Origin of the sequence: Massilia agri (genome assembly GCF_024753255.1) — a bacterium.
Lineage (GTDB): Bacteria > Pseudomonadota > Gammaproteobacteria > Burkholderiales > Burkholderiaceae_D > Telluria > Telluria agri.
On sequence record NZ_JANUHA010000009.1, the window covers coordinates 1 to 57,028 of the forward strand.

Below are 57,028 nucleotides of genomic sequence, written 5' to 3' on the forward strand. Positions count from 1 at the left end.
CTCCCGTCCGCGCGTTCAAACAGACGTTGAATAGCGCTGCAGCTATTCCCGAGGGATTTGAACGCGCGGACGGCTAAGCCGTCCACCCTACAAAAGCATCGCGATATCGGGAAAACCTGTGTTTTAGCTCCCGTAACTAATCGTATCGAGCGCAGCCCAAATGTGAGAAAGTGTTACAGTAATTGGCCTTTCGGCTATGTTTCACGTCTACTACGGGCGCACTGCCTGCCTTGTCCGAGAGGCATGGACACCCTTTTCCCGGCTTTATGTATGGAAGCGTACATAAGCAGGGTAAATATCGCGTAAAATGTTTCCTATTTTCATTTAATGGCAGGGGAAATGCCTTCAGCTTTTGACTGGACAGTCAGGGTCTATTACGAGGATACCGACGCCGGTGGCATCGTGTTTTACGCTAATTACCTGAAATTCTTCGAACGGGCCCGCACCGAATGGCTGCGCGCGCTCGGCGTCGGCCAGCAGGAATTGCTGGATGCCGAAGGCGCCGCCTTTGTCGTCCGCAGCGCCTCGCTCGACTATCACGCGCCGGCCCGCCTGGACGACGTGCTGACCATCCGCACCATGGTGGACAAGCTCGGCCCTGCCTCGGTTCGCTTCACCCAGCAAGCCTGGAAAGACGAGCTGCTGCTCACCAGCGCCAGCGTCAAGGTCGGCTGCGTCGACCTCGCTACGATGCGTCCGCGCTCGCTCCCGGCCAGTGCTGCTGATAAAATGCGCGCCGCATAAGAAACTAATCAATCCGACAACCCGACACGATGACCGAGACTCCAGACCTTTCGTTGACCGCCCTGATCCTCAACGCCCACCCGCTGGTGCAATTGATCATGGCCTTGCTGCTGCTTCTGTCGATCGTCAGCTGGACCTATATTTTCCGCAAGGTGTTCGCCCTGCGCGCCGCGCGCAGCGCCACCGAACAGTTCGAACGCAGCTTCTGGGCCGGCGGCAACCTGCACACCCTGCACCAGAGCGCCAGTGCCCAGCGCGACCAGAGCGGCCCGCTGGCCCGCATCTTCGAAGCCGGCATGGGCGAGTTCATCAAGGGCAAGCAGGCCGCCCGCGATGTCAACGACATGGGTCCGGTTCTGGACGGATCCCGCCGCGCCATGCGCGCTTCCTTCCAGCGCGAACTCGACGCCCTCGACCTGCACCTGAACTTCCTGGCCTCGGTCGGCTCGGTCTCGCCCTACATCGGCCTGCTCGGCACCGTCTGGGGCATCATGAACTCCTTCCGCGGCCTGGCCAGCGTGGAGCAAGCCACCCTAGCCGTGGTTGCGCCCGGCATCGCGGAGGCGCTGATCGCCACCGCGATCGGCCTGTTCGCCGCGATTCCGGCGGTGGTGGCGTACAACCGCTTCACCCACGACATCGACCGCCTGGCGATCCGCTTCGAGAGCTTCGTCGAAGAATTCTCGAACATCCTGCAGCGCCAGTCGCGATAAGGACGGAGGCTCCCGATGGCTTTTTCCAGCAGCAGCCTGCGCGGCGGACGCAAACGCAAATTCAAGTCCGAGATCAACGTCGTGCCCTACATCGACGTGATGCTGGTGCTGCTCATCATCTTCATGGCCGTGCCGGCCAACGAAGCGCCGAGCGTGGTGAACCTGCCGAGCGCCGAGAAGTCGGCGCTGCCGCCGGATACCTACATTCGCGTCGCGGTCCAGCCCGACAAGAAGCTGTCGATCGGCGTCGGCGGCAAGCAGAAGATCGCCATGGAAGACGTGGCCGACCGCACCGCCCTGCTCGAGCGCCTGCGCGCCCTGCACGAAGAGAATCCGGACTACCCGGTCCTGATCGAAGGCGACCGTGAGAGCAAGTACGAGGACGTGATCAGCCTGATTTCCGAAGCGAAGAAGATGGGCATTAACCGGGTGGGTCTCGCGACCAAGTAAGCCATTTATGTCAGCAATGAAGCCTGCCACCGCCGGCGCGCCCTATAGCGTGCCGCCAGAACCGAGCCGCCTGCCAGCGTTCATGCTGGCAGTGGCCGTGCACGCCGTTCTGCTGGGCTTCCTATGGTTCGGCATCAGCTGGCAGACCAGCGAGCCGGTCGCCGTCGAAGCCGAGGTGTGGGACATGTCGGTGCAAACCGCCGCCGCGCCCGAGCTGCCGACGCCGCCCGCCCCGGAACCGGAACCGCAGCCGGAACCGGAGCCTGCTCCGCCGCCGCGCCCGGTCGAGCCGCCGCCGGTGGAACGCCCGGCCCCGACGCCGCCGGACATCAACCTGCAGCGCGAAAAAGAACGCAAAGAACAGGAAAAGCGCGAGCTGGCCGAGAAGAAGGAGCTCGAGCAAAAGCGCAAGGAAGAAGAAGCGCGCGAGAAGAAACTCGCCGAGCAGAAGAAGAAAGAGGACGCCGAGCGCGAGAAGAAGGAACTCGCCAAGAAGGAAGCCGACCGGAAGAAGAAAGAAGAAGCGGAAGCCAAGCAGAAAGCGCTCGCCGACGCCAAGAAGAAGGCCGCCGCCGAGAAAGCCGAAGCCGCCAAGCTCGAGAAGCTGCGCCAGGACGAACTCAAGCGCATCGCCGGCGCCATGGGCAGCACTGGCACGGCCGCCAAGTCGACAGGACCACGGGCAGACGCCGGCTACGTCGCCGCGATCACGGCCGCGATCAAGAGCAATACCGCCTACGGCGGCAGCACGACCATGCCGGGCAATCCGAAGGCGATCTTCAAGGTCGAGCAGTTGCCGACCGGCGAAATCATGTCGGTGCGCCTCGTAAAAAGCAGCGGTGTGCCTGAGTTTGACAGAGCAGTGGAAAATGGTATTAAAAAGGCATCTCCGCTGCCGAAGAAAAAGGACGGCACGGTGGAACGCACGCTCGACGTCAATTTCTCGATGAAGGATTACGACTGATTCACTCGATGGATACGGTTCAAGACAGATTATGAAAAAACTCCATTACCTGCTGTTCAGCGCCACCCTCCTGATGGGCACGGCGACCAATGCCCAGATCAAGGTCGAAATCGCCGGTGTCGGCAGCAACCAGATCCCGGTCGCGGTCGCGGCCTTTGCCGACGAATCGCTCGCCCCTGACGACGTGTCCGACATCATCCGTGCCGACCTCGAGCGCAGCGGTGTGTTCAAGGTGATCGACGCGCGCCAGGTCATCAGCGAGAACGCGCCGGTGGACCTGGCCGCCTTCCGCGCCAGCGGGGCGGACGCCCTGGTCGTCGGCAGCGTGGCACGCCAGCCGGACGGCCGCTTCGCCGTGCGCTACAAGCTGCACGACACCGTGAAGGGCGCCGCGATCTCGCAGCTCGGCGGCGAGGTGCAGCCCAAGTACATTCGCCTGCAGGCCCACCGCATCGCCGACGACGTCTATGAAAAGCTGACCGGCGTACGCGGCATCTTCTCGACGCGCATCGCCTACGTGAAGGAAGACAGGGCCGGCCGCAACTACAGCCTGGTGGTCGCCGACGCCGACGGCGAGAACGAAATCGTCGCCGCCCGCGGCCGTGAATCGATTTTCTCGCCGGCCTGGTCGCCGGACGGCACCAAGGTCGCCTACGTCTCGCTGGAAGACCGCAAGCCCGTGGTCTACCTGCAGGACCTGATGACCGGCCGCCGCAACGTGATTTCCAACGTCAAGGGCAACAACTCGGCGCCCGCCTGGTCGCCGGACGGCAGCCTGCTGGCCGTGGCCCTGTCCCGCGACGGCAATACCGAGATCTACACCGTGCGTCCGGACGGCACCGGCCACAAGCGCCTGACCAACAACCCGGCCATCGACAGCGAGCCGCAGTTCTCGGCGGACGGCCAGACCATTTATTTCATGAGCGACCGCAGCGGCGGTCCGCAGATCTACAAGATGAGCGCCTCGGGCGGCAACGCCACCCGCCTGACGTTCAACGGCAACTACAACATCAGCCCGCGCGTGTCTTCGGACGGCAAGACCCTGGCATGGATCTCCCAGCGCAACGGCGGTTTCTCTCTTTACGCGATGGACCTGGCAAGCGGCCAGGAACTGCGCCTGGCCGATGGGGCCACCGAACCGAGTTTTTCGCCTAACGGCAAGTACATCATGTATGCGATCAAGGGCGGCGGGCGTGCCTCGCTGGCCGTGGTCTCGGTGGATGGACGGGTCAAGCAGCGCTTGAGCACCAATGCGGGAAACATTCGGGAGCCCAGCTGGGGTCCCTTCATGAAGTAAAGAAGCAGAAACTTTTAATAGACAAGGAGAAAAACCATGCGCAACTTCCAGAAACTCGCCCTCATCGCTTCGGCCGCCCTGCTGACCGCCTGCTCGTCGACCAAGCTGCAGGAAACCCCGGTCGTCGAGAAGACCCCGACCCCGGCGCCTGCCGCTCCGGCCGAGCCGCAGCGCGAGATTCGTCCGGTCGAGACCGGCAGCGTCGATCCGCTGAATGATCCGAAAGGCGTGCTGGCCAACCGCAGCGTCTACTTCGACTACGACAGCTTCGTCGTGCGCGAAGACGGCAAGCCGGTCGTCGCCAACCACTCGGGCTACCTGACCAAGAACACCGGCCGCAAGGTCCTGATCCAGGGTAACACCGACGAACGCGGCGGCACCGAGTACAACCTGGCCCTGGGCCAGAAGCGTGCTGAAGCCGTCCGTCGTGCAATGGCCGCCCTGGGCGTGTCGGAAAGCCAGATGGAAGCCGTGTCGCTGGGCGAAGAAAAGCCGAAGGCAACCGGCAGCGACGAAGCAGCCTGGGCTGAAAACCGCCGCGCTGACATCGTCTACCAGTAATAATTGATCAAGTCGGCTGATGCGCCTTAAGGTCAGGCGCATTGACAGCGGGGCGGATGGCAGTCAGACTGCATCCGCCCCGTTTTTACTCTGCAACCGGAAAAATTGACTGCCATGATGAAACTGTCCCCGTCCCGTCTCGCCGCCCTGGTCCTGGCGGCCTGGATGCCGCTGCAGGCGCACGCCGGCCTGCTCGACGACGACGAAGCACGCAAGGCCATTCTCGACCTGCGCGCAAAGGTCGACGCCATTGCCCGCGACCTGAACGCGCGCATCGAGACCAAGTCGGACAAGACCGCCCAGCTCGACATGCTGAACCAGCACGAGCAGACCATGCAGGAAATCGCGCGCCTGCGCGGCCAGATCGAAGTCCTGGCGAACCAGATCGCCCGCGCCCAGGAAGGCCAGAAGCAGCTCTACGCCGACCTCGATTCCCGCATCAAGAAGCTCGAACCGCAGCAGGAAACCGTGGACGGCCAGGTCGCCCAGGTGATGCCGGCCGAGAAGACCACCTACGAGAACGCCACCGCCCTGTTCCAATCGGGCGACTACAAGGGCGCCGCCGCCGCCCTGCAGGAATTCGTGCGCCGCTATCCCGATTCGGCCTACGCCTCGAACGCCCAGTACTGGCTCGGCAACGCCTATTACGCGCTGGGCGACTACAAGAAAGCCATCGCGGCCCAGGAGATCGTCACCAGCACCTACGCCGACAGCGCCAAGGTGCCGGACGCCATGCTGAACATCGCCAGCAGCTACGCCCTGCTCAAGGACAGCAAGAACGCCAAGAAGGCGCTGCAGCAGCTGGTCTCGAAGTACCCGGAATCGAGCGCCGCCAAGACGGCCAAGGACCGCCTGGCCTCGCTCAAGTAAGTTCCATCGAAGCGATGGGTGTTTGACAGCTTCGCTGTCTCATCCTATAATCTCGCTTCTTTCGGGTCGTTAGCTCAGTTGGTAGAGCAGCGGACTTTTAATCCGTTGGTCGCTGGTTCGAGCCCAGCACGGCCTACCAGAATTGAACGAGAACGCCAGCCTTCGGGCTGGCGTTCTCGTTTTACGGCTAAGCAAGCTCAGCGCTGCGCCAGCGTCGCCCTCACCTCGATGATCTCCGCCAGCCGCGACTGCGGCACATAGCGCATCACCATCTCGTCGCGTTCGACGTCGAAGCGCATCCAGACATTGCCGTCATGCGAGACATAGGTGTCCTTCGACACCGCGGAGAGGCGCATCGGGCGCTGGCGGTCGATGCGGGTCCAGATGCCGCTGTAGCCCGGGTTGACCTCGAGCTTCCAGCCGTTCGACAGGCGGTACTGGCCGCTGACGGCGTCGGGGTCGGCGTCAAGCACCCGCTGGCCACGCGGAGGGGCGGTGACCTGCACGCTCGACATCTGGCCGGTGGCCGGGTAGTCGGAAGCCGGGGATTGGGCGGCGGCGTCCGCGGCCACCAGCAGGAGAGTGGCAGCAAGTGCCAGGGATTGCAGGCGCATGATCGCTCCTTCGCGATAGGGGGTTGAACTGCATGGCCCGGTTCTGGCTACGCCAGTGCCGGTGCTTCAGTCTAGGACGCCCCGCCCTGCATGCAAGTTCCACAAGGTGCACATCACGAAACGGTCTTGAATGGCTGCTGATCAGATCGGCGAGATATGACACCGAAGCCGGCATCTGCATGCGCAACCACGAATCATGTGCCGTCCACGGCCCCGCAAGACAGAAAGACTGTTGGTTTCTGCCGACGCTGCGCGCCGGTTACTTGACTTTCGACCGCACTGGCGAGATATTGATGAATACGTTGGCTCACGGCAATGCATTGAATTGTAAGGAAACGTGTGCGCACTTGTGCGTCCCTTCCCAGCATGTAGAATGATTAACATCCCGTGCAAGCCATCCGGCGCGGCCCCGGGGGGTCATGCGCCGCCATGACGGATCACCCGAAGTCGAAGCTTGGTACTGGCACAGCATGTCTAGAACGTTTCTTCCGCACTCCCCCAGCGACCGCACCCAATCGGCCGCAAGCATGCTGTGCGCCGCCAGCTTGAAACCCGTCCGGCTTGCCTGAGCTCGGCGAGCAATCAACGCCCGACCGAGCCCGCTCCAGAATCCCGCTCAATGAGCACCAACCATAGGACGCCTGTCTCCGGTGGAGACGGCAACAAGGAGACTTTCATGAACACCGAACACTCGCATCCACGTATCCATCCGGGCACCGTCGACCGCAGCAACCCGTCGGCGCCGAAACGCACCTTTGCCAAGAGCATCGTGTCGAGCCGCCTGCGCCAGCGCCTCAGCGTCGCGCTCGGCCTGTGCGTCGGCCTCGCCGCCCTGGTCGTCGCCTTCGAATAAGTCGCCGCCCCCTCGCCGGGGCGCATAAAAAACAGGGCGCGGCGCCCTCAAGCGCCGCGCCCTGCTTCATGACGCTTCGACGCGTCAGAACTCTTCCCAACCCTCCGTCGCATCGACCGCCTGCGCAGCCTTGGCATGACGCGCCTGGGCCGGCTTTGCCGCGGCCTTCGGCGCCGCCTTGGCGGCCGGCTTCGCGGGCTGCTTGAGCACCTGGCTCGACGCGATGCGCGCCTGCGCCCTGGCCGGCTTGGCCGGGGCCGCCGCCGCATCGAGGCGGAAGGTGCCGACCGCCTGCGCCAGCGCGCGGGCTTCTTCCTGCAACGCCTGGGCCGCCGCCGAGGCTTCCTCGACCAGGGCCGCGTTCTGCTGGGTCACCTGGTCCATCTGGGTCACGGCGCTGTTGATCTGCTCGATGCCCGCGGTCTGTTCCTGGCTGGCGGCACTGATCTCGGTGATGATGTCGGTCACGCGGCCGACGCTCTGCACGATCTCGGCCATGGTGGCGCCGGCCTGGTCCACCAGTTCGGAACCGTGGTGCACCTTCTCGACCGAATCGTCGATCAGGGCCTTGATTTCCTTGGCCGCCGCCGCGCTGCGCTGGGCCAGGTTGCGCACCTCGCCCGCCACCACGGCGAAGCCGCGGCCCTGCTCGCCTGCCCGTGCCGCTTCCACGGCCGCGTTCAGCGCCAGGATGTTGGTCTGGAAGGCGATGCCGTCGATGACGGCGATGATGTCCACGATGCGGGTCGCCGAACTGTTGATGGCGCCCATGGTCTTGACCACCTGCTCGACCACTTCACCGCCCTTGCCCGCCACCTGCTGGGCCGAGGCCGCCAATACGTTGGCCTGGCGCGCGTTGTCGGCGTTCTGCTTCACGGTCGAGGTCAGTTCCTCCATCGACGAGGCGGTTTCTTCCAGCGAACCGGCCTGCTGCTCGGTGCGGCTCGAGAGGTCCAGGTTGCCGGCGGCGATCTCGCCGGAGGCGGTGGCGATGGTATCGGTGCCGCCGCGCACTTGCGTGACGATGCGAACCAGGGCGGCGTTCATGTCCTTCAGGGCCTGCAGCAGGCGGCCGGTCTCGTCGCGCGAGTCGACCTCGATCTTCTGGGTCAGGTCGCCGCTAGCGACGGCGCCAGCGATTTCCACGGCGCGCTCGATCGGGCGCACGATGGCGCGCACCAGCAGCCAGCCGACCACCGCGGCCATCAGGAGGCCGAAGGCCAGGCCCGCCAGGCAGACCAGGCGCACCAGCTCGTAGGTAGCCTGCGAGGCTTCGTAATCGGCCTTGGCGACACGCTGCTGCAGCTCGATCAGCTGGCTGCCCACCGTGTTCACCGGCTGGAACAGGCGCGCCATGTCGCCCGTCACCAGCTCGCCCGCGCGGGCGCTGTCGCCGGCGCGCACCGCCGCGATCGCCGGCTGCAGGCCCTGCGCCAGGAAGGCCTTGCGGGCTTCCACGAACTTGCCGATCAGGGCCGTCTCTTCCACCGTCTCTTCCGTGTCTTCGTAGGCTTTCCACGATGCCGACACGGCGGCGATGTTCGCTTCGACTTCCGTCAGCATGGCGTCGCGCTGGGCCGCGTCGCTGACATTGGCCGCCTTGGCGACGATGAGCTGGTTGGCCGTGATCAGCTGCATCACGCGGCTGAGGTGGGTCATCGACATCAGGCGGTTGTCGTACAGGTTCTTCAGCTCGCCGTTCGCCACGCCGAGGTTGACGATGCCGACGACGGCGCCGACGATGAGTTCGGCGGCAAGGAAGGCGATCACGAAGATCAGCCGGGTCTTGATGGTGAGGTGTTTGAACATGGAGGCTCTTGGAAAAAATGGCTGGCGGAAACAAACATCTTGCACAAGCTTGTCACGCGGAGGGCATATTGACCAGCAGGTTTGCGCCCCGCCTAAGGGCTCCGTCGCCCAATTGCCACAAAGCATTAGTAGCAAGACATCTTCCGATGTCTTCTTGCTACCGATCCGCAGAAGCCGGCGCGGGATCCGCATTTCACGGGGATATCGGTTTGCCTATAGAATGTGTCGATTGATTTCCGTAGCGCATGAGCTGCGAAGAATCGGCTCGAATAAAGGCAGCAATGAACTTCCCTCTCCTGATCAACCTGGCCGTCGCCCTGGCCGTCTGCGTCCTGCTCTACCGCCTCCAGGCCAATCACGTCTCCTTCACCAAGCGCGTCTTCACCGGCCTGGGCCTGGGCGTGCTGCTGGGCGCGGCCATGCAGACCTTCTACGGCGCGGGCTCGCCTCAGGTCGCCGCCACCAATGCCTGGCTGGACGTGCTCGGCAGCGGCTACGTGAAGCTGCTGCAGATGATCGTCATTCCCCTGATCATGGTCTCGATCGTCCAGGCCATCCTCAAGCTGCGCAACGCCTCCTCCCTCGGCAGCATCAGCACGCTGACCATCGGCATCCTGCTCGTCACCACCGTGGTGGCCGCCGCCATCGGCATCGCGATGGCCAAGCTGTTCGGCCTCTCCGCAGTCGGCCTCACGGCCTCCACGGCCGAAGTGGCGCGCGGCGAATACCTGCAAGGCAATCTAGCGGCGGCAAAAGAGATCTCGCTGCCGGGCATGCTGCTCTCCTTCATTCCGGCCAATCCCTTCCTCGACATGACCGGGGCGCGCAAGACCTCGACCATCGCGGTGGTGGTGTTCTCGATTTTTGTCGGCGTCTCGGCCACCGGCATCGCCGGCAAGAAGCCGGAAGTGTTCCAGTCCTTCAGCGAATTCGTGCACGTGGCCCACGTCATCGTCATGCGCATGGTGACCCTGGTGCTGCGCCTGACCCCGTTCGGCGTGTTCGCCCTGATGGCCAAGGTGGTGTCGAGCTCGAGCCTGCAGGACATCCTCGGCCTGGCCAGCTTCGTCGCCGCCTCCTACTGCGCGCTGGCCCTGATGTTCTGCGTGCACCTCCTGATGATCGGCTCGAGCGGCCTGAACCCGCTGCGCTATGCCAAGAAGATCTTCCCGGTGCTGGCCTTCGCCTTCACCTCGCGCACCAGCGCCGGCAGCATCCCGATGAGCGTGGCGACCCAGACCGCGCGCCTGGGCACGCCGGAAGGCATCGCCAACTTCGCCGCCTCGTTCGGCGCGACCATCGGCCAGAACGGCTGCGCCGGCATCTATCCCGCCATGCTGGCGGTGATGATCGCGCCCACCGTCGGCATCGATCCGATGACGGCCTCCTTCCTGCTGCCGCTGCTTGCCATCATCGCCTTCGGCTCCATCGGCGTGGCCGGGGTCGGCGGCGGCGCCACCTTCGCCGCGCTGATCGTGCTGTCGGCGATGGACCTGCCGGTGGCGCTGGCGGGCCTCCTGATCTCGGTCGAGCCCCTGATCGACATGGGCCGCACCGCGCTCAATGTGAGCGGCTCCATCACGGCCGGCACCATCACCGGCCGGGTGCTCGGCCAACAGGACATGCGCGTGTTCCAGAGCGACGCCGACATCAACCTCGATGGTGACGAGCAAGTCGTGTAAGCCTTCTCCGACACTGCCAAGCGCCTGATTCCAAGGGAAAATCAGGCGCGTGTAAGACCCTTCCGACGCTGCGGCGAGCCGCTCCGGAAAGCCCGCAATCGTGCGCTTTGCGGCCGCAGAATCCGTCTATGATGACGCCATGTCAACATCAAGACGGGCTGGTGATGGAACAGAAGTGGCCGCAGGAGATCTGGCTGGTCAGGCACGGACAGAGCGCAGGCAATGTCGCGCGCGAGCTGGCGGAAGCATCCGCCGGGCACCGCATCGACATCGCCGACCGTGACGTCGACGTGCCGCTGTCGGAACTCGGCGAAAGGCAATCGCAGGCGCTCGGCTCCTGGTTCGCGGCGCTGCCGCCGGAACAGCAGCCGACCGTGGTGCTGCACTCGCCCTACGTGCGCGCTGCCGAAACCGCCAACATCCTGATGCAGCGCCTCGACCGCGACAAGCTCGTCGTCGAGTCCGACGAGCGCCTGCGCGAAAAGGAGTTCGGCATCCTCGACCGCCTCACCACCCACGGCATCGCCCACCACTACCCCGAGCTCTACGAACAGCGCCAGCACGTCGGCAAGTTCTACTTCCGCCCGCCCGGCGGCGAGAGCTGGTGCGACGTGATCCTGCGACTGCGCAGCGTGATCGACACCCTGAACCGCGAATACTGCCGCGAGCGCGTCCTCATCGTCGCGCACCAGGTCACGGTCAATTGCTTCCGCTACCTGTTCGAGCGCATGAGCGAGAAGGCCATCCTCGATTTCGACCGCGCCGGCGACGTGCCGAACTGCTCGGTCACCTCCTATGAATACGACCCCACGCTGGGCAAGGGCGGCCACCTCGCGCTGCGCCTGGTGAACTTCGTCGCGCCGCTGGAAGCCACCGGCACGCCCGTCACCGCAAGCAAAGACCTGCCCTCGGCTCCCAAGGCATAAACCCTACCCGACCATGGACACGCCTACCCGCGCCACCGCCGTGCATGACGTCGACACAGCCCTGCTGCGCAGCTGGGCCGTGCCGATGCCGGCGATCGAGGGCGACAAGGAAATCCGCGGCCACGTGCTGGTGCTGGGCGGCTCGAGCGAGATGCCGGGCGCCATCATCCTGGCAGCCACCGCGGCCTTGCGCGCAGGCGCCGGCAAGCTCACCGTGGCCACCGGGAGAAGCGTGGCGCAGCTGGTGGCGCTGGCCATGCCCGAGGCGCGCGTGATCGGGCTGGAAGAGCACGACAGCGCCGGCATCAAGCTCGACGCCGTGGCCCGCCTCGACCCGCTGGCCGAGCGCGTCGACACGATCCTGGTCGGGCCCGGCATGCGCGACGAGCCCGCCACGGCCGAACTGGTGCATGCACTGCTGCCGCGCTTCGAGGCCGCGGGCACGACCGTGGTGCTGGACGCCTGCGCCATGGGGGCGCTGCTGCACCCGCCCGGCGACTGGCCGCCAGACCGGCCCTGGCGCTTCGAACGCCCGGTGATCCTGACCCCGCATGCGGGCGAGATGGCGCACCTGACCGGCATCGCCAAGGAAGACATCTGCCTCGATCCCGACCCGCACGCACTCGTTGCCGCGCGCGACTGGAATGCGATGGTCGTATTAAAAGGTGCGCGCACTGTCATCGCAACGCCCAATGGAACGTTGTACCAGCATGAAGGCGGCAATGTGGGCCTCGCGATCTCCGGTTCGGGAGACGTGCTGGCAGGCATCATCGCCGGACTGGCGGCACGCGGCGCGGCGCTCGACCAGGCCGCATGCTGGGGCGTGGCCCTGCATGCGCGCTCCGGCGAACAACTGGCGCGGCGCATGGGAACACTCGGATACCTGGCGCGGGAAATCTCGCAAGAAATTCCCGCCCTGCTGGAACAGATCGCCGGCAAGGATGCCGTCGACCATGAAACCATCCGGCCTGCGCCGGTGGCTTGGGGAACGGGAGCCTAGCACCCGTTTCCAACAAATCCGCAGCGTAGAGCGGAAAGGAGTACCTGGTGAACGTTTCTTTCGAACTGGCCGGCCGGCTATCGGTCTAAGGTTCGCCTGAATCGTGCACCGACCCCGGGGCCGCGTATTGCGTCGGTTCCCTGATGGTTCCACTGCTGGGTTCACGAACCCTCGGAGGACCTAACCCTGGCGCCACGGAATCTCCAAGGCCTCACCTGGAGCCCGTAGCACAAGATAGACGTGAACGAGGAGTTTAAACAATGAAAGCACTGACCAAAGCACCAAAAATCCTGCTGACTGCTGCCGTGTTGGCCTCCCTGCTGGGCGCCTGCCGCAAGAACGAGCCGGCGACCGACACCACGACCACCACGCCGGACACCTCGGCCACCACCCCGAGCAGCACCTCGGGCGCCACCGGCACCACGGGTGACACCGGCACCACGGGTGACACCGGCACCGGTGCAACCGGCACCGGCACCACCGGCGACATGGGCACTGGCGCCACCGGCACCGGCACCACCGGCACCACCGGCACCACCACCGATCCGGCAGCCACCGGCACTGGCGCAACCGGCACCACCGGCACCGGCACTTCGGGTACCTCGGGCACCACCGGCACCACCGGCACCGGCACCGGCACCACCACCCCGCCGACCACCGGCCAGTAAGCCGTCCGCATGGCAAGGAACGGGGCCCGCCATGCGGGCCCCGGGAATTCCGGCCCTGCCGGAAAACGCTTCCTGCCGCTGTACTCTCGCATCCCTGCTTCGCGGATGCAGCGATCGCCAGCCTTTCGGCTGGCTTTTGTTTTGGCGCCGGCGTGTCGGCTTGCCGGCGCGGAACCAAAAAAAACGGCCAGCATGCGCTGGCCGTTTGCATTCACCGGGGCTGGCGACCCGCACCCGCCGGACCTCAGGCCGGCATCGCCTTGACGCGGCGGCCGGTTGCCAGGCGGCCCAGCCACAGGATGAAGCGGAACACGGCGCGCACCAGCACCAGGGTCAGGATCGCTTCCACGAAGGTCAGCAGGAAGGCGACCAGCACCGGCTGGCGTGCTGCGCGGCGGTTGAACTTCGCATACATGCGGTCGCGGGCGATCTCGATGCTGTCGTAGAAGGTCGGCACGACCAGCAGCGTCAGGAAGGTCGAGGTGATCGTACCGCCGATGATCGCGATGGCCAGCGGCTGGTAGAACTCGCCCGAGTCGCCCAGGGCCATCGCCACCGGCAGCATGCCGGCGATCAGCGCGAAGGTCGTCATCAGGATCGGACGCAGGCGCTTGCGGCCGGCAGCCATCAGCGCTTCCTCGCGGTCGACACCCTGCTTCTCCAGCTCACGCGCCGCGTCGAGCAGCAGGATCGCGTTCTTGGCGACCAGGCCCATCAGCATGATGACGCCGATCAGGCTCATCAGGTTGAGGGTGTTCTTGGTCAGCAGCAGGGCCACCACCACGCCGATCAGCGACAGCGGCAGCGACAGCATCACGCCCAGCGGGGCCGTGAAGGAACCGAACTGCATCACCAGGATCAGGTACATCAGACCGATACCCGACAGCAGCGAGATGCCCATGGCGGTGAACACTTCCTGCTGGTCCTGGCCGGCGCCGCCCAGCTTCAGGCCATAGCCCGGCGGGAAGTCGAAGGTCCTGGCCAGCTTCATGGCGTCGGCGGTGACTTCGCCAGGCGAACGGCCCTGGGCGTTGGCGGACACCGTGATCATGCGCTCGCCGTCGCGGTGGCGGATGCCGGCCGGACCCTTGCCCATGGTGATGGTGGCGATCTGCTCCAGGGGCACCATCATGCCGGTGCCGCTGACGGAGATCGGCAGGCGCTCGATGTTGTCGGTGCTGACGCGGTCGTCCGGGTGCAGGCGCACGGCGACGTCGCGGGTCTCGTTGCTCGGGTCGACCCAGTCGCCCACTTCGATGCCGGCGAAGGCCACGCGCAGCGACTGGGCGGCGTCGTTGATCGAGATGCCCATGGCGTTGGCCAGGCCGCGGTCGAGCACGATCTGCAGCTCGTTCTTCGGATCCTGTTCCGACAGGGTGACGTCGACCGCGCCTGGCACTTCACGCAGCTTTTCCATATAGGCCGTGGTCAGTTCCATCAGCTTGCGCGAATCGGGGCCGGTGAACTGCACCTGCACGGGCTTGCCGCCGCCGCTCAGGTCGTCGATCACGGTGTACTCGGCGCCCACCAGGCGGCTGATCTTCTCGCGCAGTTCGACCGCGATCTCGGAGGCGGTGCGGTCACGCGAACGGCGCTTGCCGATGTCGACATAGACGCGGCCGCCGCTCAGGTTGGCGTAGCTGTTGGTATCCTCGGTCTCCGGGATCTGGCGCGCCAGCTCGGCCGCCGCTTCCACCTTGCGGCGCGAGTATTCCACGCTCGACGAAGCCGGGACGCGGATGTCGACCATGATGGCGCCGTGGTCGGCCTTGGGTAGGAAGCTCGAGCCGCCCCAGGCCCAGTGCAGGGCGATCGCGCCAATGAAGCTGAGCACGGCGATGGCGGCCATCCACTTGCGATGGTGCAGCGCCCACTCGATCACGCGGCCGTAGCGTTCGGCCTGGTGGTCGAACCAGTGGTTGAAGCGGTCGAGCATGGCGCCCAGCCCCTTCTTCGGTGCGCTATGGTGGCCCGGCGGGTCGCCCCAGTAGGCCGACAGCATCGGGTCGAGGGTGAAGGAAATGAACAGCGACACGATCACCGAGCAGGTCACGGTCAGCGCGAAGGGACCGAACCATTCGCCCGAGATGCCCGGCATGAAGGCGACCGGGATGAACACGGCCATGATCGAGAAGGTGGTCGCGGCCACGGCCATGCCGATCTCGGCGGTGCCTTCCAGCGCCGCGGTGCGGCGGTCGGAACCCATTTCCATGTGGCGCACGATGTTTTCGCGCACCACGATCGCATCGTCGATCAGCACGCCGATGGCGAGCGACAGGCCGAGCAGGGTCATGAAGTTCAGCGTGAAGCCGCACAGCCACACGGCGATGAAGGCGGCCAGCACGGAGGTCGGCAGCGACAGCGCGGTGATCAGGGTCGAACGCCAGGAGTTCAGGAAGGCGTAGACGACGAAGATGGTCAGGATCGCGCCCAGCACCAGGGCTTCGATCACGTTGTTCAGGCTGCTCTGGGCGTCTTCGCCGCCGTCGCGGGTGACTTCCAGCTTGGTGCCTTCCGGCAGTTCCTTGCTGACTTCCTCGACGACCTTGTGCACTTTCTTGGCCAGCGACACGGTCGAGGCGTCACGGGCACGGGCAATCTGGATGCCGACGTTCGGTTTGCCGCTGCGCATCGACAGGCTGTTGATGTCGGCGTAGCCGTCCTTGATCTCGGCAACCTGGTTCAGGCGCACGATCTGGTCGCCGTTGCGCTTGACCACGACCTGCGAGAAGTCTTCCGGACGCTCGATGCGGCCGACCAGGCGGATGCCCTTCTCGTCCAGTTCGCTGCGCAGCTTGCCGACCGGCGCATTGGTGTTCTGGGTGCGCAGGGCGTTGGCCACGTCGGATACCGACACGCCGAACTCGCGCAGCTTCTCGGCGCGCAGCAGGACCGACAGTTCGCGGCGCAGGGCGCCGTTGACGGTCACGGTCGAGGCGCCTTCGATGGCGCGGAAGCGGTCGGCCAGCACGTCTTCGGCATAGCGCGAGATTTCGGCGTGGCTCTGCGTGCTCGAGGACAGGGCCAGCTGCATTACCGGCTCGGCCGTGGTGTCGACGCGGCGCAGGATCGGTTCGCGCATCTCGACCGGTAGCTTGTAGCGCACCGCGGCGATGGCGTTGCGCACGTCGTCCGAGGCTTCGATCAGGTTGCGGTCGAAGTCGAATTCCAGCTGGAGCCAGACGCCGCCCTCGTAGGAGTTGGAATTGACCTCGGTGACGCCCTGGACCGCCAGCAGCTGCTTCTCGATGCGGTTGGTGATCTCGCGCTCGGCCGTCTCCGGCGAGGCGCCCGGATACGGGATGTCGACCGAGATCATCGGCAGTTCGACGTCCGGGTTCTGGTTGACCTTCAGCTTGGACAGGGCCAGCAGGCCCATCGCCATCATCGCGACGATCAGCACGACCGTCGCGACGGGTTTCTTGACACTGAAATTAGAGAGGAACATTTATTGTTTTCCTTATTTCCCTTGCACAGCGCTGCCGGCGGCGCTGGCGACGCGGGCAGTGGCCATTTCGACCTTCTGGCCATCCTTCAGGTTCGAGGTCGGGGCGCGCAGCACGATGTCGCCCTGGGCCAGGCCCTGCTTGACTTCGAGGTTGCCGGTGCGCGGATCGCGGGCGCCGACCACCAGGTCGACTTTACTGAGGGTCTTGTCCTTGATGCGCCAGGTGTAGGCCTTGTCGCCGGACTTGACGACCGCCGCTTCCGGCAGCATCAGGGCATTGGTCGACTGGGCGTCGACACGGCCTTCGGCGTACAGTCCGGCCACTTTCGGCTGGGCCTTGTCGGCGAACTCGATCAGGACTTCGACCTGGCGGGTGATGGCGTTGGCGGCCGGGTCGATGCGCTTGACGATGCCGGCGAACTGCTGCTCGCCGTAGCCGTTGACGCGGAAGTTGACCTTCTGGCCGACCTTCACGGTGGCGATCGAATCGGCCGAGACGCGGCCTTCGAAGCGCATGCTGTTCGGGTCGATGACCTTGACCAGTTCCTTGCCGATGTTGGCGGTGTCGCCATTTGACACCTTGCGCTCCGAGACGATGCCGTCGAACGGTGCGCGCACCACGGTGCGGGACAGCTGCTGGCGGGCGGTGGCGGCGCGGCTCTTGGCGGCCGACAGTTCGCTCAGGGCGCTGTTGCGGCGCACTTCGGCTTCATCCAGGCCGACGGCCGATGTCATGCCGGAGGCGCGCAGGGTCTTCATGCGCTCGAGCTGGCGGCTGGCCTGGTCGAGGGCCTGGCTGGCCGCGCGCACGGCTTCGTCGGCGGAGGAGACGGTGTCGCGGATCGCGGTTTCGTCGAGGCGCACCAGTACGTCGCCGCGCTTGACCGGCTCGCCGTTCTCTTTCAGGACCTGCAGCACGACGGCCGAGACTTCGGCGCGCAGGTCGGCCTTGCGCTCCGGCTGGATCGAACCGGTGACGACCGGGCCGCTCGACAGGATGTCACTCTGGATGGTCAGCACGTCTTCCGGTGCGACCTGCAGCTGCGTCGGACGCTTGTCCTTCGAATCGGCCTTGGCGGCCTGTGGCGCCCCTTCGGCGCCCGGCTTGGCGGGCTCCTTGCTGCAGGCGGCGAGCGCCGAGGCCAGGGCAAGGACGAGTAGTGTTTTGCGCAGCATGTGGTTCTCCAGAGAATGGACTCAGTTTGAAGGCTGTGAAAAATGCAATTTTTCACAGCCTCGTATTCTTTTAAAGGTGCGAATATGAACAGCCAGCGCGCAGTATTCAGTAGTGCCCTGGGGGCGTCAATTGACGACTCTGCATACTGCGGAAATCGAGGGATGAAATGCGGTATGACGCGACGAACTGCATACGGTATGGATGAAATGCGTTCGATTCCGGACAGGGCGGACGTCCGGCTGTCCGCCCATCTATTAACTAAAAGATCATGCTCCGAACAGGGCGTGGATCAGGAAGCCCATGCCGATGCCGGTGGCGATGCCGCCGCCGATCTCGACCAGGGTGTGGCCCATGCGCTCGCGCAGGACGATGTGGCCGACGGTATCGCAGGCCAGCTTGTTGATCGCGGCCGCCTGGCGCCCCACGTGCTGGCGCAGGCTGTTGGCGTCGATCATGACGATGAAGGCGAGCGTCACGGCGACGCCGAAGGCCGGGTGGCCGATGCCCTCGCGCAGGGCGATCAGGGTGGCCATGCTGGTGACCACCGAGCTGTGGTTGCTGGGGAAGCCGCCGTTGCCTACCAGGTTGAAGGCCCAGCGGCGCTGGCGCGCACTGGTGATCAGGAACTTGATCGGGCCGACCACCATCCAGGTCAGCACGGGTGTGACGAGATACGCGAAATCCATTGTCTCTTCCAGGTGAATTAATGCCGGCCAGAATTATCTCAGAAGCAAGCCTGAACAGATACATTTTCCAGAGGCATTCTCGCGCCGCCGCTGGGACCGGAACGTTACTATGTTGGTAATACACACGAACACGAATACGGGAGTCTTTATGCGGCATTTCCGCTTGTCGATCGGGGTCACGGTCATCCTGATGGCGCTGGCCGGCTGGTGGGGCTACGAGCATGGTGGCGTCGGCGGTATGCTACAGGCCTTGTGGATCACCGCGGTGCTTGGCGTATTGGAAGTGTCGCTTTCTTTCGACAATGCGGTCGTCAATGCCTCCGTGCTGCGCGGCTGGAATGAGTTCTGGCGCAAATTGTTCCTTACCGTCGGCATCCTGGTGGCCGTCTTCGGCATGCGCCTGATTTTCCCCCTCGTGATCGTCTCGGCCGCGACCGGCCTGGGCCTGATCGAGGTCTGGCACATGGCGATCGACAATCCCAAGGAGTATTCGCGCCACCTCACCGAGAAGCACGCCGAGGTGGCGGCCTTCGGCGGGGCCTTCCTGATGCTGGTCTTCCTGAACTTCCTGTTCGACGAGGAGAAGGAACTGCACTGGCTGGGCTGGATCGAGGAAAAGGTGGGCAAGTACGGCACCGAGGGCCTGGCCATCCTCCTGACGCTCTCGGCGGTGTGTGGCGCCATGTACCTGATGGAACCGGCGCGCAAGCTCCCGGTGCTGATCGCCGGCGTCAGCGGCGTGCTCGTGTATATCGGCGTGCAGTGGATCAGCGGCCTGCTGGAAAAAGAAGAAGAAGACCCGGCAGTGGGCAAGATGATCGCCCAGGGCAGCATCGGCGGCTTCCTCTACCTGGAAGTGCTGGACGCCTCCTTCAGCTTCGATGGCGTGATCGGCGCCTTCGCCATCACCAACGACGTCGTCATCATCATGCTCGGGCTGGCCATCGGCGCCATGTTCGTGCGTTCGATGACGGTGTTCCTGGTCTACAAGGGCACGCTCGACGAATTCGTCTTCCTGGAACACGGGGCGCACTACGCGATCGGCATCCTGGCCGTGATCATGTTCGCCAGCGTGCACTACCACATTCCCGAGTGGTTCACGGGACTGTCGGGGCTGGCCTTCATCCTGGTCTCGCTGTGGTCCTCGGTGCGTTACCGGCGGCGCATGGAGAGCGAGGGACGTGCGCCCGCATAGTGTCTGCCAGGCAGGGCATTTTGCTATTCAGCCCAGACATGGCAGAATGTGCGCGGCCGCTCTGCTGCCATCCTGACAACTCTCTTTGATTCTTTCACTACATACCGCGCCATGCCCAAGACCATGCCGAAACGCGCCACCGCCCTCCTCCTGTCCGCCCTCGCCGCCATCGTCGTGCTGTTCGGGCTGTACACCTGGTTCACCCTGAGCTGGTCGTATTCGGAAGGCGAACGGGCGGGCTACCTGCAGAAGTTCTCGAAGAAGGGCTGGCTGTGCAAGACCTGGGAGGGCGAGATCCTGCTGTCGAGCATGCCGGGCGCCATTCCCGAGCGCTTCGCCTTCACCGTGCGCGACGAGGCAGTGGTCAGGCAGCTGCAGAACGCCATGGGGCAGCGGGTGCAGATCTCCTACGAGCAGCACGTCGGCGTGCCGACCTCGTGCTTCGGGGAGACGGAGTATTTCGCGACGAAAGCGAGCACCGGGCCGGTCAATCCGGTGGCGCCGAGCCAGGCCGGCGCCACCCAGTAATACGCTTCGCATATCGTTACACCATCACTGATATGCCCAGCATATCAGTGATGCTTAATCCTGCTCGTTCTTTCTCTGGCTGGCGATCACGTCGGCCAGGCGTGTCACCGCCTGGGTTGCCGAGGCCGGCTGCTTGAAGCGCCCCAGGACCTCGCGCGTGATGTTGACCGAGGCCACCCGGTGCTCGGCTTCCGCCTTGCGTTCGCCGATCGCCTTCTCGGTCGCGGCCAGTTCTCCGCTGTGCTCGTCGAAACGCTGGGCTTCCAGGTCGGCCAGTTCCTTGCGCGCCTCCATCATGCGCTGGGTGGCCTGGGCGGCCTTGCGCTGCATGTCGGCGTGGCGCTGGGCGTGTTCCAGCAGGGCGCGCTGGGCGTCGCGCTTCTCGACCGCCGCCTGCAGGCCGGCCAGCTCGGCCGCTTCGCGCTCGCGCGCCAACCTGGCCTGCTCTTCCTCGGCATCCGCCCTCGCCTGCGCCGCCTGGGCGGCGGCCTGCTCGGAGGCCAGGCGCGCCGCAGCGGCCTCGCTGGCGCGGGCGTCGGCCTGGGCCTGCTGGCGCTGGGCCTCCAGCTTGCGTTCGACCTGGGCCAGCGATTCGCGCGCGGCTTCGGTGCTCGATCGCTCGGAAGCGATCGCAGCTTCCGTCAGGTCGAGCTGACGGCGCTCGGCCGCGGCGCGCTCGGCCTGGGCAGCCGCCAGTTCCACGGCTTTTTTCGCCTGGGCGCGCTGGGCCGCGGCGGCCGCTTCCGCATGTTCCGCCTCCTCGATGGCGGCGCGCGCCTGCTCGCGCTGGGCCGCCAGGGCCGCCTGCTGCGCGGCTTCGGCGCGGCGTTCGGCCTCGAGCTGTTCGCGCAGCTGGGCCGCCGTCTCGCTCGCCGCGCGGGCGCGGCTTTCCGCCGCCTGGGCCAGCGCGCGCTCGGCCTGCAATTGTTCTTCCTCGCGTTTCACGGCCGCTTCCTCGGCCGCGACGCGCTCGCGTTCGGCCAGTAGCCGCCGCTCGGCGCCTTCGGCGCGGCGCTGCGCGGCTTCCTCGGCCTGGGCCCTGGCCGCGGCCTGCTCGCGCACGGCCGCCATCGCCGCTTCCTCTGCCGCGTTTTCCCGGGCTTGCGCCTCGGCCACTTCACGCGCCAGGGCGGCGCGTTCCTCGGCCAGTGCGCGCTGGCGCTGTTCTTCCCCGGCCTGGCGGCGTGCCGCTTCCAATGCCGCTTCGTCGGCCGCCGCGCGCTCGCGCGCATGCGCCGCCGCGACGGTCTCGGCCTCCAGCCGCGCCTGGGCCTGCTGGCTCGCCTCTTCCTCGGCGCGGGCGCGCTCCTCGGATACCTCGCGCAGCTTGCGGTCGGCCTCGATGCGCGCCTCGGTGGCGGCGATGATGCGGTTCTCGGCCTCGCGCCGCGCGGCCGCGCTGGCGGCAGCCATCTGTTCCATGCGCTCGCGGTGGGTGGCGGCGTCGCGTATTTCCTTTTCGGTTTCCAGGCGCATGCGCAGCGACTGGGCGGCGACGCGCTCCGATTCCGCCTGGGCCAGCGCGATCGCTTCGCGCTCCTGTTCGATGTGGGCCAGGGCGCGGGCTTCTTCCAGCGCCCGCGCCTCGGCGGCCGCACGCGCAAACGCCGCGGTGAGCGCCACCTGGTCGGCGCGTTCGCGCTGCTGGGTCAGTTCCAGCGCCTCGGCTTCGGCCTGGGCCAGTTTCTCGGCGGTCTGGCGGGCGCCCCGTTCGGCGCGCTCGCGCTCGCGCGCCAGGATCGCCACGCGCGCATCGGCGCTGGCGTTGTGCAGGACTTCTTCCTTGGCCGCTTCCACGGCGGCCATGCGCTCGGCCGCCTGCAGGCGCGCCTGTTCGGTCTGGGCCAGCAATTCCTCGGCGGCCTTGGCCGCCTGGGCCGCCATCTCGGCCTGGGCCTCGACCTGGGCGGCGGCGCGGCGCCGCGCTTCTTCTTCGGCACGGGCGCGCGCCTCGGCGGCCATGCGGGTTTCGGTATCGTTCTGGAGGCGGGCGCGCAGCTCGGCGGTTTCCTGGCGAATCGCTTCCAGGCGCTCGTTCGATGCCTGGGCGGCGGCGCGCAGCGATTCCAGGCGGTCGCGGTTGGCGGCGATCGCTTCCTCGGAAGCCTGGGCATTTGCCAGGGCGGCGGCGGTCGCGGCCGCATCCATGGCGGCGCGTTCCTCGGCCAGCGAGCGGGCGCGGCTCTCGGCATGGGCGCGGCTCTCGGCGGCGACATTCGCCTTGGCCTCGGCCTCGACGCGCGCGATGGCCTCCTGGATCTCGCGCATGTCCATCGGCGCGCGGCCGGCGGGTTTCGGAGCGGCGGGCTCCTCGTCAGCCGCCGGCGGCACGACGCTTCCTGCGTGGGACGTGCGCGTAGGCGAAAGGTCGATCGTGAAATCGGAATCGTCGGGCTGGGGCTTGATGGGTTCCATGCTCATTCTCGGAATTGGACTGCGTCGATGTGATTATCCGGCAAATCCGGCGCGCACGGCACGCCGAACTGGACGGTGAAATCCGGGCAATTCCTCTTATTCAATATCACACCGGCCAGAGCGGCGGCTCGTCCATCAAGGCCACCTGCTCGCGCAGCTCGAGGATGCGGTCTTGCCAGTAACGCTGGGTGTTGAACCAGGGGAAAGCCTGCGGGAAGGCGGGATCGTCCCAGCGCATCGCCAGCCAGCAGGAATAATGGATCAGGCGCAGGGTGCGCAGGGCTTCGACCAGGTAGAGCTGGCGCGGGTGGAACTCGCAGAAGTCCTCGTAGCCGGCCAGCACGTCGGCCATCTGGGACACCATCTCCTGGCGCTCGCCGGAGAGCAGCATCCACAGGTCCTGCACGGCCGGGCCCATGCGGCTGTCGTCGAAGTCGACGAAGTGCGGGCCGTCGGGCGTCCACAGCACGTTGCCGCCGTGGCAGTCGCCGTGCAGGCGCAGCAGCGGCAACTCGCCCGCGCGCTCGTAGCAGCGCGCCACCCCGTCCAGGGCCTGCTCGACCACGCTGGACCAGGTCGCCAGGAGCTCGGGGGGAACGAAATCATGGCTGCGCAGCCAGTCGTAGGGCTCGCGCCCGAAGGTCTGCGCATCCAGCGTCGGCCGATGTTCGAAAGGCCGCGCGGCGCCCACCGCGTGGATGCGGCCGATGAAGCGTCCGATCCACTCCAGCGTGGCCGGGTCGCCCAGCTCGGGCGCGCGTCCGCCGCGGCGCGGGAAGACCGCGAAGCGGTAGCCGGCGGCCAGGTGCAGCGTGCGCCCGTCGATGAGGGAGGGCGGCACCGCCGGGATCTCGCTCTCCGCCAGCTCGGCGATGAAGGCGTGCTCCTCGAGGATGGCGGCATCGCTCCAGCGCTGCGGGCGGTAGAACTTGACCACCACCGGCGGCCCCTCTTCCATGCCGACCTGGTAGACGCGGTTTTCGTAGCTGTTCAGGGCCAGCAGGCGGCCGTCGCCGTACAGGCCGACGCTTTCGACCGCCTCCAGCACGGTTTGCGGGTCGAGGCGCTCGAACGGATGGGCCTGGCTCTTCGTTTCCATAGACGGTTTCTCCATCCGCCCATTGTAAGCGCCGCCCCCTCCCTCCTCCTAATGCGGGCGCATCACGTTTTCCGTGCTTCGCCGGTCCGCAACGGTTACACTGGCGCCTTCCAACGCAACATGAGCCTCACATGCATCTCGACGAACCCCTCACCGACAAAGAATTCGACGACCTCGACCAGTTCCTGCTGTCCGACCGCTCCCCCGAGGATGCGATGACCATGGACACCCTGCACGGCTACCTGACCGCGATCGCGATCGGTCCGGAAACCATCATGCCGGCCGAGTGGCTGCCGCGTGTCTGGGGCGAGGATGGCAAGCAGGCGCCGAAGTGGAAGAATCCGAAGGAAGAGCAGCGCATCATCAACCTGATCATGCGCTTCATGAACGAAGTCCTGATCACCTTCGAAGCCGCGCCCAAGGAATTCGAGCCGCTGTTCTGCGAGCACGACATCGACGGCGACACCCTGATCGACGCCGAAGCCTGGTGCTGGGGCTTCTGGGAAGGCATGGAACTGCGCCCCGGTTCCTGGGAAAAAATCTGGTCGTCCGACGTCGCCGAACTGATGCGCCCGATCTACCTGCTGGGCGCCGACGAGATCGAAGAATCGGAACTGGCGGAAGTCGAAGACCCGAAGAAGGCGCACCAGCTGGCGCTGGAGATCGAAGCCAACATCCCGGCCATCTACCGCTACTGGCTCCCGCTGCGCAAGGGCGCGGTCGAGACCGTCAAGCGCGACGAGCCGAAGGTCGGCCGCAACGACGACTGCCCTTGCGGCAGCGGCAAGAAGTACAAGAAGTGCTGCGGCGCCGAATGATCTTGTAGGGTGGTCGGCTCCGCCGACCGCGCGTTCAAACGCGGGCTGCGCAGCCCGCTCGCAACTCAGGCAGCCGTTTCCAGCACGTCCCCACCCAGCCCCGCCAACAAATCCTGGGGCCGCACGATCCCGGTGAGGCGCCCCTCGGCGTCCACCACATACACCTGCTGCGCCCCGTCATGGAAACGCGCCAGCAGCGCCGCCAGCGGCGCATTGTCCCGCAGCGCCACGAATTCCATCTCGACCAGGCTGCCCACGGTCGGCGCCGTATCGCGGCCGAACAGCAGCGCCGTCGCCCGCCGCGCCCGCGCCGGCAGCGGCCGCGTCGCCGCGCCGCCGACCGCCACCAGGGCCGCCATGCTCAGCACACCGACCGGCCGCCCCTCGCTGTCGAGCACCGGCAGCGCCGGCTCGCCATGGCGCAGCAGCAGCGCACGGGCCGCCGCCAGCGGCATCTCCGGACTCAGGGTGGCCGGCAGCGGATGCGCCACCGCGCCGCAGGTCTGCTGGCGCGCCCGGCGCTCGGCGGCGCGCTGTTCGGTGTCGGCCAGGATCGAGGCCAGGTCGTCGCGGCTGACGTCGAGCGTCTCGCCATAGTTGTCCAGCGCCGCGTCCAGGTCTTCGCGCGCGAACCCCGCCTTCTGCTCGGGCGGGCGCACTGCCGGCTGCACGTGCGGATAGCGGTGTCCCGACAGATTGTTCCAGGCGACGGCGCCCAGCACCATCAGCACCGAATTCACGCCCACGGGCGCCAGGGCAAACCACAATCCCGCCTTCTGTACCGCCGCGCCGCCCAGCACCGCGGTGACGGCCACCGCCCCGCCCGGCGGATGCAGGCAGCGCAGCGCGGCCATCGCGGCGATCGCCAGGCCGCCCGCCAGCGGTGCGGTCCACAGGGGATCGCCCAGCTGGACACAGGCGGCGCCGACCAGGGCCGAGACGACGTTGCCGCCGATGACGGGCCAGGGCTGGGCCAGCGGCGCAGCCGGCAGGCAGAACAGGAGCACTGCCGAGGCGGCCATCGGCGCGACCAGGTAAGGCAGGGCCGCGGCGAAGGTGCCGCCCAGGGCGGCGCGGGTCACCAGGGCGGTGGCCAGGAGGGCCAGCAAGGCCCCCAGGGCGGAACGCGCCTGGCCGGAGAATGTGGCGGGTCCGGCCGGGCGCAGGCGCCGCAGCCGCTGGAGCAGCATGGAGAACATGGACAGGAAATGCAGCAAATGAGCCCGCCATTACACCACAGCTTGCGCGATTCTGCCCGAGGTGAGTGGCGAAGAGCATTCCACGGTGCAATCATGTAGGATATGCAACCCAAGCGGCCGCTGCCGCAGACCACAACAACAAGGACCCGCGATGAACATCCAACAACGAACCCTGTCCACCCTCGCCGCCGCCGTTGCCGCACTGTGCATCGCCACCCCCGCCCTCGCCGCCGCCCCCATGGCCAAGACCCCGGCCCCCGGCTGGTCGCGCATGATGCTGGGCCAGTTCGAAGTCACCCCGCTGTCGGACGGCACCGTCGACCTGCCGGTCGACAAGCTGCTGGCCCAGGATCCGAAAAAGACGCAGGCGACCCTGGCCAAGGCCCACCTCAAGCCCATGCTGGAGACCTCCGACAACGCCTACCTGATCAACACCGGCAACAAGCTGATCCTGATCGACACCGGCGCCGGCTCCTTCTTCGGCCCGACCCTCGGGAAACTGGTCGCCAACATGAAGGCCGCCGGCTACAGCCCGGAACAGGTCGACGAGATCTATCTCACCCACTTCCACGGCGACCACGCCGGCGGCCTGGTGAAGGATTCGGCGGCCGTGTTCAGCAAGGCCATCGTGCGCGCCAACAAGGTGGAATCGGACCACTGGCTGAGCCAGGCGAACATGGAGAAATCCACCGACAAGGACACCTTCAAGGGCGCCCAGGCCGCCCTTGGCCCCTATGTGAAGGCCGGCCGCTTCAAGGCCTTCGAGGGCAGCGTCGAGCTGGTCCCCGGCATCCGTTCGAACCCGACCGGCGGCCACACCCCGGGCCACACCAGCTACCTGGTGGAAAGCGGTGGCCAGAAGCTGCTCGTGATCGGCGACCTGATCCACGTTGCCGCGGTGCAGATGGAAAACCCGGCCGTGACGATCGACTTCGACGGCGACCAGAAAGCCGCAGCAGCCACCCGCAAGAAGGAATTCGACGCCGCGGCCAAGGGCGGCTACCTGATCGGCGGCGCCCACCTGCAGTTCCCGGGCATGGGCTACCTGCAGACCGAAGGCAAGGGCTACAAGTTCATCCCGGTGAACTTCACCCAGATGCGCTGACCCCGTCCAGCAGGCGCGCCAGCGCCTCGAAATCCACCGGCTTGACCAGGTGATGCTGGAAGCCGGCGGCGAACGCGTCCTCCCGGTCCTGCTGCTGGCCGTAGCCGGTGACGGCCACCAGCACCGCATTCGCGGTTTCCGGCTGGGCGCGCAGGCGCCGCGCCAGTTCGCGGCCGTCCATCTCGGGCAGGCCGATGTCGAGCAGGCAGACGTCGGGCGCCACGCTGCGCGCACGCGCCAGAGCGCGCAGCGAGTCGTGTTCGATCACGACTTCGTGGCCATGCGCGGCCAGCAGCAGGCCGAGGGTCTCGGCCGCGTCCACATTGTCGTCCACCACCAGCACGGTCAAGGCGCCCTCGCGCGCCGCCGGCGGTTCCGCCGCGGGCGGCGCAGCGTCCCCCGGTAGCGCGTCGCGCAGCAGCGGCAGCGTGATGACGAAGGTGCTGCCCATGCCCGGGCCGGGGCTGGAACAGCTCACCATCCCGCCGTGCAGCTCGACCAGGTTGCGCACCAGCGCCAGGCCCAGTCCCAGCCCTCCCTGCGAGCGGTCCGACGAGCGCTCGGCCTGGGTGAACAGGTCGAACACGCGGCTGGTGAGCTCCCGGTCCATGCCGATGCCCTCGTCGCGCACGCTGATCACCAATGCGTCGGAGCGCACCTCGGCGCGCAGGTCGATGCCGCGTCCCTCCTGCGTGTACTTGGTGGCATTGCCCAGCACGTTGGCCACCACCTGCACCAGGCGCGCCTTGTCGCCCTCGACCGTCGCCCAGGGGGGCGGCAGGTGCACGGCCAGGCGCTGGCGGCGCGCCTCGATGCCGGGACGCACCTGCTCGACCGCTTCCTGCACCACGACACGCGCCCCGACCCGGGCGCGCTCCAGAGTGATGAGGCCGCGCGTGACGCGCGAGACGTCCAGCAGGTCGTCGACCAGGCGCGTCATGTGGCGCACCTGGCGCCCGATGATGCTGCTGCTCTGGCGTACGCGCGCTTCGTCGCCGCTGCCGATGCGCAGGAGCTCGGCGGCGGCGCTGATCGGCGCCAGGGGATTTCTCAGCTCGTGGGCCAGCATGGCCAGGAACTCGTCCTTGCGGCGGTCGGCCTCGACCAGCTTTTCCTCGGCCAGCTTGCGGTCGGTGATGTCGCGGAAGAAGGACGCGATGCCGCCATCCGGCATCGGATAGGCACGTACCTCGGTCCAGACACGCTGGCCGTCCGGGTAGGTATGCGCGTAGATGGCGCCGGAGGCGACCCGGGTCTGCATCACCTCGCGGTACATGCGTCCCGCATCCATGTCCAGCGTGTGGGGGAACACTTCCCAGTGATTGCGCCCGATGATCTCCTGCGCCGTGGCGCGGCACAGGCGCAGGCCTTCGGCGTTCATTTCGATGATCGTCCAGTCGGCGTCGAACAGGGCGAAGCCTTCGGCGATGGTGTCGAAGATGTTGCGGCTGCGGTCGCGCTCGGCGCGCAGTTCGGCCTGGGCGCGCGCCGTCTCGACAGCGGACCAGGTGCGCTCGGCCACGTCGCGCGCCAGCTGGATATCGTCCTCGCTCCAGTAGCGCGGTTCCGGGCAGTCGATGCCGAGGCAGGCCCGCAAGCGCCCGGATTTCACCAGCGGCACGACCAGCAGCGAGGCGATGCGGTCCGCGATATAGGCGCTGCGGTAGCCCATGGTGCGCACGTCGTGCGCGGTATCGTGGATCCGCACGACGTCGCCGGCGCGCAGGGCGCTGCCCACGGCCGGGCCGAATTCGTCCAGGCTAAAGGAAGGTTGAGAGAGCGCCCGGCCGTCGCGTGCCCACCAGCGCGGCACGGAAAAGCGCCCGCTCGCCTCGTTCATCTCGGCATACACCACGCGGCCCGCATGCAGCTCGCCGCCCAGCAGGGCGCTGGCGATGGCGATCACCTCTTCGCTCGAGGCGAGCGGACGCAGGGCGTCCGACACGGTCAGCTCGAAGGCCGCGCGCCGCTCGGCCGCGACCCGGCGCGTGGTTTCCATCACGGTGCAGAACAGGCCGGCGACCTGGCCGTCGTCGCCGATCAGCGGCGCATGCGAGAAGGTGAAGTGGGCGCGTTCCGGATGGCCGCGCCGCTCCACGGTCATCGGCATGTCCTCGAAATACACGGGCTTGCCGGACAGCGCGCGATCGATCAGCGGCACCATCTCGTTCCAGACCTCGGCCCACAGGTCGGCGAAGCGGGCGCCCAGCGCGCGGCCGTGCTTTTGCCCGAGCAGGGGCACGTAGGCGTCGTTGTAGAGGAAGACCAGGTCCGGCCCCCAGGCCAGGAACATGGGGAAGGCCGAGTGCAGCATCATGTCCACCGCGGTGCGCAGCGAGCCCGGCCAGCTTTCCCGCGGGCCGAGGGTGGTCTGGGCCCAGTCATGACGGCGGATGCGCGCGTGCATGCCTTCCCTGTCCACGAACCCGCTATGTGATGGTTGAGCCATGGACCGATTGTCTCACAAAGATTGCCTATCAGTCACATTTGCCTGACAGGCAACTTTGCTTACAGCTTGATGAAGTGCTCGCGGTAGTAGCGCAGCTCTTCGATCGACTCGACGATATCGGCCAGTGCGGTGTGCTTCTGGTGCTTCTTGAAGCCGGAGGCGAGCTCGGGCTTCCAGCGGCGGCACAATTCCTTCAGGGTGGACACGTCCAGGTTACGGTAGTGGAAGAAGGCTTCCAGCTTCGGCATGCCGCGCGCCATGAAGCGGCGGTCCTGGCAAATCGAATTGCCACACATCGGCGACTTGTTCGCCGGGACGTACTGCTTGAGGAAAGCGATCAGTTCCTGCTCGGCCTGCTCTTCCGTCACGGTGGAGGCCTTGACGCGGTCGATCAGCCCCGACTTGCCGTGGGTGCCCTTGTTCCAGTTGTCCATCTTGTCCAGGGTCTCGTCCGACTGGTGGATGGCGAACACCGGGCCTTCGGCGATGATGTTCAGCTCGGGGTCGGTGACGACCACGGCCACTTCGATGATGCGGTCGGTATCCGGGTCCAGGCCCGTCATTTCCATGTCGAGCCAGACCAGGTTGAATTCATTCGGACGCGCGGGCGCGGCGGCCCCTTCGGTTTGTGTAGCTTGTGACATAATTCTCTCTTTGCTTTATTAGGACTGCGCTGAGCGTTCTAGATAGTAACCCTGCATTTTCTCACAGGCACAGCATGTCTTCACTCGGGTTTTCGCTTTTGTTCGTGGTTTTCTTTGCGCTGACGCTCGGTCTGCGCTTCTGGCTGGCCGGCCGGCACATCCGGCACGTGCTGCGCCACCGCGCCAGCGTGCCCGCCGAGTTTGCGCCGAAAGTCCCGCTCGCGGCGCACCAGAAGGCCGCCGACTACACGGTGGCCAAGACCCGCCTCGGCATCGTGTCGCTGCTATGGGGCGGCGTGGTGCTGATCGGCTTCACGCTCCTTGGCGGCCTGCAGGCCCTCTCGACCGCCCTGCTGCCGGTGACCGGCCCCGGCACCCTGCACCAGATGGCGCTGGTGGTGGCCTTCGCGGTTCTGTCAGGCCTGCTCGACCTGCCGCTCGACTGGTACCGCCAGTTCGTGCTCGAGGAACGCTTCGGCTTCAACAAGATGACGCCCGGCCTGTGGGTGGCCGACATGGTCAAGGGCGCCCTGGTGGGAGCAGTGATCGGCCTGCCGCTGATGTGGGTGATCCTGGCCCTGATGGAGAAAAGCGGCGACCTGTGGTGGCTGTGGGCCTGGTGCGTATGGAGCGGCTTCCAGCTCCTGATGATGGTGCTGTACCCGACCGTGATCGCGCCGATGTTCAACAAGTTCACGCCGCTCGCCGACGTCTCGCTGAAAGAACGCATCGAAGGCCTGATGGCGCGCGTCGGCTTCGCCTCCAAGGGCCTGTTCGTGATGGACGGCAGCAAGCGCAGCGCCCACGGCAATGCCTATTTCTCGGGTTTTGGGGCCAACAAGCGCATCGTCTTCTTCGACACCCTGCTCTCGCGCCTCGAGCCGCAGGAGATCGAAGCGGTGCTGGCGCACGAGCTGGGCCACTTCAAGCTCAAGCACATCATCAAGCGCATCGCCGTGATGTTCGCGCTGTCGCTGGGCTTCCTGGCCCTGCTGGGCTACCTCAAGACGCAAGCCTGGTTCTACACGGGCCTGGGCGTGACGCCGATGATGGACGCGTCCAACGACGGCATGGCCCTGATCCTGTTCGCCCTCGTGCTGCCGATCTTCACCTTCGTGCTCGCGCCCCTGAATTCGATCACCTCGCGCAAGCATGAATTCGAAGCGGACGCCTTCGCGGCCAAGCACACCGACCACCGCGACCTGGTCTCGGCCCTGGTCAAGATGTACGAGGACAACGCCTCGACCCTGACGCCGGACCCGCTGTATTCAAGCTTCTACGATTCGCACCCGCCGGCCTCGGTGCGGGTGAATCACCTGAACATGGCGGCCGCATGAGCCTTCTCGACCAACACAGCGTGCACGGCGCGCCGGCCCTCGCCGCGGACGCGATCCCGGCCCTGCTGGCCCAGGCGCCGCTCTGGCAAGCCAAGGGCGGCACGATCGCGCGCGAATTCACCTTCCGCGACTACCGCGAGACCATCGCCTTCGTGAATGCCGTCGCCTGGCTGGCCGAGGGCGAGAACCACCACCCCGAATTGAGCGTCGGCTACCGCCGCTGCCTGGTGGCCTACACCACGCATTCGGCCGGCGGCGCCCTGTCCATGAACGATTTCATCTGCGCGGCCAAGGTGGATGCGCTGTATGCGCAGAGGGCGGGTGCATGAGCGACCGCATTGACAACCTCGCCGGCACCATCATCGCTGCCCACGGCCGCCACTACCTGGCCGATGCAAGCGGCGAGAAGCTGCAGTGCGTCACCCGCGGCAAGAAGACCAATGTCGCCGTCGGCGACGTCGTGCACCTGAAACGCACGTCGAACGACCAGGCCGTGATCGAGAAGATCGCCGACCGCACCACCCTGCTCTACCGCTCGGACCAGTACAAGTCGAAGCTGCTGGCCGCGAACATCACGCGCCTCTTCATCGTCGTCGCCACCGAGCCGAGCTTCGCCGACGACCTGGTTTCCCGCTCGCTGGTGGCGGCCGAGGCGGCCGGCATCGAGGCCCACATCATCCTGAACAAGGTCGACGTCGAAGCGCCCCTGGCGCGCGCCCGCGAACGGGCGGGCCTGTATGCGGCGCTGGGCTACCCGGTGCACGAGCTGTCGGCGCGCGCGCAGCCCGAGCAGGCGGTCGCGACATTGACCCCGCTGCTCACGGGCCAGTCCTCGATCTTCATCGGCCAGTCGGGCATGGGCAAGTCCTCGCTCATCAACCTGCTGGTGCCGGACGCCGACATCGCCGTGCGCGAGATTTCCGAGGCGCTGGACACCGGCAAGCACACGACGACCTTCACGCGCCTGTACTGGCTTCCCGGCGGCGCCTCGATCATCGATTCGCCGGGCTTCCAGGAATTCGGGCTCTACCACCTGACGGAAGGGATGCTGGAACGGGCTTTCGTGGAGTTCAAGCCCTACCTGGGCGGCTGCAAGTACTACAACTGCCGCCACCTGGCCGAGCCGCAGTGCGCGGTGCTGGGGGCGGTGGCCGATGGGAAGATCGCGAAGATGCGGCACGAGCTGTATGCGCAGCTGCTGCACGAGTCCTCGCAGACTTTGTATTAATGTAGGGTGGTCGGCTCTGCCGACCGCGCGTTCAACGCAACGATGCGAACACGCGCACGAGCCTGGATACGGGATTTGAACGCGCGGTCGGCGAAGCCGACCACCCTACGAAACCCCGCTTTCCCTAGCGTCAAGCAAAAGCCCTTATAATCGTATGGATACCAGCAAAGCGAACGACGCCATGGCAGCACAACCTATCAAGCATTTCCTGCAGTTTTCCGATTTCACCTTCGATGAATTCGAATACGTCATCGAGCGCGCGAAGGTCATCAAGCGCAAGTTCAAGGCCTACGAGGTCTACCACCCGCTGGTCGACCGCACCCTGGTGATGGTGTTCGAGAAGAGCTCGACCCGCACCCGCCTGTCGTTCGAGGCCGGCATGCACCAGCTGGGCGGCGCCGCGATCTACCTGAACACCCGCGACAGCCAGCTGGGCCGCGGCGAGCCGGTGGAAGACGCCGGCCAGGTCATGTCCCGCATGTGCGACATCATCATGGTGCGCACCTTCGGCCAGGAGATCATCGAGCGTTTCGCCGCGCACTCGCGCGTCCCGGTGATCAACGGCCTGACCAACGAACACCACCCCTGCCAGGTACTGGCCGACATCTTCACTTTCTACGAGCACCGTGGCCCGATCGCCGGCAAGACGGTCGCCTGGATCGGCGACGCCAACAACATGCTGTACTCCTGGCTGCAGGCGGCCGAGGTGTTCGGTTTCCACCTGAACGTCTCGACCCCGAAGGGCTACGAGATCGATCCGAAGCTGGTCTCCACCAAGCGCTTCACGCTGTTCGACAACCCGCTTGATGCCTGCGAAGGCGCGCACCTGGTCAGCACCGACGTCTGGACCAGCATGGGCTACGAGAAGGAAAACGCCGAGCGCCTGCAGGCCTTCGACGGCTTCATCGTGGATGCCGCCAAGATGGCGCGCGCCACCCCGGACGCCCTGTTCATGCACTGCCTGCCTGCGCACCGCGGCGAGGAAGTCGCGGCCGAAGTCATCGACGGCCCGCAGTCGGTGGTCTGGGACGAAGCCGAGAACCGCCTGCACGTGCAGAAGGCCCTGATCGAATACCTGCTGTTAGGCCGCATCGAGGATAAATAATGATCGACCACACCGGCGTCATCGTCTCCGATTTCGAACGCAGCCGCGCCTTCTACACGCAGGCGCTGGCGCCGATCGGCTATGCGCTGCTGGCCGAGATTCCGGCCGCCGTCACGAAGAGCACCGATGTCGCCGGTTTCGGCGAGCCGCCCAAGCCGGATTTCTGGATCTCGGGCGCCACTGCGGACAAGCCGGTGAACCATCCGCCGGTCCACGTCGCCTTCCGGGTGGCGAGCCGGGCGCACGTGGACGCGTTTTATCAGGCCGCGCTGGCCGCCGGTGGCCGCGACAACGGTGCGCCGGGCCCGCGTCCGCATTATCATGAGCACTATTACGGCGCCTTCGTGCTCGACCCCGACGGCCACAACATCGAAGCCGTCTGCCACGCGCCTGTGTAAGATTTTTTTCAACCCTGAAGCACCCACGACCTTATGTTTGATCGTCTGCCCGTCCGTCCCAGCATTGCCGCGACGGACTCCCCATGGGCCGGCTGACCATTTAGTCCCCACCTCCCTCCCATCACTGGAACATCCATGAGCGACATTAAAAAAGTAGTCCTCGCCTACTCCGGCGGCCTCGATACCTCGGTCATCCTCAAATGGCTGCAGGATCACTACAACTGCGAAATCGTCACCTTCACCGCCGACCTCGGTCAAGGCGAAGAGCTGGAGCCGGCGCGCGCCAAGGCGATCAAGTTCGGCATCAAGCCGGAAAACATCTACATCGACGACGTGCGCGAAGAATTCGTGCGCGACTTCGTGTTCCCGATGTTCCGTGCCAACACCGTCTACGAAGGCGAATACCTGCTGGGCACCTCGATCGCGCGCCCGCTGATCGCCAAGCGCCTGATCGAGATCGCCAACGCAACCGGCGCCGACGCCATCTCGCACGGCGCGACCGGCAAGGGCAACGACCAGGTGCGCTTCGAACTGGGCGCCTACGCGCTCAAACCCGACGTCAAGATCATCGCTCCATGGCGTGAATGGGACCTGCTGTCGCGCGAGAAGCTGCTGAAGTATGCGGAAGACGCCGGCATCGAGATCGACATGAAGCACAAGAACGGCGGCGCGCCCTATTCGATGGACGCCAACCTGCTGCACATCTCCTTCGAAGGCCGCCACCTGGAAAACCCGAGCGCGGAAGCCGAGGAATCGATGTGGCGCTGGACCGTGTCGCCGGAGCAGGCGCCGAACGAAGCCGAGTACCTCGACATCGAATACGAGCAGGGCGACATCGTCGCGCTGAACGGCAAGCGCATGTCGCCTGCCGAAGTGCTGACGGAGCTGAACCGCCTGGGCGGCAAGCACGGCATCGGCCGCCTCGACCTGGTCGAGAACCGCTACGTCGGCATGAAGTCGCGCGGCTGCTATGAAACCCCGGGCGGCGCCATCATGCTCAAGGCCCACCGCGCGATCGAGTCGATCACCCTGGACCGCGAAGTGGCGCACCTGAAGGACGACCTGATGCCGCGCTACGCTTCGCTGATCTATAACGGCTACTGGTGGGCGCCGGAGCGCGTCGCGCTGCAGACCCTGATCGACCACACCCAGAAGACCGTCAACGGCTGGGTGCGCGTGAAGCTCTACAAGGGCAACGTCATCGTCGTCTCGCGCGACTCGAAGACCGATTCGCTGTTCGACATGAACATCGCCACCTTCGACGAAGACGGCGGCGCCTACAACCAGGCGGACGCGGGCGGCTTCATCAAGCTCAACGCGCTGCGCATGCGCATCGCCGCCAAGGCACGCGCCAAGCGCGGCCAGTAAGGGCGCATCGCCCTCATCAAGAGCCACCTCCGGGTGGCTTTTTTCATGGCTGTGTTCGCGTTAATTATGCTCTCGCAGCTGCCTTCACGATGCTTGTCGTACCGCAGTGCACAGCTACTGCGCTGGCGTACGCAACGCTTGCGCGTCCAGTAATCGCCGCCATCCCGAATAGTTCGCCAGGTAGCGGCTGGCCACACCCTTGAAGCGCACGAGCCAACCCTTGAAGCGGCTGTGCCAGCCATTCACGTTCTGGATGTGGATCGCGCCGCGTGCGCGCCGCCCAGCCCGGACATTGACGGGCTCGTGCGTGATCCCGGCGTCGGCGGCAAACCGGACATAAGCCGCGGCGCCATCGCTGATGAGCAGCCCGTCGTGGGGCAGTACCGGTTGCAGGCAACTGCGTAGTTGCGGCGCGGTCACGGGACCCCGTCCCGTATGAAAATCCAGCGTCGCGCCGCTGCGGTCACGCGCCACCAGCAGGCAATCATGCTCGCGCTTGATGCCGCGCCGACGGGCAACGCCACCACGCTTTCTCGGCGGGCGCGTCAGGCTGCGCGATCCCTTCTGCGATTCCAGCCGGTAGGTTTCGTCGGCCTCGACGATTGCCGAGAGGATAGCCGGGCGATGGCGCGCGGCGCCCGGCGCGAACCGGTGGCGCCAGCGAAAGCTGGTGGTGCGATGCACGCCGGTGGCGCGCGCCGCGTCGCGCACGGTGCGCGATTCCAGCAAGCACTGGATATAGGGCAGCCAGCACTCGCGCTTGCGCAGCCGGGCCAGTGGCGTGCCGGTCAGCGCATTGAAGGAACGGTGGCAAGCCAGGCAGCGAAAGCGCTGCAGGCCGCTGGCAAAGCCAAACCGGTGCAGGCGAGCGCAAGCACAATGCGGACATGGCCGGCCTACCGCGGCCGCTTCGATGAGCGCCAGGCACTCGGCCGGGTCGCGGATGCTGTCGACCCACTCGCGCAGCCGGGCCAGATCGGTGCTGGACAGTGGCGCTGCGGACAGGCAGGCGAATAATTCGTCGAAGCTCAGGCTTTGCATCGTCACTCCGGATGAGTTAACTCGACGATGCGTAAGACATCGACAACGGCATCCGGTTCACCCAATTAGCGCGAACACAGCCTTTTTCATGGGCGCGGTTTTGCTAATATCGTTCGCCATGAGCGATCTCGGTGACAATCCCTGCCTGGACTGCGGCGCCTGCTGCAAGTCGTTCCGCGTGTCCTTCTACTGGGGCGAGGGCGCGACGCTTGGCCTGCCCGACAGCCTCACCGAACAGCTGACGCCGCACATCGCCTGCATGAAGGGGACGAACGCATCGCAACCCCATTGCGCTGCCCTGGGCAAGGGGGATGCGGGTCCGATGGCCTGCGGGGTCTACCCGCACAGGCCGAGCCCCTGCCGCGATGTGGAGATCGGCGACGAGAAATGCCAAAGGGCGCGGGCGCTGCGCGGTCTCGCATCCGTAGAAGCCAGTGTCAGGTGCGCGATGAACCCTACCCTCACGTCATCCATCAGTTGACGATAGTCAACGGGTATGCAATCGCTCATTTCCACTGAGCCATTCCATGCCATGCTCCGGGGTTTCCCACCTTCCTTTGGAGGACGCGCCCCATGAAGAAGCTGACGAAGTCCGCTGTTGTCCTTGCCTTGTCGGTCTGCACGGCTCATGTCCACGCGGTCGACCTGAAAAGCCTGCGCAGCATCGGCACCGACCTTGCCAAGGCCGCTTCGCTGAGCGACGAGCAGATCGTCGAAGGATCGCGCGACATGATGGCGCAGATGGACCGCCAGAACCAGGTCGCGCCGGCCGGCAGCGAGTACGCCAGGCGCCTGGCCAGGCTGACCCAGGGGCTCGAGAACGAGGATGGACTGAAGCTGAATTTCGCCGTCTACATGAGCGACGAGGTCAATGCCTTCGCCACGCCCGACGGCAGCATCCGCGTCTACAAGGGGCTGATGGACATGATGACGGATGACGAACTGCGCGGCGTCATCGGCCACGAGATCGGGCACACCAAGCTGGGGCACAGCAAGTCGCAGATGAAGAACGCGCTGCTGGTCTCCGCCGGGACCAAGGCGGCCGGCGTCGCGGGCGGTTCGGTCGGCAAGGCCGTTGCCGCCAACGCCAGAACGATCGAAGCTTTCGCGAACGCCCAGTTCTCGCAAAAGGACGAAACGGCATCCGACGACTACGGCTTCGACTTCATGCGCAAGTACAAGCACGATCCGGCCGCGCTGGCCTCGGCCTTCCGCAAGCTGGCCAAGCTGGGCGGCGGCGACTCCCTCATGTCGAGCCACCCGGAACCGGCCTCGCGCGCCCGCCGGGTGGAAGACAGGCTGGCGAACAGGTGACAGGCGGCCTGGTGCGGGCGGCAGGCCCTGCTGCGCGCCGCCCGGCCGGACCCCACCCTTCCCGCTGCCTCACCTGAATGGCCCGGGTCCCCCTTCCGCGCTAGAATGGCGGCACCGTCCTCCTTCGAGCGCGCGCATGTCTTCCGACGACGACACCGGCAGCACCCGGCCGCACGGCAGCGGCCGCGCCGCGGCACATCCGCCGGCCGCCTGCCCGGCCACGGCCGGCGCCGATGCGATCGCCATCATCTACAGCAATATCGAAGACGTGGTCTACCAGTACGCGGTCGAAGACAAGGAGACCTTCCGCTTCGTCTACGTCAATCCGGCCTTCTACAAGGCCACCCAGCTGCAGCCGGAACAGGTCATCGGCAAGACCGTCGACGAGGTCATCCCCGAGCCCTCGCTGTCGGTGGTACGCGAACATTACCGCGCCGCGATCCACAGTGGGCAGACCCAGCGCTGGGAAGAGCACAGCGACTATCCTGCCGGCCGCAAGGTGGGCCGGGTCTCGATCACGCCGGTGTTCGATGCCGGGGGGCGCTGCACCCACCTGGTCGGCACCGTGCACGACATTTCCGACGTCATCCACCGCGAGGAAAAGCTGCAGCAGGCCCACCGCGCCCTGGAAGAAGCTTTCGCCACCCAGGGACGGCTGGCCGAATCGCTGCGGCGCGAAGAAGAGCGCCTGGTGCTGGCGCTGAACGGCACCGGCGAAGGCGTCTGGGATTGGCGCCTGGTCGAGAACACCGTCAGCTTCTCGGACAAATGGAAGGAGATCATGGGCGCCTCCGGCAACCTGGACGGCGCCACGCCGAAGATCTGGACCGGCCGCATCCACCCCGACGACAATCCCCAGGTGCGGCGCTGCATCCAGCGCTATCTCGCCGGCGACGAAGCCCTGTACACCTGCGAATACCGCATCCGGCGCTTCACCGGCGAATGGATCCGGGTGCGCTCGCGCGGCAGCATCGTCGAGCGCGACGCCCAGGGGCAGCCGCTGCGCATGATCGGCACCATCACCGACATCACCGAAGCCTGGCAGATGCGGCAGGCGCTGGCCCAGAGCCATGAACGGCTGGCCCAGCTGGCGCAGCAGGTGCCGGGCGCCCTGTTCGAGCTGGTGCGCCATGCCGACGGCAGCTTCACCTGCCCCTTCATCAGCGAGATGGCGCACACGCTGTTCGAGCTGGCCCCGGCCGCGATCCAGGCCGACCTCGGCTGTCTGGTGGCACGCATCGTCCCGCCCCACCGCGCCCGCCTGCGCCGCGCCCTGCAGCGCTCGGCGAGCGGCATGCAGCCGCTGCGGGCCGAATTCCAGGTCGAGATGCCCAGTGGAGAACACTGCTGGCGGGAAGTGCTCGCCACGCCGTCCCCGGGGCCGGACGGCGTCACCAGCTGGTACGGCTTCATCGACGACATCAGCAGCCGCAAGCATAGCGAAGAGACCATCCGCCAGTTCACCGAGAAGCTCGAACGGCGCGCCAACTACGATGCCCTGACCGGCCTGCCCAACCGCGCCCTGTTCCGCGACCGCCTCGAACAGGCGATCCGCCGCGCCGATGACGAAGGAGGCGAAGTGGCGCTGCTGTTCATCGACCTCGACCGCTTCAAGGAAGTCAACGACCTGCTCGGGCACGACGCCGGCGACGTACTGCTGGTCGAGGCCGCCCAGCGCATCCGGGGCTGCGTGCGCAAGGGCGATACGGTGGCGCGGCTCGGCGGCGACGAATTCACGGTGATCCTCACCGAGGTGGGCGAGCTGGCCCACATCGAGGCGGTTGCGCAGGCCATCCTGGACGCGCTCGCCCAGCCCTTCCAGGTCCAGGCCGAACTGCTCTACATCGCCGGCAGCATCGGCATCGCCCGCTTCCCCGACGACGCCACCGACCCGGAAGAATTGATGCGCAACGCCGACCACGCCATGTACCGGTCCAAGTCGGGCGGACGCAACCAGCTGACCTTCTTCGAAGCGAACATGCAGGCCGCAGCCATCCGCCGCCTCAAGCTGCTGGCCGAGCTGCGCCATGCCGTGCCGGACGGCCAGCTCGAGCTGTATTTCCAGCCGATCGTCGACCTCGCCACGGGCGGCATCGTCAAGGCCGAAGCCCTGCTGCGCTGGCGCCACGCATCCGGCGCCCTGCTCTCGCCCGATACCTTCATCGAGGTCGCGGAAGAATCGGGCCTGATCCACGAGATCGGCGACTGGGTGTTCCGCACCGCGGCGCAGCAGTCGAAGCGCTGGTCGGAACTGCTCGGCCGCGACTTCCAGATCAGCATCAACAAGTCGCCGGTCCAGTTCCAGCCCCAGACCGAGGCCGCCGACTGGGTGGCCCACCTGGACGCGATCCGGCTGGGTCCGCGCTGCATCAACGTCGAGATCACCGAAGGCCTGCTGCTGAACCTCTCGGACACCGTGATGGACAAGCTGGCCACGCTGCAGGCCAGCGGCATGCAGGTGTCGATCGACGATTTCGGCACCGGCTACTCCTCGATGAGCTACCTGAAGCGCCTCGACATCGATTACCTGAAGATCGACCAGTCCTTCGTCAAGGAGCTGGTCCACGACAATTTCAGCCGCACGATCACCGAGACCATCATCGTCATGGCGCACAAGCTCGGCCTGAAGGTCATCGCCGAGGGTGTCGAGACCCAGGAGCAGTGCGACTGCCTGGGCCGGGCCGGATGCGACTTCGGCCAGGGTTTTCTGTTCTCGCGTCCGCTGCCCGCGGCCGCCTTCGAAGGGCTGCTGGCCGGGCGCGCCGGCTAGGCGCCCTTGCCTGAAGCAGCCTGATGTCACACCTTGGTGTCAGGTCTGACATTCGGACACGAGCTCAGCATTAGATGGATCCCAAGGCTGAGCTCGTGTCCATTTGTCAGACCTGACACCGGGGTGTGCGTGACACCGGGGTGTGCGGGGGAAATTTGGTGGCCGGCTAGGCGCCGTTGCGCAGGTCGTCCACCGGCTCCTGCCCGAAGCGCTTCGAGAGCAGGCAGTCCACCAGTTTGGCCGCGCACTCGGCGGGGCTCACCAGCACCCCGCCCTCCTTCATGTCGACGAAGCGCTGCTTGAGCGGAAAGCGCGTGTCCGGCGTGGCCCGGATCTCCGCCTGCATGTCGGTGTCGATCACGCCCGGCGCCATGCTGACGCAGCGCACCCGGGGGTCGCCGTCGAGCGCCACCGCGCGCGCGTGCTGGTCCAGCGCCGCCTTGGTCGCGCAGTACACGCTCCAGCCCGGGTAGGCGCTGCGTCCCGCTCCGCTCGAGATGTGCAGGATGCGCCGCTCGGCCTGCGGCGCGGCCTGCACGAAGGCGGCGGACAGGGCCAGCGGGGCGCCCACGTTGATGATGGCCGCACGCAGCGCGGCCGCCGGCTCCTGCTCGGCCAGCGGGCCCACCGGCGCGACGACGCCGGCATTGTTCACCAGCAGCACCGTATCCGCACCCGCGAGGAAGCTCCCCAGGGTATGGCCCTGCAGCCAGGCGCCCAATGCTGCGGCGTTGCCGAAATCGACGGCCGCCTGCTCCATGCCCTCGGCCACTTCCGCATGCCCGCGCGCCAGTCCCAGCACAGGGATGCCGCGCGCCATCAGTTCGGCCGCCACCGCGGCGCCCAGGCCGCGCGAGTGGCCCGTCACGACTGCCTTGATCATGCCTGCCTCCGCTAGATGCTAGATGAACACCGGTTCCGGTTCGAGTTCGACGCCATAGCGCGCCTTGACGTCGGCCTGGATCGCGCGCGCGAGCCGCACCACCTCGTCTCCCGTGGCCCCGCCCAGGTTGACCAGCACCAGGGCCTGCTTCGGATAGACGCCGGCCCGGCCCAGCGACCGGCCCTTCCAGCCGCACTGGTCGATCAGCCAGCCCGCCGCCAGCTTTTCGCTGCCGTCCGCCTGTGCATGGTGCACCAGGTTCGGGAATTCCACCAGAAGGCGCGCGCAGTGTTCCTGCGACACCACGGGGTTCTTGAAGAAGCTGCCCGCGTTGCCGATTTCCTGCGGATCGGGCAGCTTGCGGCGCCGGATCGCTTCCACGGTGCGGCCGACGTCCTGGGGCGTCGGCGCGGCCAGGCCGGCCTCTTCCACCGCCCTGGCCAGCTCGGCATAGCGCAGGTTCGGGGACCACGTCGCCGGCAGCGCGAAGGTGACGTCCAGCACCACCAGCGCGCGGCCCTCGGCATGCTTGAAGACGCTGTCGCGGTAGGCGAAGCGGCAGGCCGCCGCGTCCAGGGTCAGCACCTCGCCGCTGGCCATGTCGAATGCGCTCAAGCAATGGAACACATCCCTGGTTTCGGTGCCGTATGCCCCCACGTTCTGGATCGGGGCGGCGCCCACCGTGCCGGGGATCAGGGACAGGTTTTCCAGCCCGCCCAGGCCCTGGGCCAGGGTCCATTGCACGAAGGCGTGCCAGTTCTCGCCCGCCTGGGCCCGCACCAGGATCTTGCCTTCGTGCTCGCCCAGCACTTCCTTGCCCAGGCCCGTCATGTGCAGCACGACACCGTCGACGTCGCGGGTGAACAGCATATTGCTGCCGCCGCCCAGCACCAGGCGCGGCAGAGCGGCGAGCCCTGGGTCGGCGCGCAGGGCCGCGAGCTGCTCCGCCCCGTCCACCCGGAGGTAGTGCCGGGCCCGTGCCGGGATACGGAAAGTGTTCAGGGAATCGAGGGGATGGTCGTGGAGGATGGCGTGCATGGCGTGAGGGTGTTTTTCGAGCATTATAGGGGGCAATGCGGGTGCAACCCCGGTTCAGGCTGTTTCCGTACGGGCAAATTGATGGCTCCCGGAGACGTTGTCCGTTAAAATAGAGGGATTCATCTATTTAGCAATACCAGAAAAAGGAAAAACGCCATGCCATCGTTTGATGTCGTCTGCGAAGCAGACATGGTCGAAGTGAAGAACGCCGTCGAACAGTCGAACAAGGAAATCACCACCCGCTTCGACTTCAAGGGCAGCTCGGCCAATGTCGAGCAGAAAGACAAGGAACTGACCCTGTTCGCCGATTCCGACTTCCAGCTCGGCCAGGTCAAGGACGTCCTGATCAACAAGATGGCCAAGCGCAAGGTCGACGTGCGCTTCCTCGACGAAGGCAAGATCGAGAAGATCGGCGGCGACAAGGTCAAGCAGGTCATCAAGGTACGCAACGGCATCGAGACCGAGGACGCCAAGAAGATCACCAAGCTGATCAAAGAGAGCAAGATGAAGGTGCAGGCCAGCATCCAGGGCGAATCGGTGCGCGTCACCGGCGCCAAGCGCGACGACCTGCAGGCCGCCATGGCCCTGCTGCGCAAGGATATCCAGGACCTGCCGCTGGCCTTCAACAACTTCCGCGACTGAAGGAAACGGCAGCCGCAATGGGGCGTGGTCTCAAGCCCGCCCGGGAGTAGAATATTGGCCGTGCGACGCGCGGCCATGGCGCGTATGGACGCGCAGGTAAAACGAAGGTTTAAGGATTGCAATGAAACGTGTTGATGATTTCCGCCTGCGACTGGGCAACAAGGAGTACGTGCCCATCATGATCGGCGGGATGGGCGTGGACATCTCGACCTCCGAGCTGGCCCTGGAAGCGGCCCGCCTGGGCGGCATCGGCCACATCTCCGATGCGATGGTGCAGGACGTCTCGGACCGCAAGTTCGACACCACCTTCGTCAAGGACAAGACCAAGCTCTACAAGTTCAACATCAACAATATGAACAAGGCGGTGGTCCAGTTCGACCTCGACCGCCTGGCCGAAGCGACCCGCCTGCACGTGGGCTCGACCATGGAAGCGAAGAAAGGCGATGGCCTGATCTTCGTGAACTGCATGGAAAAGCTGACCATGAACGCGCCCAAGGAAACCCTGCGCACCCGCCTGTCGGCGGCGATGGACGCCGGCATCGACGGCATCACCATGTCGGCCGGCCTGCACCTGGGTTCCTTCGAGCTGATCAAGGACCACCCGCGCTTCCGCGATACCAAGCTGGGCATCATCGTGTCCTCGGTGCGCGCGCTGCAGCTGTTCCTGAAAAAGGTCTCGCGCCTGAACCGCCTGCCCGACTACATCATCGTCGAAGGTCCGCTGGCCGGCGGCCACCTGGGCTTCGGCATCGACGACTGGAAGCAGTACGACCTGCACACCATCATGGACGAGATCCATGTCTTCATGCGCGAGCAGAACCTGGACATCCCGGTGATCGCCGCGGGCGGCATCTTCACCGGCTCGGACGCGGTCGGCTTCCTGGAGAAAGGCGCCGGCGGCGTGCAGGTGGCGACCCGCTTCACCGTCACCCACGAGTGCGGCATGCCGGACAACGTCAAGCAGGAATACTTCCGCGCCAGCGAAGAGGACATCATCGTCAACGGCGTCTCGCCGACCGGCTATCCGATGCGCATGCTGAAAAGCACGCCGGCGATCGGCTCCGGCATCCGCCCGGGCTGCGAATCCTACGGCTACCTGCTGGACGCGACCGGCAACTGCGCCTACATCAATTCGTACAACCGCGAAGTGCAGGCCAGCCCGGACGGCAAGAACATCTCCGTCATGGACAAGACCTGCCTGTGCACGCACATGCGCAACTTCAACTGCTGGACCTGCGGCCACTATACCTACCGCCTGAAGGACACCACCCACCGCCTGGCGGACGGCAGCTACCAGATCCTGTCGGCCCAGCACGTGTTCGAGGACTATCAGTTCAGCGTGAACAACGAGATCGCGCTGCCGCCGAAGCAGGAAATCGCCGCGGCCTGATCGCTGCTCTCGCGGTTCCATATCTTCAAAGCCACGGTTCGCCGTGGCTTTGTTGTTTTGCGCCACCCACGGGCAAAGGCGTGTAATCTGGGCTTCCAGCGAGCGCTTTTACAAAGGGTGCCGGCATGTCCTTCATCGAACCATCCGCGCAGGTGACCTTCCTGCTTGATGACGAGGGCACGATCGTCAGCTGGAATCCGGCGGCCTCGGCCATGTTCGGCTGGACGCCGGCCCAGGCTCCGGGACGAAGGCTCGCCGAGCTCTTCCTTGATGCGGCGTCCTGGCCCGCCCTGGCCTCGGCGGGCGGCGGCAAGGTGCGGATGCGCTTTGCCGGCGGCATCGACGGCAAGGCCCGGCTGGCGCTGCTGCGCCAGTACGATGCGGATGGCGCGGCGCGGGGCTGGACCGCCAGCGTGATGGTCTCGCCGCATGAATCCCCCGACGAATCCGTGCGCGTCGCCAGCACCCCGCTGTCCGAGGTGGTCGACCTGCTGCCCGGCGCCTTCTATGCGATCAACCGCGCCGGCCGCCTGGTCCTGTGGAACCACAACCTCGAGCGCCTTACCGAAATGACGCCCGACGAGCTGGCCGCGGCCAGGGTGCTCGACATGTTCGAGGCGCGCGAGCGTCCCCTGGCGCTCGAGAGCATCCGCCGCGTCTTCGAGGAAGGCGCTGAGGTGTCGATGGAAATGAACTACCTGTCGCGCAGCGGACGCGAGACCCCGATGCTGGTAGGCGGCGCCCTGGTGCGCTGCAACGGCGACAGCTATCTGTTCGGCCTGGGCATCAATATCGCCAAGCGGCGCGCCAAGGAGCGCCAGCTGATGCTGAGCGAACGCGCCATGCACGCGGCCAGCAACGGCATCGTCATCACCCGCTGCGTCGGAAACGACAGCATCATCGAATACGTGAACGCGGCCTTCGAGCGCATTGCAGGCTATTGCGCCGAGGAATCGATCGGGCGTGACCCGCGCTTCATGGCCGCGCCCGATCTTGACGTCCACGAACGCAGCCAGGTGCGCTTGGCCATCAAGGAGCGGCGCGCCGTGAATGTGGTATTCCGGAATCGCCGCAAGAACGGCGACATCTTCTGGAACGACCTGCGCATCACCCCGGTGCGCGACGAGCACGGCGAAGTGACCCACTTCATCGGCATCCTGCAGGACGTGACCGCCACCAAGGAGCGGACCGCCCACCTCGAGCACGAGGTCAACCACGATCCCCTCACCGGCCTGGCGAACCGCACCCTGCTGTGGGACCGCCTCGACCATGCGGTGCACCTGGCCCATCGCCACCACACGATGGTGGCTGCCGTCCTCATCGACCTGGACAACTTCAAGACCATCAACGACACCTTCGGCCACGAAGCCGGCGACGCGGTGCTCAAGGTGGTGGCGCGGCGCCTGCAGGCGGCCGTGCGCGAGAGCGACACGGTGGCGCGCATGTCGGGCGACGAATTCGTGCTGGTGCTGGTGGACCAGCCCTCGCTGCGCTTCACCCTGCGCATGGTGGAGCGCCTGCGCCGTTCGATGACCATGCCGGTCGCCTTCGGCGGCAACGAGATCCCGGTCGGCGCCAGCCTGGGCGTGGCGCTCTATCCGCACGACGGATCGAGCCCCGCCGAACTGGTGCGCGGCGCCGACATGGCCATGTACCACGCCAAGGGCAATGGCGGCGGCGTGCATTTCTTTTCTGCCGAGATGCGCTCCGCCGACGAGAAGCGCGCCGCGCTTGCCAGGGGCATCCGCAGCGCCCTCGACCACGACGAACTGTTCCTGCTGTTCCAGCCGCGCATGGACGCGAGGAGCGGCAAGGTGCGCGGCTTCGAAGCCCTGCTGCGCTGGCGCCATCCGGAACACGGGGTCATGCTGCCGGCAAGCTTTCTCACCGAGGCCGAGGAAACCGGCCAGATGGTCGAGATCGGCAACTGGGTGCTGGACCAGGCCTGCGCCTTTCTCCAGCAGCTGCGCCAGCTCGGCTACACCGGCCTGCCGGTGTCGGTGAACGTGTCGCACCGGGAATACAGCCAGCACGGCTTCATTGCCGGCCTGGCCGAACGCATGACGCGCCATGGCCTGCCGCCGGGCGCGCTGGAGATCGAGATCCCCGAGGCCGACCTGATCCGCAATCCCGGGCTCGGGCGCGACCTGTCGAGCCAGCTGCGCGAAGTCGGCGTCGCCCTCTCGCTCGACGAGTTCGGCAAGGGCATCTCGGACCTCAACTTCCTGCAGCAGCTCTCGGTGCGCCAGGTGAAGCTGTCCAAGGCCGCGGTACGCGACATCACGCGCGACGGCCGCGGCAGCCTGGCCAAGACCCTGATCGACATCGGCCACAACCTGGAGCTGGCCGTGGTCGGCGAAGCGGTCGAAAACGAGGCGCAGGTCGAGTTCCTGAAGTCGCATGGCTGCGACCAGCTGCAGGGCCAGTGGTTCAGCGAGCCGCTGGCAGCGGACGCGGTGCACCAGATGCTCGACCAGCGCTATCACGCGCAATGACCGGGTGCCGGCGAAAAAAACGCTTGCAATAGTTCGATGTTTAGCTAACAATCGACCTATGACTTCCGTATTCAAAGCCCTGTCCGACCCGACCCGGCGCGCCATCCTCCAGCACCTGCAGCAGGGGCCGATGGGCGCCGGCGAGCTGGCCGAACTGTTCGATGTGTCCAAGCCGACCATGTCCGCCCACTTCGCCGTGCTGGTCGCGGCCGGCCTGATCGAGCCGGAAAAGCAGGGCCGCACGATCACTTACCGGCTGCGCCTGTCCGTGCTCGAGGACGCGCTGCTGGGATTCGCGCAGGTATTCGGGCTGAACGTCAGCCGGTCCGAGCCATCCTCCACACCATCCAAGAAGGAGCAGTCATGAAGCAGTCTTCCCGGTTTTCCCAGCTGTGCCGCGCCATGCTGGGCGCCCTGTTCATCCTCGGCGCCGCCGCCTTGCTGGCCTGGGCCTCGCCGGCCTGGCTTGATCCCGAGTGGAGCCGTCGCCTGGCCGGCGCCCTGCTGGGCGGCGTGGTGGTGGTGTATGCGAATGCCATTCCGAAGGCGCTCGCGCAGCGCATGCGCTGCGCCTCGCCGGCGGCGGACCAGGCGGCGCGGCGTTTCGCGGGCTGGGCCCTGGTGCTGGGCGGGCTCGGCTACATGCTGGCCTGGCTCGCCGCCCCCCTGCACCTGGCCGGCATGATCGGCGGACTCACGCTGGGGCTGGCGGTCACGTGTGCGGCGCTCGGCTGCATCCGCATCGGTGCACGCCACGCCGGACACTGACCGATCGCACGCCGTCTCAACCGTCCTTGTTGATGCGGTTGACGAGCGCGCCGAGCACGTCCTCGGCCAGCTCGTTGTCGACCTGGCAGGTGCCCGCGTTCTCGTGACCGCCCCCGCCGTATTCCAGCATCAGCGGCCCGATATTCGTCCTGGACGTCCGGTTCAGGATCGATTTCCCGGTGGCGAACACGGTATTGGCCCGCTTCAGGCCCCACAGCACGTGGATCGAGATATTCGTCTCGGGGAAGAGTGCATAGACGATGAAACGGTTGCCGGCATAGATCACCTCTTCCGTCCGCAGGTCCAGCACCACCAGGTTCTTGTGGACCCGCGCGCAGCGGCGGATCTGTTCCTTGCAACGCTCGCCGTGGGCGAAATACAGCTCGGTGCGCTCGACCACGTCCGGCAAGGCCATGATGCGCTCGATCGGCTGCAACGCGCAGTAGTCGATCAGGGCCATCATGAGCTGGTAGTTCGAAATGCGGAAGTCGTGGAAGCGCCCCAGGCCCGTGCGCGCGTCCATCAGGAAGTTCAGCAGGTTCCAGCCCTGGGGGAACAGCACCTCGTCGCGCGTGAAGCGCGCCGCGTCGGCCTTGTCCACCGCCGCCATCATGTCGTTCCAGGCCGCCGGGAAGGTGGCGGCGCCGCCGTAGTGCCGGTACACGACCCGCGCCGCCGAAGGCGCGTCCGGATGGATGATGTGGTTCTCGCGCATGCCAGTGTTGCGAATGGTTTCCGACAGGTGGTGGTCAAACGAGAGGTGGGCGGCAGCCACGTAGGGCAGATTGGTCGTGATGTCGCACCGGCTGATGGCGATTTTGCCGTCCTGCATATCCTTCGGGTGCACGAAGAGGATGTCGTCGATCAGCTTGAGGTGCCTGAGCAGGACCGCGCAGACGAGGCCGTCGAAGTCGCTGCGGGTTACGAGGCGGAATTTTCCGCCGGAAGCACGTGATTGCACGGTGGACGTTTCGGCAAGGTGTTCGGCTAACATCGCACATCCCCTCATGAAAACCAAAAACCATACCTTGCAGTGTTTCCGGCCATCAGCCTTTGCGCTGGCGCATTGCGTGACGGACGCATCCTGGCTGGGCCGGGCGCAGTCCATGCCCCGGATCGTGCAGGCTGTCGCACGGCGCTGGCCCGGCCTGGCCGCATTGGGTAAAGTTGCATCATCCCAACAGTTGTAGATGCCGGCAATGTTGTTTTTGCGGCACGCGGGGGCGGCGACAGAGTACACTCGCCGCTTGCACGTGCAAGCGAACCGACTCGAACACCAGACCATGCAAGCAAGGAACACAAGCCAGAACCATCTTTCCAGCGTCCTGTCGTGGCTCTACCGCTGCTTCGACGCCGTGGCGACCTGGGTGACCCAGCTGTCGTGGTGGAAGTTTTTCCTCTTTGCAATCCTGACCCTGACCGCCGGCGCCATCCTGCAGGAAGAGCTGTTCTCGCGCCCGGCCGAGGAAGAAGCCCGCGCCGAGCGCAGCCAGGACAGGCGCAGCGACGCCGCCATCCTCATCGACGAGAGCGGCATCCATTTCAATCCGCGCAGCCGGCCGAAGAGCGGCGCCTCGACCGTCCCGCCGGAGGCCCCGGAGGCCCCGGAAGCGCCGGATGCGCCGGACGCGCCAGACACGCCTGAACCGCCGAGTTCGCCCTCGACCACCATCCGCCCCGATGGCGACTCGGTCCATATCGCGCTGCCGCCGCAGATCACCGAAGAGCTGTCGAACGCGATCGAAGTCGCGGTCGAGGACGCGGCCGAGCAGAAGGTCTCGCGCTACCACAAGCAGGCCTCGACCTGGTTCATGAACTTCGTGCTGCTCTTCGTGCTCGCCCTGTTCGGCACCAAGGCACTGGTGGGCGGCAAGAAGCGCGCCGAAGCGGAATCGCAGATCGCCAACGCCGCCGCCGAGCGCGAGGCCATGCAGCGCCAGCTGTCGGAAACGAAGATGCAGATGATGCAGGCCCAGGTCGAGCCCCACTTCCTGTTCAACACCCTGGCCTCGGTCGAGCACCTGATCCAGGTCGACCCGCCGCGCGCCTCGGCCATGCAGCGCAGTCTGATCCAGTACCTGCGCGCCGTGCTGCCGCAGATGCGCGACAACGCCGTGGTCACCGGCCTCGGGCGCGAGGTCGACATGGTGACGGCCTACCTGGCCCTGCTCAAGATGCGCATGGAAGAACGCCTGACCGTGGTGATGCAGATCCCCGACGGCCTGCGCAGCGCGGCCTTCCCGCCGATGATGCTGCAGTCCATGGTCGAGAACGCGATCAAGCACGGCCTCGAATGCAAGCCCGAAGGCGGCACCCTCAAGATCCAGGCCGAAGTGGTCGACAGCAAGCTGCGCGTGACCGTCACCGACGACGGGGTCGGCTTCGGCGTGGTGCCGAGCGACGGCACGGGCCTGGGCCTGCAGACCATCCGCGACCGCCTCAAGCTGCTGCACGGCGACCAGGCCGGCCTGCACATCGCGGCCAACAGCCCCAGCGGCGTGATCGCGATGATCGAAGTGCCGTATCAGCTATCCAAATAAGCCCGGCCACCAGCTTGCCTGCCGCGCCGTTTCATTGAATAATTGTTACTCTTCACTCAGCTAGCGGAACTCCCATGCCTACTGCAATCATTGCCGATGACGAAAGACTGATGCGAGACCAGCTGCGCCTGCGGCTGTCGGAGGCATGGCCGGAACTGGAAATCCTGGGCGAGGCGAAGAATGGCGAGGAAGCGGTGGAACTGGTCGACCAGCTCAAGCCCGATCTCACCTTCCTCGACATCCGCATGCCCGGCAAGACCGGCATGGAAGCGGCGCGCGACATTGGCGACCGCAGCCAGATCGTGTTCGTCACCGCCTACGACCAGTACGCGGTCGAAGCCTTCGAGCGCGGCGCGGTCGACTACGTGCTCAAGCCCACCGAGCCGGAGCGCCTGAAGGTCACCGTGGACCGCCTCAAGCAGCGCCTCGAGCGCCCGGGCGAGAAGGTCAATGACAGCGTGCAGCAGATGCTCTCGCAGCTGGCCGAGAAGATCGCGGCGCCCAAGCAGAAGCACCTGCAATGGATCCAGGCCAGCATCGGCCAGGACCTGCGCATGATTCCGGTGGAAGACATCCTGTTCTTCCGCTCCGACGAAAAATACACCTGCGTGCAGACCGCCTCTTTCGAGGCCCTGATCCGCAAGCCGGTGCGCGACCTGGCCGAAGAGCTCGATCCTTCGCTGTTCTGGCAGATCCACCGCGCCACCCTGGTCAACGTCAACGCCATCGAAGGCGTGACGCGCGACATCCGTGGCCGCCACCTGGTGCTGGTCAAGGGCCGTCCGGAAAAGCTCGAGGTCAGCCGCAGCTTCCTGCACCTGTTCAAGCAGATGTGATCCGCCGGGCGACCGTGCGCGGCGCCCTGGCCAGTTGTCGTAGAGTCAAGCTTTACCGAACTGGACAGGACGTTTCATGAGCAAGACGCGCAAGGACTCCCTCTTCCTGGCCGCCGGCGTGCTGGGCGCGCTTGGTGCATTCAGCGCCGGCCTCGCGATCGGTCGCGGCCTCACAAAATCCGGCACCACCGCCACCGGCCTCCCCCGGGCCAGCGTGCTGGATACACTCGCCCTCGGCCTCGATGTGTTCGCCCCCGTGGTCGCCCAGGGCGTCATCATCCGCCGTCCCGCGGTGGTGGCGCTGGCCGACAAGCTCGACCTCGACCGCCGCGCCGTGCAGCGCATGCAGAAGCTGCGCGACAAGTACGGACCCGGCCCCCTGATGCTGCCCCTGCCGATCCGCAAGCAGGCCGTGGTGCTGGACCCGCGGCATGCGCAGCGGGTGCTGGACGGCTCGCCCGACCCGTTCTCGCCCGCCAGCACCGAGAAGCGCGGCGCCCTCTCCCACTTCGAACCCAAGGCCGTCCTGCTGTCGGAGGGCGCAGAGCGGTCGGAGCGGCGCCGCTTCAACGAGGCCGCGCTCGATACCGCGCATCCGATGCACCGGATGGCCGCCGGCTTCCTGCCGCTTGTCGAGGAGGAAGCCGCGCGCATCCTCGAAGCCGCGCGCGAGCAGGGACGCCTCGACTGGGACGTCTGGTCGCAGGGCTGGTACCGCCTGGTCCGCCGCATCGTGCTGGGCAACGGCGCCGCCGAAGACCACGAGCTGCAGGCCATGATCACGCGCCTGCGCGGGGCCGCCAACTGGGCCGGTTTCCATCCGACGTTGCGCGGCAAGCGGGAACGCTTCCTCGAGCGCATCCGGATGTATCTCGACCGCGCGGAGCCGGGCAGCCTGGCGGGTTTCATGGCGCAGATCCCGCGCAACGCCCTCACCGTGCCGGAGCAACAGGTGCCGCAGTGGCTGTTCGCCTTCGATGCCGCCGTGATCGCGAGCTTCCGCGCGCTGGCCCTGCTGGACAGCTACCCGGAGCACTTGCAGCGCGCCCGCGAGGAGAGCGCAGGGCGGGCCGGCAAGCCCCAGCTGCCCTTCCTGCGCGCCACCGTGCTGGAAGCGCTGCGCCTGTGGCCGACCACGCCCATGGTGCTGCGCCAGAGCCGTGCGCCAACGCAGTGGGAAGACGGCGCGATGCCGGCGGAAACGGGCCTGCTGGTCCACGCACCCTTCTTCCACCGCGACGACGCCCACCTGCCGTATGCCGACCGCTTCGCGCCGGAGCTGTGGCGCGAGGACTGGGAGCAAGGGGTCAAGCGCGACTGGCCCCTGATTCCCTTCAGCGACGGGCCGGCGATCTGTCCGGGGCGCCACCTGGTCCTGATGACGAGCAGCCATCTGCTGGCGGCCTTGCTGGAAAAACATACGCTGCGGCTGGAGAACCGGCGGCTCGATCCGGCGCGGCTGCCGGGGACGCTGGACAACTACGGCCTGCGGTTCGCGGTGTCGTAGGGGTGGTCCGGTCCAGTGGACCGGACCACGCTCTGCCGTCCGCGCGTTCAGCTCCCCGATGACCAGCCAAGGCGCGTGGTTTCAACGGTAGTTTGAACGCGCGCACGGCGAAGCCGTGCACCCTAGGCCTTGTCAGGTATCAAGCCAGCACCCTCCCCCACCACGTAATGTAGAGCTCCCGGCCCTCTGGCCACGACAGGCAGCTCTTCCCGCATGACTCCACAGCGACGCCAGCGATGCCGCACGCCAGGCACAGCGGTCCTCGTAGTAAGCTTCCTCGGCGGCTATTGTGCCGGCCAGGCGGCGGCCGCATTGCGCCGCGCACGCGCCGTGCGCCGCCCTCCCGCCGAGGTGCGCCGGGTCGACGGGCGCCGCATCGTCCACAGCGCCAGCGACGCCATCCTCTCGATCGACGAGGAGGCCGTGATCGTGTTCGCCAACCCGGCCGCGGCCCATATGTTCGCCACCAGCGTGGCGAACATGCGGGGCAGCTCGCTGGCGCGCTTCATCCAGGCGCCGGGACGCGATACCAAATTGCCGCTAGACTATTTTCCCGCTGGCGGAGGACGCGCCGGGCGCCGCGCCACCGACTACGCCGTCACCGGTATCCGCGCCAACGGCCAGCTGTTCCCGATCGAAGGCTCGATCTCCAGCATCGAACAGGATGGCCGCCTCATCTATACCGTGATCCTGCGCGACGTGTCCGAGCGCCACCTGGTGCAGCAGAAGCTGGCGCGCTCGCACGACCAGCTGCGCCAGCTGTCCTCGGCCCTGCAGACCATCCGCGAAGAAGAACGCACCCACATCGCGCGCGAGCTGCACGACGACCTCGGCCAGCTGCTGGCCTCGCTGCGCATGGACCTCACCCTGCTGCGCCAGAACAACCATTTGCCGGATGCGAGCGGACGCCTGCTCGACGGCATGGAAAGCAATCTGCTCACCGCCATCACCTCGCTGCGCCGCATCGCCACCAACCTGCGTCCGCGCGCCCTCGACGAAGGCGGCCTGTACTTCGCCCTGCAGGGCCTGCGCGACGAGTTCGTCGAGCGCCACGGCATCGCCTGCGTGCTGCTGGCCGAGGAGGCCGAGCTGCGCCTCGACGATGCCGCCAGCACCGCCATCTTCCGCATCGTGCAGGAAGCGCTCACCAATATCGCCCGCCATGCCGAGGCCACCAGCGTGGTGCTCAACCTCGACCGCAGCGATGGCGAGCTCCTGGTCACGATCCGCGACGACGGCCGCGGCATCCGTTCCGAAGACATGGAAAAGGTCGCGTCGCTCGGTCTGATCGGCATGCGCGAGCGGGTCTGGGCCCTGCACGGCGAAATCGCCATCAGCGCCGACGAACCACCCGGCACCCGGATCGATATCGCGATTCCCGTCAGCGACCATTCGCATGTGGAGGCGCCGGCCAGTTGAGCGTTTGGCATATCAGGATGTCATCAAGCGGACATATTCCCCCCGTAATATCCGCGTCGATCCGAGTGATTAAGAGCTCGACATCCTGTCCAAACCAAACTGGAGATCTACATGAAGTTTAAGTGCCTGGCAGCTGCGCTGCTGTCGTCCCTCCCGCTGTTCGCCCACGCCCAGACCAATGTGACCATCTACGGCGTGATGGACGCTGCGATCGCCGTGGAGAACACCGACAACCCGGGCGAAGGCCATCGTACTGTGATCAACTCGGGCAACCAGTCGAGCAGCCGCATCGGCTTCCGCGGTACCGAAGACCTGGGTAACGGCCTGAAAGCACTGTTCAACATCGAAGCCGGCGTCGCCCTCGACACCGGCGCCGCCGATTCGAACCTGTTCGGCCGCCGCGCCGTGGTCGGCCTGCAGGGCGACTTCGGTACCCTGACCGTCGGCCGCGAATACTCGCCGATCGCCGCCGTCGCCGCCGCCACCGACACCCTGGGCCAGGGCATGTTCGGCAGCAACCTGTCGGCATTCTCGCGCCTGACCCGCCGCCTGGCGAACTCGGTGAACTACAAGAGCAACTCGCTCAGCGGCTTCACCGTCAACGCCGCCTACTCGACCGGCGAGAAGGCCGTCGATCCTTCGGGCGACCTGATGGGCGCATCGGTGGAATACAAGAACGGCGGCCTGTACCTGGGCGCCGGCTACCACCAGATCGAACGCGTGGCCACCGGCGACGACAAGGAATGGGGCGCGGGCGCCGGCTACACCTTCGGCGCCTTCGAGGTCAAGGGCAACTACCTGGTCGCCGACCAGACCGGCCCGAACAACGAGTACAAGAACGCCAACATCGGCGTCGCCTACACCACCGGTCCGAACAAGTTCTTCGTGAACTTCCAGCAGCAGAAGATCGAAACCGGCGCCAAGGGCAACACCGTCTCGCTGGCCTACACCTACAACCTGTCGAAGCGCACCAACATCTACACGACCTACGCGCAGCTGCGCAACAACGGCCGTGGCGTGTTCGGCATCTACTCGTCCTCGACCAACGTGACCCCGGCCGCCACCGCACTGGGCGCCGATCCGTCGGTGTTCACCCTGGGCGTGCGTCACTCGTTCTAAGCACCCGCCGCGCGTCCCGCGCGGCACAAGGTCTTTCCCGAAGCCGGCTTTTGCCGGCTTTGTCATTTCTGCAACAACCCGTCCCGTCCCACGCTTGACCCGCTCTCCTGAGTGCGGCTAATGAACGTGGCTGAAATTTCAAGTTTAATACGCGTGTAACAAGGATGCGGTGGTGCGCAGGCTGGATTTCGGCCGTTTGCCTCATTACTGCGCACGATTGAAACAATTAACGATTACTCAATATTGCTTCCGGTATGATCGTCAGCAATTCCGACAAATCGTGGCTCTCGGCAAAAGGGGTTAGCGCATGACTACAGCGACACGGCGATTCGAAGGCTTCGACGTCCCGGACAGCGAAGACCAGATCGAGGCACTGCGCGACTGCATCGAGCAGCGCATCGACGCACTGCTGGAGGGCAGCGGCGAGCACACCGACCTCCTCTGCGCCGCCATGCGCGCCGGCGCGCTCAGCGCCGGCAAGCGCATGCGTCCCCTGCTGGTGATGCTGGTCGCGCGCGACCTCGGCTGCACCTCGCCCGCCCTGGTCGACGTCGCCTGCGCGGTCGAGATGGTGCATGCGGCCTCCCTGATGCTGGACGACATGCCCTGCATGGACAATGCCCAGCTCCGGCGCGGCAAGCCCGCCATCCACGTGCAGTATGGCGAAGACGTCACCATCCTCGCCTCGGTCGCCCTGCTCAGCCGCGCCTTCGGCGTGCTGGCCACCGCCCAGGACATCCCGCCCATCACGCGCACCCGCCTGGTGGCGCGCCTGGCCGAGACCATCGGCGCCCAGGGCCTGGTGCGCGGGCAGTTCGAAGACCTGCACGGCGGCGCGCGCAGCCCCGAGGCCATCGCCGCCACCAACGAACTCAAGACCGGCGTGCTGCTCGGCGTGGCGGTCGACATGGCCGCCATCATCGCCCAGACCGAAGAAGAGGTGGCGCGTTCGCTGCGCGCCTTCGCCCTCGCGGCCGGCCACGCCTTCCAGATCCGCGACGACTTCCACGACCTGCCCGGCAACGACAGCGCCGTCACCGGCAAGGACACCGGCAAGGACCTCGGCAAGAGCACCCTGCTGGTCTCGCTCGGGCTGGACGAGGCGCAGCGGCGCCTGGCCGGACACCTGATGGACGCCGAGCGCCACCTGGTCGACGCCCTCGGCAGCCAGGCCGGCACCCGGCGTTTCGTGGCCGGCCTGTTCGCGCGCGGCGGCGCGCGCCTGCGCTTCGCGGGCGGCGCCATGCCTTTCGCCGACGGCGTTGGGACGCGCCCGCACGCGCTGAGCGTCAACTGAAGCCCGAGGGAAGCGATCGCATGGCGCATTTCGCTGTTGTCGCACCCGCCTTCTACAGCCACTTCAATGCGCTGGAAGCACTCGGCGGCGAATTCGTCGCGCGCGGGCACCGCGTGACGTTCATCCACCGGCCCGACGCCGGCCAGTATGTGCGCGACCCGCGCATCGGCTTTCACGCCGTCGGCGCCGCCAGCCACCCGCCCGGCTCGCTGGCGGAGTCGCTGCGGCGCGCCGCCAATCCGGGCGGGCCGCTGGGGCTGCGCCGCGTCATCCTCGACATGGCCGCGTCCACCGACATGCTGTGCCGCGAACTGCCGCGCGCCATCGACCAGCTCGGCATTGACGCCGTCGTCGCCGACCAGATGGAAGCGGCCGGCGGCCTGGTGGCCGAGGGCCTCGGCCTGCCCTTCGTCTCGGTCGCCTGTGCGCTGCCGGTCAACCGCGAACCAGGCATTCCGCTGCCCGTCATGCCCTTCGGCTTCGAAGACAGCGAGCGCGCCCGCAAGATCGTCGAAGGCAGTACCCGGGTCTACGACTGGATGATGGGGCCGCACGGCCGCAGCATCGCAGCCAATGCCGCACGCTTGGGTCTTGCGCCGCGCAGCGGACTGCACGAATG

51 protein-coding genes and 1 tRNA gene (1 of these 52 cut by a window edge) are annotated in these 57,028 nt (G+C 66.3%); 38 read left to right on the top strand and 14 right to left on the bottom strand.

The features are described 5' to 3' along the window. The first annotated feature begins 339 nt into the window (after positions 1-339). The 8 genes from ybgC (at position 340) to NX780_RS13785 (ending at position 5,738) form a co-directional block, all read left to right on the top strand. Positions 340-744 (top strand): tol-pal system-associated acyl-CoA thioesterase, encoded by a 405-nt coding sequence (gene ybgC / locus NX780_RS13750; protein WP_258828438.1) that lies wholly within the window; start codon positions 340-342, stop codon positions 742-744. A 29-nt stretch (positions 745-773) separates the two neighbouring features. Beyond that, on the top strand, positions 774-1,457 hold the full coding sequence (gene tolQ / locus NX780_RS13755; RefSeq protein WP_258828439.1) for a protein TolQ: 684 nt from the start codon (positions 774-776) through the stop codon (positions 1,455-1,457). A gap of 15 nt (positions 1,458-1,472) precedes the next feature. Beyond that, on the top strand, positions 1,473-1,907 hold the full coding sequence (locus tag NX780_RS13760; protein ID WP_258828440.1) for a biopolymer transporter ExbD: 435 nt from the start codon (positions 1,473-1,475) through the stop codon (positions 1,905-1,907). Between the two features lie 7 nt (positions 1,908-1,914). Beyond that, on the top strand, positions 1,915-2,871 hold the full coding sequence (gene tolA, locus NX780_RS13765; RefSeq protein ID WP_307732834.1) for a cell envelope integrity protein TolA: 957 nt from the start codon (positions 1,915-1,917) through the stop codon (positions 2,869-2,871). Between the two features lie 31 nt (positions 2,872-2,902). Next, positions 2,903-4,168, top strand: coding sequence for a Tol-Pal system beta propeller repeat protein TolB (gene tolB / locus NX780_RS13770; RefSeq protein WP_258828441.1), 1,266 nt, complete (start codon positions 2,903-2,905; stop codon positions 4,166-4,168). Positions 4,169-4,204: 36 nt separating this feature from the next. Beyond that, positions 4,205-4,729, top strand: coding sequence for a peptidoglycan-associated lipoprotein Pal (gene pal / locus NX780_RS13775; protein WP_258828442.1), 525 nt, complete (start codon positions 4,205-4,207; stop codon positions 4,727-4,729). A gap of 114 nt (positions 4,730-4,843) precedes the next feature. After that, positions 4,844-5,599: a tol-pal system protein YbgF gene (ybgF, locus tag NX780_RS13780; RefSeq protein WP_258828443.1), complete on the top strand. Its 756-nt coding sequence runs from the start codon at positions 4,844-4,846 to the stop codon at positions 5,597-5,599. Between the two features lie 63 nt (positions 5,600-5,662). Beyond that, positions 5,663-5,738: transfer RNA gene (locus NX780_RS13785), tRNA-Lys, on the top strand. Between the two features lie 58 nt (positions 5,739-5,796). Here the strand turns inward: NX780_RS13785 and NX780_RS13790 are convergent. Continuing rightward, on the bottom strand, positions 5,797-6,213 hold the full coding sequence (locus NX780_RS13790; RefSeq protein WP_258828444.1) for a hypothetical protein: 417 nt from the start codon (positions 6,211-6,213) through the stop codon (positions 5,797-5,799). A gap of 676 nt (positions 6,214-6,889) precedes the next feature. Here NX780_RS13790 and NX780_RS13795 point away from each other — a divergent pair. Beyond that, the gene (locus NX780_RS13795) at positions 6,890-7,066 is read left to right on the top strand and encodes a hypothetical protein (protein WP_258828445.1); all 177 of its coding nucleotides are present in this window, start codon (positions 6,890-6,892) and stop codon (positions 7,064-7,066) included. Positions 7,067-7,150: 84 nt separating this feature from the next. On the opposite strand, the gene NX780_RS13800 is transcribed toward NX780_RS13795, so the two are convergent. Beyond that, a complete protein-coding gene (locus tag NX780_RS13800; protein ID WP_258828446.1) occupies positions 7,151-8,875 on the bottom strand; it encodes a methyl-accepting chemotaxis protein in 1,725 nt (574 codons plus the stop codon). A 281-nt stretch (positions 8,876-9,156) separates the two neighbouring features. On the opposite strand from NX780_RS13800, the gene NX780_RS13805 reads away from it, so the two are divergent. The 4 genes from NX780_RS13805 to NX780_RS13820 all read left to right on the top strand — a co-directional run bounded on the left by NX780_RS13805 (position 9,157) and on the right by NX780_RS13820 (position 13,151). Continuing rightward, positions 9,157-10,557 (top strand): L-cystine transporter, encoded by a 1,401-nt coding sequence (locus tag NX780_RS13805; protein ID WP_258828447.1) that lies wholly within the window; start codon positions 9,157-9,159, stop codon positions 10,555-10,557. A 164-nt stretch (positions 10,558-10,721) separates the two neighbouring features. After that, on the top strand, positions 10,722-11,483 hold the full coding sequence (locus NX780_RS13810; RefSeq protein ID WP_258828448.1) for a histidine phosphatase family protein: 762 nt from the start codon (positions 10,722-10,724) through the stop codon (positions 11,481-11,483). A gap of 13 nt (positions 11,484-11,496) precedes the next feature. Further along, entirely contained in the window at positions 11,497-12,483 is a 987-nt protein-coding gene (locus tag NX780_RS13815; RefSeq protein WP_258828449.1) for an NAD(P)H-hydrate dehydratase, read from the top strand. 260 nt (positions 12,484-12,743) lie between these two features. After that, entirely contained in the window at positions 12,744-13,151 is a 408-nt protein-coding gene (locus NX780_RS13820; protein WP_258828450.1) for a hypothetical protein, read from the top strand. 244 nt (positions 13,152-13,395) lie between these two features. Here the strand turns inward: NX780_RS13820 and NX780_RS13825 are convergent, their stop codons facing one another. From NX780_RS13825 to NX780_RS13835, 3 genes are all read right to left on the bottom strand, one after another. Continuing rightward, positions 13,396-16,599 carry an efflux RND transporter permease subunit gene (locus NX780_RS13825; RefSeq protein ID WP_258828451.1) on the bottom strand — a complete coding sequence of 1,068 codons (3,204 nt, stop codon included), beginning with the start codon at positions 16,597-16,599 and terminating at the stop codon, positions 13,396-13,398. Between the two features lie 12 nt (positions 16,600-16,611). Next, positions 16,612-17,775, bottom strand: a complete 1,164-nt coding sequence (locus NX780_RS13830; RefSeq protein ID WP_258828452.1) for an efflux RND transporter periplasmic adaptor subunit — start codon at positions 17,773-17,775, stop codon at positions 16,612-16,614. Positions 17,776-18,042: 267 nt separating this feature from the next. Then, a complete protein-coding gene (locus NX780_RS13835; RefSeq protein ID WP_258828453.1) occupies positions 18,043-18,462 on the bottom strand; it encodes a divergent PAP2 family protein in 420 nt (139 codons plus the stop codon). A 148-nt stretch (positions 18,463-18,610) separates the two neighbouring features. Here NX780_RS13835 and NX780_RS13840 point away from each other — a divergent pair, with 148 nt between their 5' ends. Continuing rightward, positions 18,611-19,657 (top strand): DUF475 domain-containing protein, encoded by a 1,047-nt coding sequence (locus tag NX780_RS13840; RefSeq protein WP_258828454.1) that lies wholly within the window; start codon positions 18,611-18,613, stop codon positions 19,655-19,657. Positions 19,658-19,768: 111 nt separating this feature from the next. Continuing rightward, positions 19,769-20,185: a DUF8785 domain-containing protein gene (locus NX780_RS13845; RefSeq protein WP_258828455.1), complete on the top strand. Its 417-nt coding sequence runs from the start codon at positions 19,769-19,771 to the stop codon at positions 20,183-20,185. Between the two features lie 54 nt (positions 20,186-20,239). Here the strand turns inward: NX780_RS13845 and NX780_RS13850 are convergent, their stop codons facing one another. Continuing rightward, positions 20,240-22,600, bottom strand: a complete 2,361-nt coding sequence (locus tag NX780_RS13850) for a coiled-coil domain-containing protein (RefSeq protein ID WP_258828456.1) — start codon at positions 22,598-22,600, stop codon at positions 20,240-20,242. 106 nt (positions 22,601-22,706) lie between these two features. Continuing rightward, positions 22,707-23,699 (bottom strand): serine/threonine protein kinase, encoded by a 993-nt coding sequence (locus NX780_RS13855; protein ID WP_258828457.1) that lies wholly within the window; start codon positions 23,697-23,699, stop codon positions 22,707-22,709. A 131-nt stretch (positions 23,700-23,830) separates the two neighbouring features. On the opposite strand from NX780_RS13855, the gene NX780_RS13860 reads away from it, so the two are divergent. Beyond that, positions 23,831-24,517 carry a UPF0149 family protein gene (locus NX780_RS13860; protein WP_258828458.1) on the top strand — a complete coding sequence of 229 codons (687 nt, stop codon included), beginning with the start codon at positions 23,831-23,833 and terminating at the stop codon, positions 24,515-24,517. Positions 24,518-24,582: 65 nt separating this feature from the next. Here NX780_RS13860 and NX780_RS13865 read toward each other — a convergent pair whose 3' ends face one another. Next, complete coding sequence (locus NX780_RS13865; RefSeq protein ID WP_307732838.1) at positions 24,583-25,707, bottom strand: HPP family protein; 1,125 nt, start codon at positions 25,705-25,707, stop codon at positions 24,583-24,585. 160 nt (positions 25,708-25,867) lie between these two features. Here NX780_RS13865 and NX780_RS13870 point away from each other — a divergent pair, with 160 nt between their 5' ends. Further along, the gene (locus tag NX780_RS13870; RefSeq protein ID WP_258828459.1) at positions 25,868-26,821 is read left to right on the top strand and encodes an MBL fold metallo-hydrolase; all 954 of its coding nucleotides are present in this window, start codon (positions 25,868-25,870) and stop codon (positions 26,819-26,821) included. Here the strand turns inward: NX780_RS13870 and NX780_RS13875 are convergent. Continuing rightward, entirely contained in the window at positions 26,805-29,228 is a 2,424-nt protein-coding gene (locus NX780_RS13875) for a hybrid sensor histidine kinase/response regulator (protein ID WP_258828460.1), read from the bottom strand. The two genes, NX780_RS13870 and NX780_RS13875, sit on opposite strands and share 17 nt — an antisense overlap. Positions 29,229-29,329: 101 nt before the next feature. Then, positions 29,330-29,914, bottom strand: coding sequence for an oligoribonuclease (orn, locus tag NX780_RS13880; protein ID WP_258828461.1), 585 nt, complete (start codon positions 29,912-29,914; stop codon positions 29,330-29,332). A gap of 74 nt (positions 29,915-29,988) precedes the next feature. On the opposite strand from orn, the gene NX780_RS13885 reads away from it, so the two are divergent. From NX780_RS13885 to NX780_RS13910, 6 genes are all read left to right on the top strand, one after another. Further along, a complete protein-coding gene (locus tag NX780_RS13885; protein ID WP_258828462.1) occupies positions 29,989-31,251 on the top strand; it encodes a M48 family metallopeptidase in 1,263 nt (420 codons plus the stop codon). After that, positions 31,248-31,580, top strand: a complete 333-nt coding sequence (locus tag NX780_RS13890) for a 4a-hydroxytetrahydrobiopterin dehydratase (RefSeq protein ID WP_258828463.1) — start codon at positions 31,248-31,250, stop codon at positions 31,578-31,580. The genes NX780_RS13885 and NX780_RS13890 overlap by 4 nt, the downstream gene beginning before the upstream one ends. Beyond that, the gene (gene rsgA / locus NX780_RS13895; protein WP_258828464.1) at positions 31,577-32,479 is read left to right on the top strand and encodes a ribosome small subunit-dependent GTPase A; all 903 of its coding nucleotides are present in this window, start codon (positions 31,577-31,579) and stop codon (positions 32,477-32,479) included. The genes NX780_RS13890 and rsgA overlap by 4 nt, the downstream gene beginning before the upstream one ends. A 181-nt stretch (positions 32,480-32,660) precedes the next feature. Continuing rightward, a complete protein-coding gene (gene argF, locus NX780_RS13900) occupies positions 32,661-33,584 on the top strand; it encodes an ornithine carbamoyltransferase (protein ID WP_258828465.1) in 924 nt (307 codons plus the stop codon). Continuing rightward, complete coding sequence (locus NX780_RS13905; protein WP_258828466.1) at positions 33,584-33,982, top strand: VOC family protein; 399 nt, start codon at positions 33,584-33,586, stop codon at positions 33,980-33,982. The genes argF and NX780_RS13905 overlap by 1 nt, the downstream gene beginning before the upstream one ends. Positions 33,983-34,117: 135 nt before the next feature. Further along, a complete protein-coding gene (locus tag NX780_RS13910) occupies positions 34,118-35,350 on the top strand; it encodes an argininosuccinate synthase (protein WP_258828467.1) in 1,233 nt (410 codons plus the stop codon). 114 nt (positions 35,351-35,464) lie between these two features. On the opposite strand, the gene NX780_RS13915 is transcribed toward NX780_RS13910, so the two are convergent. Beyond that, positions 35,465-36,391, bottom strand: coding sequence for an IS1595 family transposase (locus NX780_RS13915; RefSeq protein ID WP_258828468.1), 927 nt, complete (start codon positions 36,389-36,391; stop codon positions 35,465-35,467). 118 nt (positions 36,392-36,509) lie between these two features. On the opposite strand from NX780_RS13915, the gene NX780_RS13920 reads away from it, so the two are divergent. The 3 genes from NX780_RS13920 (at position 36,510) to NX780_RS13930 (ending at position 40,475) form a co-directional block, all read left to right on the top strand. Next, positions 36,510-36,872, top strand: a complete 363-nt coding sequence (locus tag NX780_RS13920) for a YkgJ family cysteine cluster protein (RefSeq protein WP_258828469.1) — start codon at positions 36,510-36,512, stop codon at positions 36,870-36,872. 92 nt (positions 36,873-36,964) lie between these two features. Further along, the gene (locus NX780_RS13925) at positions 36,965-37,705 is read left to right on the top strand and encodes a M48 family metallopeptidase (RefSeq protein WP_258828470.1); all 741 of its coding nucleotides are present in this window, start codon (positions 36,965-36,967) and stop codon (positions 37,703-37,705) included. Positions 37,706-37,841: 136 nt separating this feature from the next. Then, positions 37,842-40,475, top strand: coding sequence for a sensor domain-containing protein (locus tag NX780_RS13930; protein WP_258828471.1), 2,634 nt, complete (start codon positions 37,842-37,844; stop codon positions 40,473-40,475). 166 nt (positions 40,476-40,641) lie between these two features. Here NX780_RS13930 and NX780_RS13935 read toward each other — a convergent pair whose 3' ends face one another. Both NX780_RS13935 and murB read right to left on the bottom strand, forming a co-directional pair. After that, positions 40,642-41,358, bottom strand: a complete 717-nt coding sequence (locus tag NX780_RS13935) for an SDR family oxidoreductase (RefSeq protein ID WP_258828472.1) — start codon at positions 41,356-41,358, stop codon at positions 40,642-40,644. Between the two features lie 18 nt (positions 41,359-41,376). Next, positions 41,377-42,396: a UDP-N-acetylmuramate dehydrogenase gene (murB, locus tag NX780_RS13940; protein ID WP_258828473.1), complete on the bottom strand. Its 1,020-nt coding sequence runs from the start codon at positions 42,394-42,396 to the stop codon at positions 41,377-41,379. A 156-nt stretch (positions 42,397-42,552) separates the two neighbouring features. On the opposite strand from murB, the gene NX780_RS13945 reads away from it, so the two are divergent. The 5 genes from NX780_RS13945 (at position 42,553) to NX780_RS13965 (ending at position 47,691) form a co-directional block, all read left to right on the top strand. Further along, the gene (locus tag NX780_RS13945) at positions 42,553-43,038 is read left to right on the top strand and encodes a YajQ family cyclic di-GMP-binding protein (RefSeq protein WP_258828474.1); all 486 of its coding nucleotides are present in this window, start codon (positions 42,553-42,555) and stop codon (positions 43,036-43,038) included. A 121-nt stretch (positions 43,039-43,159) separates the two neighbouring features. After that, complete coding sequence (locus tag NX780_RS13950; RefSeq protein ID WP_258828475.1) at positions 43,160-44,428, top strand: nitronate monooxygenase; 1,269 nt, start codon at positions 43,160-43,162, stop codon at positions 44,426-44,428. A gap of 125 nt (positions 44,429-44,553) precedes the next feature. Then, positions 44,554-46,923: an EAL domain-containing protein gene (locus NX780_RS13955; protein WP_258828476.1), complete on the top strand. Its 2,370-nt coding sequence runs from the start codon at positions 44,554-44,556 to the stop codon at positions 46,921-46,923. 58 nt (positions 46,924-46,981) lie between these two features. Further along, entirely contained in the window at positions 46,982-47,290 is a 309-nt protein-coding gene (locus tag NX780_RS13960) for an autorepressor SdpR family transcription factor (protein WP_258828477.1), read from the top strand. After that, entirely contained in the window at positions 47,287-47,691 is a 405-nt protein-coding gene (locus NX780_RS13965) for a hypothetical protein (protein ID WP_258828478.1), read from the top strand. Before NX780_RS13960 ends, NX780_RS13965 begins: the two co-directional genes overlap by 4 nt. A 16-nt stretch (positions 47,692-47,707) precedes the next feature. On the opposite strand, the gene NX780_RS13970 is transcribed toward NX780_RS13965, so the two are convergent. Then, on the bottom strand, positions 47,708-48,685 hold the full coding sequence (locus NX780_RS13970) for a DHH family phosphoesterase (protein WP_258828479.1): 978 nt from the start codon (positions 48,683-48,685) through the stop codon (positions 47,708-47,710). Between the two features lie 289 nt (positions 48,686-48,974). Here NX780_RS13970 and NX780_RS13975 point away from each other — a divergent pair, with 289 nt between their 5' ends. The 7 genes from NX780_RS13975 to NX780_RS14005 form a co-directional block, all read left to right on the top strand. After that, a complete protein-coding gene (locus tag NX780_RS13975; RefSeq protein ID WP_258828480.1) occupies positions 48,975-50,231 on the top strand; it encodes a sensor histidine kinase in 1,257 nt (418 codons plus the stop codon). A gap of 74 nt (positions 50,232-50,305) precedes the next feature. Continuing rightward, positions 50,306-51,067: a LytR/AlgR family response regulator transcription factor gene (locus NX780_RS13980; RefSeq protein ID WP_258828481.1), complete on the top strand. Its 762-nt coding sequence runs from the start codon at positions 50,306-50,308 to the stop codon at positions 51,065-51,067. Positions 51,068-51,143: 76 nt separating this feature from the next. After that, positions 51,144-52,574: a cytochrome P450 gene (locus NX780_RS13985; RefSeq protein WP_258828482.1), complete on the top strand. Its 1,431-nt coding sequence runs from the start codon at positions 51,144-51,146 to the stop codon at positions 52,572-52,574. A gap of 213 nt (positions 52,575-52,787) precedes the next feature. Next, entirely contained in the window at positions 52,788-53,993 is a 1,206-nt protein-coding gene (locus NX780_RS13990; protein ID WP_258828483.1) for a PAS domain-containing sensor histidine kinase, read from the top strand. A 111-nt stretch (positions 53,994-54,104) separates the two neighbouring features. Then, complete coding sequence (locus NX780_RS13995; RefSeq protein ID WP_258828484.1) at positions 54,105-55,112, top strand: porin; 1,008 nt, start codon at positions 54,105-54,107, stop codon at positions 55,110-55,112. Positions 55,113-55,419: 307 nt separating this feature from the next. After that, positions 55,420-56,409, top strand: a complete 990-nt coding sequence (locus tag NX780_RS14000) for a polyprenyl synthetase family protein (protein ID WP_258828485.1) — start codon at positions 55,420-55,422, stop codon at positions 56,407-56,409. 20 nt (positions 56,410-56,429) lie between these two features. Continuing rightward, positions 56,430-57,028, top strand: partial view of a glycosyltransferase gene (locus NX780_RS14005; RefSeq protein ID WP_258828486.1) — the beginning only. Its footprint extends 703 nt past the window's final position; only the first 599 of its 1,302 coding nucleotides appear in the window; the start codon lies at positions 56,430-56,432; the stop codon falls past the right edge of the window.

Coding starts and splice junctions, on each gene's coding strand:
- NX780_RS13840 (WP_258828454.1), top strand. CDS start 18,611: ATGCGGCATTTCCGCTTGTCGATCGGGGTCACGGTCATCCTGATGGCG.
- NX780_RS13960 (WP_258828477.1), top strand. CDS start 46,982: ATGACTTCCGTATTCAAAGCCCTGTCCGACCCGACCCGGCGCGCCATC.
- tolQ (WP_258828439.1), top strand. CDS start 774: ATGACCGAGACTCCAGACCTTTCGTTGACCGCCCTGATCCTCAACGCC.
- NX780_RS13815 (WP_258828449.1), top strand. CDS start 11,497: ATGGACACGCCTACCCGCGCCACCGCCGTGCATGACGTCGACACAGCC.
- NX780_RS14000 (WP_258828485.1), top strand. CDS start 55,420: ATGACTACAGCGACACGGCGATTCGAAGGCTTCGACGTCCCGGACAGC.
- NX780_RS13945 (WP_258828474.1), top strand. CDS start 42,553: ATGCCATCGTTTGATGTCGTCTGCGAAGCAGACATGGTCGAAGTGAAG.
- NX780_RS13790 (WP_258828444.1), bottom strand. CDS start 6,213: ATGCGCCTGCAATCCCTGGCACTTGCTGCCACTCTCCTGCTGGTGGCC.
- NX780_RS13875 (WP_258828460.1), bottom strand. CDS start 29,228: ATGCACGCGCGCATCCGCCGTCATGACTGGGCCCAGACCACCCTCGGC.
- NX780_RS13800 (WP_258828446.1), bottom strand. CDS start 8,875: ATGTTCAAACACCTCACCATCAAGACCCGGCTGATCTTCGTGATCGCC.
- NX780_RS13850 (WP_258828456.1), bottom strand. CDS start 22,600: ATGGAACCCATCAAGCCCCAGCCCGACGATTCCGATTTCACGATCGAC.
- NX780_RS13810 (WP_258828448.1), top strand. CDS start 10,722: ATGGAACAGAAGTGGCCGCAGGAGATCTGGCTGGTCAGGCACGGACAG.
- NX780_RS13845 (WP_258828455.1), top strand. CDS start 19,769: ATGCCCAAGACCATGCCGAAACGCGCCACCGCCCTCCTCCTGTCCGCC.
- murB (WP_258828473.1), bottom strand. CDS start 42,396: ATGCACGCCATCCTCCACGACCATCCCCTCGATTCCCTGAACACTTTC.
- pal (WP_258828442.1), top strand. CDS start 4,205: ATGCGCAACTTCCAGAAACTCGCCCTCATCGCTTCGGCCGCCCTGCTG.
- NX780_RS13890 (WP_258828463.1), top strand. CDS start 31,248: ATGAGCCTTCTCGACCAACACAGCGTGCACGGCGCGCCGGCCCTCGCC.
- NX780_RS13905 (WP_258828466.1), top strand. CDS start 33,584: ATGATCGACCACACCGGCGTCATCGTCTCCGATTTCGAACGCAGCCGC.
- NX780_RS13920 (WP_258828469.1), top strand. CDS start 36,510: ATGAGCGATCTCGGTGACAATCCCTGCCTGGACTGCGGCGCCTGCTGC.
- NX780_RS13805 (WP_258828447.1), top strand. CDS start 9,157: ATGAACTTCCCTCTCCTGATCAACCTGGCCGTCGCCCTGGCCGTCTGC.
- tolA (WP_307732834.1), top strand. CDS start 1,915: ATGTCAGCAATGAAGCCTGCCACCGCCGGCGCGCCCTATAGCGTGCCG.
- NX780_RS13935 (WP_258828472.1), bottom strand. CDS start 41,358: ATGATCAAGGCAGTCGTGACGGGCCACTCGCGCGGCCTGGGCGCCGCG.
- ybgF (WP_258828443.1), top strand. CDS start 4,844: ATGATGAAACTGTCCCCGTCCCGTCTCGCCGCCCTGGTCCTGGCGGCC.
- NX780_RS13760 (WP_258828440.1), top strand. CDS start 1,473: ATGGCTTTTTCCAGCAGCAGCCTGCGCGGCGGACGCAAACGCAAATTC.
- NX780_RS13950 (WP_258828475.1), top strand. CDS start 43,160: ATGAAACGTGTTGATGATTTCCGCCTGCGACTGGGCAACAAGGAGTAC.
- NX780_RS13965 (WP_258828478.1), top strand. CDS start 47,287: ATGAAGCAGTCTTCCCGGTTTTCCCAGCTGTGCCGCGCCATGCTGGGC.
- NX780_RS13825 (WP_258828451.1), bottom strand. CDS start 16,599: ATGTTCCTCTCTAATTTCAGTGTCAAGAAACCCGTCGCGACGGTCGTG.
- NX780_RS13915 (WP_258828468.1), bottom strand. CDS start 36,391: ATGCAAAGCCTGAGCTTCGACGAATTATTCGCCTGCCTGTCCGCAGCG.
- NX780_RS13860 (WP_258828458.1), top strand. CDS start 23,831: ATGCATCTCGACGAACCCCTCACCGACAAAGAATTCGACGACCTCGAC.
- NX780_RS13855 (WP_258828457.1), bottom strand. CDS start 23,699: ATGGAAACGAAGAGCCAGGCCCATCCGTTCGAGCGCCTCGACCCGCAA.
- NX780_RS13865 (WP_307732838.1), bottom strand. CDS start 25,707: ATGCTGCTCCAGCGGCTGCGGCGCCTGCGCCCGGCCGGACCCGCCACA.
- ybgC (WP_258828438.1), top strand. CDS start 340: ATGCCTTCAGCTTTTGACTGGACAGTCAGGGTCTATTACGAGGATACC.
- NX780_RS13980 (WP_258828481.1), top strand. CDS start 50,306: ATGCCTACTGCAATCATTGCCGATGACGAAAGACTGATGCGAGACCAG.
- rsgA (WP_258828464.1), top strand. CDS start 31,577: ATGAGCGACCGCATTGACAACCTCGCCGGCACCATCATCGCTGCCCAC.
- NX780_RS13830 (WP_258828452.1), bottom strand. CDS start 17,775: ATGCTGCGCAAAACACTACTCGTCCTTGCCCTGGCCTCGGCGCTCGCC.
- NX780_RS13910 (WP_258828467.1), top strand. CDS start 34,118: ATGAGCGACATTAAAAAAGTAGTCCTCGCCTACTCCGGCGGCCTCGAT.
- NX780_RS13955 (WP_258828476.1), top strand. CDS start 44,554: ATGTCCTTCATCGAACCATCCGCGCAGGTGACCTTCCTGCTTGATGAC.
- argF (WP_258828465.1), top strand. CDS start 32,661: ATGGCAGCACAACCTATCAAGCATTTCCTGCAGTTTTCCGATTTCACC.
- NX780_RS13990 (WP_258828483.1), top strand. CDS start 52,788: ATGACTCCACAGCGACGCCAGCGATGCCGCACGCCAGGCACAGCGGTC.
- NX780_RS13870 (WP_258828459.1), top strand. CDS start 25,868: ATGAACATCCAACAACGAACCCTGTCCACCCTCGCCGCCGCCGTTGCC.
- NX780_RS13970 (WP_258828479.1), bottom strand. CDS start 48,685: ATGTTAGCCGAACACCTTGCCGAAACGTCCACCGTGCAATCACGTGCT.
- orn (WP_258828461.1), bottom strand. CDS start 29,914: ATGTCACAAGCTACACAAACCGAAGGGGCCGCCGCGCCCGCGCGTCCG.
- NX780_RS13795 (WP_258828445.1), top strand. CDS start 6,890: ATGAACACCGAACACTCGCATCCACGTATCCATCCGGGCACCGTCGAC.
- NX780_RS13925 (WP_258828470.1), top strand. CDS start 36,965: ATGAAGAAGCTGACGAAGTCCGCTGTTGTCCTTGCCTTGTCGGTCTGC.
- NX780_RS13975 (WP_258828480.1), top strand. CDS start 48,975: ATGCAAGCAAGGAACACAAGCCAGAACCATCTTTCCAGCGTCCTGTCG.
- NX780_RS13930 (WP_258828471.1), top strand. CDS start 37,842: ATGTCTTCCGACGACGACACCGGCAGCACCCGGCCGCACGGCAGCGGC.
- tolB (WP_258828441.1), top strand. CDS start 2,903: ATGAAAAAACTCCATTACCTGCTGTTCAGCGCCACCCTCCTGATGGGC.
- NX780_RS13835 (WP_258828453.1), bottom strand. CDS start 18,462: ATGGATTTCGCGTATCTCGTCACACCCGTGCTGACCTGGATGGTGGTC.
- NX780_RS13995 (WP_258828484.1), top strand. CDS start 54,105: ATGAAGTTTAAGTGCCTGGCAGCTGCGCTGCTGTCGTCCCTCCCGCTG.
- NX780_RS13985 (WP_258828482.1), top strand. CDS start 51,144: ATGAGCAAGACGCGCAAGGACTCCCTCTTCCTGGCCGCCGGCGTGCTG.
- NX780_RS13885 (WP_258828462.1), top strand. CDS start 29,989: ATGTCTTCACTCGGGTTTTCGCTTTTGTTCGTGGTTTTCTTTGCGCTG.
- NX780_RS13820 (WP_258828450.1), top strand. CDS start 12,744: ATGAAAGCACTGACCAAAGCACCAAAAATCCTGCTGACTGCTGCCGTG.